Source organism: Citrobacter sp. Igbk 17, assembly GCF_028069775.1.
GTDB lineage: Bacteria > Pseudomonadota > Gammaproteobacteria > Enterobacterales > Enterobacteriaceae > Citrobacter.
This window is the reverse complement of record NZ_JANEWI010000032.1, coordinates 1-57,671: the sequence shown is the minus strand read 5'-3', so window position 1 is coordinate 57,671 and position 57,671 is coordinate 1. Positions and strand designations below refer to the sequence as shown.

At 52.8% G+C, this 57,671-nt stretch carries 52 protein-coding genes; 24 read left to right on the top strand and 28 right to left on the bottom strand.

Going from position 1 to position 57,671, the window contains the following annotated elements:
* Positions 1 to 99: 99 nt before the first annotated feature.
* The 3 genes from NNO08_RS17715 (at position 100) to pheP (ending at position 4,961) form a co-directional block, all read left to right on the top strand.
* Positions 100 to 1,182 (top strand): YncE family protein, encoded by a 1,083-nt coding sequence (locus NNO08_RS17715; protein WP_271457213.1) that lies wholly within the window; start codon positions 100 to 102, stop codon positions 1,180 to 1,182.
* Between the two features lie 59 nt (positions 1,183 to 1,241).
* Entirely contained in the window at positions 1,242 to 3,440 is a 2,199-nt protein-coding gene (locus NNO08_RS17710; RefSeq protein WP_271457212.1) for a TonB-dependent receptor, read from the top strand.
* A 126-nt stretch (positions 3,441 to 3,566) separates the two neighbouring features.
* Complete coding sequence (gene pheP, locus NNO08_RS17705) at positions 3,567 to 4,961, top strand: phenylalanine transporter (RefSeq protein WP_271457211.1); 1,395 nt, start codon at positions 3,567 to 3,569, stop codon at positions 4,959 to 4,961.
* A gap of 54 nt (positions 4,962 to 5,015) precedes the next feature.
* Here pheP and NNO08_RS17700 read toward each other — a convergent pair whose 3' ends face one another.
* From NNO08_RS17700 to NNO08_RS17685, 4 genes are all read right to left on the bottom strand, one after another.
* On the bottom strand, positions 5,016 to 6,260 hold the full coding sequence (locus tag NNO08_RS17700; RefSeq protein ID WP_202039199.1) for a mechanosensitive ion channel family protein: 1,245 nt from the start codon (positions 6,258 to 6,260) through the stop codon (positions 5,016 to 5,018).
* Between the two features lie 64 nt (positions 6,261 to 6,324).
* On the bottom strand, positions 6,325 to 6,978 hold the full coding sequence (gene nfsB, locus NNO08_RS17695; RefSeq protein WP_271457210.1) for an oxygen-insensitive NAD(P)H nitroreductase: 654 nt from the start codon (positions 6,976 to 6,978) through the stop codon (positions 6,325 to 6,327).
* A 119-nt stretch (positions 6,979 to 7,097) separates the two neighbouring features.
* Positions 7,098 to 7,466, bottom strand: coding sequence for an MmcQ/YjbR family DNA-binding protein (locus NNO08_RS17690; protein ID WP_048212349.1), 369 nt, complete (start codon positions 7,464 to 7,466; stop codon positions 7,098 to 7,100).
* Positions 7,466 to 8,047, bottom strand: coding sequence for a TetR/AcrR family transcriptional regulator (locus NNO08_RS17685; RefSeq protein ID WP_271457209.1), 582 nt, complete (start codon positions 8,045 to 8,047; stop codon positions 7,466 to 7,468). The genes NNO08_RS17690 and NNO08_RS17685 overlap by 1 nt, the downstream gene beginning before the upstream one ends.
* Positions 8,048 to 8,238: 191 nt before the next feature.
* Between NNO08_RS17685 and NNO08_RS17680 the strand changes: the two genes are divergently transcribed.
* Together NNO08_RS17680 and NNO08_RS17675 are read left to right on the top strand one after the other, a co-directional pair.
* Complete coding sequence (locus NNO08_RS17680) at positions 8,239 to 9,351, top strand: MBL fold metallo-hydrolase (protein ID WP_271457208.1); 1,113 nt, start codon at positions 8,239 to 8,241, stop codon at positions 9,349 to 9,351.
* A gap of 17 nt (positions 9,352 to 9,368) precedes the next feature.
* Positions 9,369 to 9,710, top strand: coding sequence for a RamA family antibiotic efflux transcriptional regulator (locus NNO08_RS17675; protein WP_005122005.1), 342 nt, complete (start codon positions 9,369 to 9,371; stop codon positions 9,708 to 9,710).
* A 22-nt stretch (positions 9,711 to 9,732) separates the two neighbouring features.
* On the opposite strand, the gene NNO08_RS17670 is transcribed toward NNO08_RS17675, so the two are convergent.
* The gene (locus NNO08_RS17670; RefSeq protein ID WP_005122002.1) at positions 9,733 to 9,981 is read right to left on the bottom strand and encodes a DUF1158 family protein; all 249 of its coding nucleotides are present in this window, start codon (positions 9,979 to 9,981) and stop codon (positions 9,733 to 9,735) included.
* Positions 9,982 to 10,047: 66 nt separating this feature from the next.
* On the bottom strand, positions 10,048 to 11,166 hold the full coding sequence (locus NNO08_RS17665; RefSeq protein ID WP_271457207.1) for a YbdK family carboxylate-amine ligase: 1,119 nt from the start codon (positions 11,164 to 11,166) through the stop codon (positions 10,048 to 10,050).
* A 144-nt stretch (positions 11,167 to 11,310) separates the two neighbouring features.
* On the opposite strand from NNO08_RS17665, the gene NNO08_RS17660 reads away from it, so the two are divergent.
* On the top strand, positions 11,311 to 12,015 hold the full coding sequence (locus NNO08_RS17660; RefSeq protein ID WP_271457206.1) for a GNAT family N-acetyltransferase: 705 nt from the start codon (positions 11,311 to 11,313) through the stop codon (positions 12,013 to 12,015).
* An 18-nt stretch (positions 12,016 to 12,033) separates the two neighbouring features.
* Here NNO08_RS17660 and entD read toward each other — a convergent pair whose 3' ends face one another.
* Positions 12,034 to 12,711: an enterobactin synthase subunit EntD gene (gene entD, locus NNO08_RS17655; RefSeq protein WP_271457205.1), complete on the bottom strand. Its 678-nt coding sequence runs from the start codon at positions 12,709 to 12,711 to the stop codon at positions 12,034 to 12,036.
* Between the two features lie 50 nt (positions 12,712 to 12,761).
* Positions 12,762 to 15,053, bottom strand: coding sequence for a TonB-dependent siderophore receptor (locus NNO08_RS17650; protein WP_271457204.1), 2,292 nt, complete (start codon positions 15,051 to 15,053; stop codon positions 12,762 to 12,764).
* Positions 15,054 to 15,304: 251 nt separating this feature from the next.
* Between NNO08_RS17650 and fes the strand changes: the two genes are divergently transcribed.
* From fes to entF, 3 genes are read left to right on the top strand one after another with little or no spacing between them, the layout of a single operon-like run.
* Positions 15,305 to 16,522 (top strand): enterochelin esterase, encoded by a 1,218-nt coding sequence (gene fes, locus NNO08_RS17645; RefSeq protein WP_271441919.1) that lies wholly within the window; start codon positions 15,305 to 15,307, stop codon positions 16,520 to 16,522.
* 30 nt (positions 16,523 to 16,552) lie between these two features.
* Entirely contained in the window at positions 16,553 to 16,771 is a 219-nt protein-coding gene (locus NNO08_RS17640) for an MbtH family protein (RefSeq protein ID WP_137379192.1), read from the top strand.
* Complete coding sequence (gene entF / locus NNO08_RS17635) at positions 16,768 to 20,658, top strand: enterobactin non-ribosomal peptide synthetase EntF (RefSeq protein ID WP_271457203.1); 3,891 nt, start codon at positions 16,768 to 16,770, stop codon at positions 20,656 to 20,658. Before NNO08_RS17640 ends, entF begins: the two co-directional genes overlap by 4 nt.
* Before the next feature lie 33 nt (positions 20,659 to 20,691).
* On the opposite strand, the gene fepC is transcribed toward entF, so the two are convergent.
* Genes fepC through fepD form a run of 3 tightly spaced genes read right to left on the bottom strand, consistent with a single transcriptional unit; the run spans position 20,692 to position 23,488 of the window.
* Positions 20,692 to 21,495 carry an iron-enterobactin ABC transporter ATP-binding protein gene (gene fepC / locus NNO08_RS17630; RefSeq protein ID WP_271450159.1) on the bottom strand — a complete coding sequence of 268 codons (804 nt, stop codon included), beginning with the start codon at positions 21,493 to 21,495 and terminating at the stop codon, positions 20,692 to 20,694.
* Positions 21,492 to 22,484 (bottom strand): iron-enterobactin ABC transporter permease, encoded by a 993-nt coding sequence (fepG, locus tag NNO08_RS17625; protein WP_202039190.1) that lies wholly within the window; start codon positions 22,482 to 22,484, stop codon positions 21,492 to 21,494. Before fepG ends, fepC begins: the two co-directional genes overlap by 4 nt.
* Positions 22,481 to 23,488: a Fe(3+)-siderophore ABC transporter permease gene (gene fepD, locus NNO08_RS17620; protein WP_271457202.1), complete on the bottom strand. Its 1,008-nt coding sequence runs from the start codon at positions 23,486 to 23,488 to the stop codon at positions 22,481 to 22,483. The genes fepG and fepD overlap by 4 nt, the downstream gene beginning before the upstream one ends.
* 109 nt (positions 23,489 to 23,597) lie before the next feature.
* Here fepD and entS point away from each other — a divergent pair, with 109 nt between their 5' ends.
* Positions 23,598 to 24,833 (top strand): enterobactin transporter EntS, encoded by a 1,236-nt coding sequence (gene entS, locus NNO08_RS17615; protein WP_202039188.1) that lies wholly within the window; start codon positions 23,598 to 23,600, stop codon positions 24,831 to 24,833.
* Positions 24,834 to 24,894: 61 nt separating this feature from the next.
* Here the strand turns inward: entS and fepB are convergent, their stop codons facing one another.
* Positions 24,895 to 25,851: a Fe2+-enterobactin ABC transporter substrate-binding protein gene (fepB, locus tag NNO08_RS17610; RefSeq protein ID WP_271450162.1), complete on the bottom strand. Its 957-nt coding sequence runs from the start codon at positions 25,849 to 25,851 to the stop codon at positions 24,895 to 24,897.
* A 188-nt stretch (positions 25,852 to 26,039) separates the two neighbouring features.
* Between fepB and entC the strand changes: the two genes are divergently transcribed.
* The 7 genes from entC to NNO08_RS17575 all read left to right on the top strand — a co-directional run bounded on the left by entC (position 26,040) and on the right by NNO08_RS17575 (position 33,472).
* Positions 26,040 to 27,215, top strand: a complete 1,176-nt coding sequence (entC, locus tag NNO08_RS17605) for an isochorismate synthase EntC (protein ID WP_271450163.1) — start codon at positions 26,040 to 26,042, stop codon at positions 27,213 to 27,215.
* Between the two features lie 54 nt (positions 27,216 to 27,269).
* Positions 27,270 to 28,880 carry a (2,3-dihydroxybenzoyl)adenylate synthase EntE gene (gene entE, locus NNO08_RS17600; RefSeq protein WP_271457201.1) on the top strand — a complete coding sequence of 537 codons (1,611 nt, stop codon included), beginning with the start codon at positions 27,270 to 27,272 and terminating at the stop codon, positions 28,878 to 28,880.
* A 13-nt stretch (positions 28,881 to 28,893) separates the two neighbouring features.
* Positions 28,894 to 29,754 carry an isochorismatase gene (locus NNO08_RS17595; RefSeq protein WP_271457200.1) on the top strand — a complete coding sequence of 287 codons (861 nt, stop codon included), beginning with the start codon at positions 28,894 to 28,896 and terminating at the stop codon, positions 29,752 to 29,754.
* Positions 29,751 to 30,506 (top strand): 2,3-dihydro-2,3-dihydroxybenzoate dehydrogenase EntA, encoded by a 756-nt coding sequence (gene entA / locus NNO08_RS17590; RefSeq protein WP_271457199.1) that lies wholly within the window; start codon positions 29,751 to 29,753, stop codon positions 30,504 to 30,506. The genes NNO08_RS17595 and entA overlap by 4 nt, the downstream gene beginning before the upstream one ends.
* A 2-nt stretch (positions 30,507 to 30,508) precedes the next feature.
* Positions 30,509 to 30,922 carry a proofreading thioesterase EntH gene (gene entH / locus NNO08_RS17585; RefSeq protein ID WP_137384535.1) on the top strand — a complete coding sequence of 138 codons (414 nt, stop codon included), beginning with the start codon at positions 30,509 to 30,511 and terminating at the stop codon, positions 30,920 to 30,922.
* Between the two features lie 184 nt (positions 30,923 to 31,106).
* The gene (cstA, locus tag NNO08_RS17580) at positions 31,107 to 33,212 is read left to right on the top strand and encodes a pyruvate/proton symporter CstA (protein ID WP_271441929.1); all 2,106 of its coding nucleotides are present in this window, start codon (positions 31,107 to 31,109) and stop codon (positions 33,210 to 33,212) included.
* A gap of 62 nt (positions 33,213 to 33,274) precedes the next feature.
* Positions 33,275 to 33,472 carry a YbdD/YjiX family protein gene (locus NNO08_RS17575; protein ID WP_202039182.1) on the top strand — a complete coding sequence of 66 codons (198 nt, stop codon included), beginning with the start codon at positions 33,275 to 33,277 and terminating at the stop codon, positions 33,470 to 33,472.
* A 97-nt stretch (positions 33,473 to 33,569) separates the two neighbouring features.
* Here NNO08_RS17575 and NNO08_RS17570 read toward each other — a convergent pair whose 3' ends face one another.
* Positions 33,570 to 34,658, bottom strand: coding sequence for an oxidoreductase (locus NNO08_RS17570; RefSeq protein WP_271450167.1), 1,089 nt, complete (start codon positions 34,656 to 34,658; stop codon positions 33,570 to 33,572).
* A 132-nt stretch (positions 34,659 to 34,790) separates the two neighbouring features.
* On the opposite strand from NNO08_RS17570, the gene NNO08_RS17565 reads away from it, so the two are divergent.
* Positions 34,791 to 35,951, top strand: a complete 1,161-nt coding sequence (locus tag NNO08_RS17565; RefSeq protein ID WP_271441931.1) for a pyridoxal phosphate-dependent aminotransferase — start codon at positions 34,791 to 34,793, stop codon at positions 35,949 to 35,951.
* On the opposite strand, the gene NNO08_RS17560 is transcribed toward NNO08_RS17565, so the two are convergent.
* The 4 genes from NNO08_RS17560 to dsbG form a co-directional block, all read right to left on the bottom strand.
* A complete protein-coding gene (locus NNO08_RS17560; RefSeq protein WP_137384530.1) occupies positions 35,952 to 36,569 on the bottom strand; it encodes an IbrB-like domain-containing protein in 618 nt (205 codons plus the stop codon). It lies immediately after the preceding gene.
* Positions 36,554 to 37,777: a phosphoadenosine phosphosulfate reductase gene (locus NNO08_RS17555; protein ID WP_271455039.1), complete on the bottom strand. Its 1,224-nt coding sequence runs from the start codon at positions 37,775 to 37,777 to the stop codon at positions 36,554 to 36,556. The genes NNO08_RS17560 and NNO08_RS17555 overlap by 16 nt, the downstream gene beginning before the upstream one ends.
* Before the next feature lie 144 nt (positions 37,778 to 37,921).
* On the bottom strand, positions 37,922 to 38,845 hold the full coding sequence (gene citR, locus NNO08_RS17550) for a DNA-binding transcriptional repressor CitR (RefSeq protein ID WP_271457198.1): 924 nt from the start codon (positions 38,843 to 38,845) through the stop codon (positions 37,922 to 37,924).
* A 225-nt stretch (positions 38,846 to 39,070) separates the two neighbouring features.
* Complete coding sequence (gene dsbG, locus NNO08_RS17545) at positions 39,071 to 39,817, bottom strand: thiol:disulfide interchange protein DsbG (RefSeq protein WP_271457197.1); 747 nt, start codon at positions 39,815 to 39,817, stop codon at positions 39,071 to 39,073.
* A 374-nt stretch (positions 39,818 to 40,191) separates the two neighbouring features.
* Here dsbG and ahpC point away from each other — a divergent pair, with 374 nt between their 5' ends.
* Both ahpC and ahpF read left to right on the top strand, forming a co-directional pair.
* A complete protein-coding gene (gene ahpC / locus NNO08_RS17540; RefSeq protein WP_002894394.1) occupies positions 40,192 to 40,755 on the top strand; it encodes an alkyl hydroperoxide reductase subunit C in 564 nt (187 codons plus the stop codon).
* A 154-nt stretch (positions 40,756 to 40,909) separates the two neighbouring features.
* Positions 40,910 to 42,475: an alkyl hydroperoxide reductase subunit F gene (gene ahpF / locus NNO08_RS17535; protein WP_271457196.1), complete on the top strand. Its 1,566-nt coding sequence runs from the start codon at positions 40,910 to 40,912 to the stop codon at positions 42,473 to 42,475.
* Between the two features lie 122 nt (positions 42,476 to 42,597).
* On the opposite strand, the gene uspG is transcribed toward ahpF, so the two are convergent.
* Entirely contained in the window at positions 42,598 to 43,026 is a 429-nt protein-coding gene (gene uspG / locus NNO08_RS17530; RefSeq protein ID WP_005120854.1) for a universal stress protein UspG, read from the bottom strand.
* Between the two features lie 196 nt (positions 43,027 to 43,222).
* A complete protein-coding gene (rnk, locus tag NNO08_RS17525; RefSeq protein WP_005120853.1) occupies positions 43,223 to 43,633 on the bottom strand; it encodes a nucleoside diphosphate kinase regulator in 411 nt (136 codons plus the stop codon).
* Positions 43,634 to 43,906: 273 nt separating this feature from the next.
* Here rnk and NNO08_RS17520 point away from each other — a divergent pair, with 273 nt between their 5' ends.
* Together NNO08_RS17520 and NNO08_RS17515 are read left to right on the top strand one after the other, a co-directional pair.
* Positions 43,907 to 44,737, top strand: coding sequence for an alpha/beta fold hydrolase (locus tag NNO08_RS17520; RefSeq protein ID WP_271457195.1), 831 nt, complete (start codon positions 43,907 to 43,909; stop codon positions 44,735 to 44,737).
* Positions 44,738 to 44,833: 96 nt separating this feature from the next.
* Positions 44,834 to 45,457, top strand: a complete 624-nt coding sequence (locus tag NNO08_RS17515; RefSeq protein ID WP_271442585.1) for a flavin reductase family protein — start codon at positions 44,834 to 44,836, stop codon at positions 45,455 to 45,457.
* Between the two features lie 41 nt (positions 45,458 to 45,498).
* Here the strand turns inward: NNO08_RS17515 and rna are convergent, their stop codons facing one another.
* From rna to citC, 8 genes are all read right to left on the bottom strand, one after another.
* Positions 45,499 to 46,305 carry a ribonuclease I gene (gene rna / locus NNO08_RS17510; RefSeq protein ID WP_271457194.1) on the bottom strand — a complete coding sequence of 269 codons (807 nt, stop codon included), beginning with the start codon at positions 46,303 to 46,305 and terminating at the stop codon, positions 45,499 to 45,501.
* A gap of 123 nt (positions 46,306 to 46,428) precedes the next feature.
* Entirely contained in the window at positions 46,429 to 47,892 is a 1,464-nt protein-coding gene (gene citT, locus NNO08_RS17505; RefSeq protein WP_003831271.1) for a citrate/succinate antiporter CitT, read from the bottom strand.
* Between the two features lie 25 nt (positions 47,893 to 47,917).
* Positions 47,918 to 48,823 (bottom strand): triphosphoribosyl-dephospho-CoA synthase CitG, encoded by a 906-nt coding sequence (citG, locus tag NNO08_RS17500; protein WP_271442587.1) that lies wholly within the window; start codon positions 48,821 to 48,823, stop codon positions 47,918 to 47,920.
* Positions 48,792 to 49,346: a citrate lyase holo-[acyl-carrier protein] synthase gene (gene citX / locus NNO08_RS17495; protein ID WP_271455582.1), complete on the bottom strand. Its 555-nt coding sequence runs from the start codon at positions 49,344 to 49,346 to the stop codon at positions 48,792 to 48,794. The genes citG and citX overlap by 32 nt, the downstream gene beginning before the upstream one ends.
* Before the next feature lie 3 nt (positions 49,347 to 49,349).
* On the bottom strand, positions 49,350 to 50,882 hold the full coding sequence (citF, locus tag NNO08_RS17490; RefSeq protein WP_040232565.1) for a citrate lyase subunit alpha: 1,533 nt from the start codon (positions 50,880 to 50,882) through the stop codon (positions 49,350 to 49,352).
* A 9-nt stretch (positions 50,883 to 50,891) separates the two neighbouring features.
* Positions 50,892 to 51,800: an aldolase/citrate lyase family protein gene (locus NNO08_RS17485; RefSeq protein WP_137384520.1), complete on the bottom strand. Its 909-nt coding sequence runs from the start codon at positions 51,798 to 51,800 to the stop codon at positions 50,892 to 50,894.
* The gene (citD, locus tag NNO08_RS17480) at positions 51,797 to 52,093 is read right to left on the bottom strand and encodes a citrate lyase acyl carrier protein (RefSeq protein ID WP_005120843.1); all 297 of its coding nucleotides are present in this window, start codon (positions 52,091 to 52,093) and stop codon (positions 51,797 to 51,799) included. Before citD ends, NNO08_RS17485 begins: the two co-directional genes overlap by 4 nt.
* Positions 52,090 to 53,166 (bottom strand): [citrate (pro-3S)-lyase] ligase, encoded by a 1,077-nt coding sequence (gene citC, locus NNO08_RS17475; protein ID WP_137384519.1) that lies wholly within the window; start codon positions 53,164 to 53,166, stop codon positions 52,090 to 52,092. Before citC ends, citD begins: the two co-directional genes overlap by 4 nt.
* A gap of 389 nt (positions 53,167 to 53,555) precedes the next feature.
* On the opposite strand from citC, the gene dpiB reads away from it, so the two are divergent.
* Both dpiB and dpiA read left to right on the top strand, forming a co-directional pair.
* Positions 53,556 to 55,217, top strand: a complete 1,662-nt coding sequence (gene dpiB / locus NNO08_RS17470; protein ID WP_271449874.1) for a sensor histidine kinase DpiB — start codon at positions 53,556 to 53,558, stop codon at positions 55,215 to 55,217.
* Positions 55,186 to 55,866, top strand: a complete 681-nt coding sequence (dpiA, locus tag NNO08_RS17465; RefSeq protein ID WP_271442590.1) for a two-component response regulator DpiA — start codon at positions 55,186 to 55,188, stop codon at positions 55,864 to 55,866. The genes dpiB and dpiA overlap by 32 nt, the downstream gene beginning before the upstream one ends.
* Before the next feature lie 116 nt (positions 55,867 to 55,982).
* On the opposite strand, the gene dcuC is transcribed toward dpiA, so the two are convergent.
* Positions 55,983 to 57,368, bottom strand: a complete 1,386-nt coding sequence (gene dcuC / locus NNO08_RS17460; RefSeq protein WP_271449873.1) for an anaerobic C4-dicarboxylate transporter DcuC — start codon at positions 57,366 to 57,368, stop codon at positions 55,983 to 55,985.
* Positions 57,369 to 57,671 lie beyond the last annotated feature (303 nt).

Genomic DNA, 57,671 nt, shown 5'->3' with positions numbered 1-57,671 from the left:
ACCGGCTAATTATTCTTGATCTGATAAAGATAATGCGTATAGTTCTCATTCTCCTTTTGTTATTAGCAATCTGCGTGAACTCTGGTAAGGACTCCGACAATGAAAAAAACAACATCCGCTCTGGCATTGTTGGCTGCCGTTGCATTAAGTGGCTGCACAGCTAACGCCACGCCAGCCAGTAACCCGGTGGCACAGGAAAAAACAATCGCCCCGGCAGCAACGGATATTCAGCAGCGCGCACTGGCTGACGGCTTGTATGAAATGGCGCTGAGTCCAGCGGGTGATGCGCTGTACGTCGCCAGTGCGGAAGGGTTCAAAGATGTTCAGGGTGGGGTGGTTTACAAGCTGGATCCGCAAACGCTGAAGACCCTCGGTCTAAGCCACACCGATCTGAAAAACTTTGGTATGGCTATCTCGCCAGACGGTAAAACAGTGTATGTCACAAACTCCCTGGATGGAGGGTTAAGCGCGCTGAATACCGCTGACGGCAAAGTCAAAAACCGTATCCTGTTCCCGGAACGTAATCCGCAAGGATTCCCATATGGCGCGCGCCAGGTACTGCTGCATAACGGTCTGCTCTATATTGGCGCCGTTGCCGATCCGGCGGTGATTTGGGTGGTCGATGCCGAAACACTGAAACTGAAAACCCGGATTAAAAATACCGGTAAATGGATGACCGGACTGCATTACTCAGAAATGACGCAGCGTATTTATGCGGCAAACGGCGGCGGCGAAATCCTCGTTATCAACCCGCGTACCCAGCGCGTTGAAAAACGCTGGCAGCCGCTGGGCGATAAACCCGCATTGCTGCTGAATATGGCGGAGGACCCGCAAACCGGTCGCCTGTTTGTCACCGACAATTCCAAAGCGAAAACGACATTGGTGTTGGATATTCATACGGGCAAGCTGCTTAAACAGCTGGATATCGGGGATTCGCTGGCGGTGAAATTCAATGCAAAACGCAACGAAATCTATATTACCCAGCGTGATTCTGGAAAATTGCTTAGCCTGAATGCAACGGATTACAGCGTGAAGAAAAGCTGGGATCTCCTCCCCAATCCAAACAGCCTGTTGCTCTCTGCTGATGGCCAAACCTTGTTTGTCACAGTGAAACAGAAATTCAATAAAGACCACTCCACCTCCGCGCCAGATAACGTGGTGCGTATCGAACTGAATAAATAATAACAACATGTTGCCGGGGCGTTCTCCGGCAACGTCGTCAGACTTTTAATGGCATGGCTATGGACAACACTAAAACATACGCACACTTAATGAGAAAAACGGTGCTGGCCGCTACTATTGGCGCGCTTTCCGGTACGGTGAATGCTGCTGAGACCCCGACAGAAGCGGAAGAGACCATTGTGGTACAGGCTGCAGAGGGACGTGATTTTAAACCCGGTGGTGATACGTTACTGCCTGCTTTTCTCGACGGTCAGGTTGCCAATGGCGGCAGGCTGGGGATGCTTGGTCAGCAAAATGCCATGGATGTGCCATTTAACGTTATAAGCTACACCTCAAAACTGGTCGAAGACCAGCAAGCTAAGACCGTAGCCGATGTTGTCGCCAATGACGCGAGCGTGCAGGCGGTACAAGGCTACGGTAACTACGCGGAGACATACCGTATTCGTGGTCTGAAACTTGACGGCGATGATATGACTTTTGGTGGATTATCCGGTGTGCTGCCGCGCCAGGTGGTGGATACGCAGATGATCGATCGCGTTGAAATCTTTAAAGGCGCGAATGGATTGCTCAATGGCGCGGCCGGTAGCGGTGTTGGCGGGATGATTAATCTTGAACCCAAGCATGCAGACGATACGCCGATCACACGCCTCGGTATGGATTACACCAGTGACTCACAGGTGGGAACGTCGCTCGATGCCGGACGCCGTTTTGGTGATAATAACCAGGTCGGCGCCCGTGTGAATCTGTTGCATCGTGAAGGGGAGGGGGCGGTAGACGACGATAAACGTCGTACTACGCTGGCATCGCTGGGACTGGATTACCGTGGCGACCGTTTCCGCAGTTCATTAGACGTTGGGTATCAGAAAAAGACGTTTCACGGCGGCAACATGGGAATCAATGTCTACTATGTGCCATTTGTCCCCGATTTGCCGAAAAATACGCACAACTATAGCCAGAGATGGGGCTATAGCGATATTGAAAATGAGTTCGGAATGGCGCGCACGGAATATGATCTGACTGATAACTGGACCGCTTATGCCGGTCTGGGTGCGCAGCACGCGCATGAGATTGGCTTGTACAGTGCCCCGGAAATATACAACCAGGCCGGTGATGCGAAAGCCGGACGCCTTGATACCAATCGTATTATTGATGCGTTCAGTGGGATGGCAGGGCTGCGCGGGAATTTTGATACGGGCTTTGTTTCGCATAAGGTGAACGTAGGTTATTCCGCCGTCACTAAAGAAGACAAAATCGCCTGGCGCATGGGGTCACGTGCCGCACGTCCGGACGTCAATATCTACGATACGCAAGCTGTCGCAAAACCCGCGGTGACGGCGACGGGAGGTAACTACAGCGATCCGCTAACCAGTGGACGTACGCGTAGTCAGGGGTGGTTACTCAGCGATACGTTGGGCGTACTTGATGATCAGCTTCTGTTTACTGTCGGCGCACGTCATCAAAAGGTCGTGGTGCGTGATTACAACAAAGAAACTGGCGCTGAAAACGTTAAGAACAGTTTTGATGACAGTCGCTGGATGCCGACGTACGGTGTTGTATATAAGCCGTGGCAGGAACTCTCTTTTTACGCGAACCATACCGAATCACTACAGCCAGGTAGCACCGCGCCAAGTAGTGCGGTGAACTACGGTCAAAGCACCGGAATCATCCATGCAAAACAGAATGAGGTTGGAGTCAAAACAGACTTTGGGCGTGTCGGCGGTTCACTGGCGCTGTTTGAAATCAAAATGCCGGTTGCGCAGTTGGATAGCCAGACCCGGTATTACGCAATCAACGGTGAGCAGCGTAACCGTGGCGTGGAGCTGAATGTTTTTGGTGAGCCGGTGTTAGGACTGCGGTTGAACGCCAGTGCAACGTGGCTGGATGCGACGCTCAGTAAAAATCAAAACGGCGTCAACAACGGTAACACGGCAATCGGCGTACCGGACTTCTATGCGGTGCTGGGGGCTGAATATGATATTAAGCCGGTTGAAGGACTCACCGCGACGGCACGGCTGAACCATTCTGGCGCTCAGTATGCCAACGCGGCAAATACCAAGAAACTCGACAGTTTTACCACACTGGATTTAGGTGTGCGTTACCGTATGTCACTCAATCAAAACCAGAACCAGATGATTTTGCGTGCAGGGGTCGATAACGTCACCAACGAAAATTACTGGTCAGGTATTGATGATACCGGGACTTATCTGTTCCAGGGGGAGCCACGCACGCTGAAGGTTTCCGTCAGTTACGACTTCTGATTTTTTTTCCTGGGCCTCGGTGCGTTGGGCAAGGATGCCCGGCGTATCCAAACGATTGCGCCTTGCGACAACCAGGTTGAAATGTTAAAAGAAGCCCCTTCAATAAAAACCACACAGGGGTAGGGCGTGAAAAACGCGTCAACTGCATCTGACACCAGCGTGTCCGATGCCGCGTCGACGAATGAACCGACGCTTCAGCGGGGGTTGCAAAACCGCCATATTCAGTTAATTGCGCTGGGCGGCGCAATTGGTACAGGCTTGTTTCTGGGAATCGGCCCGGCTATTCAGATGGCGGGACCTGCTGTATTACTCGGTTACGGTGTTGCCGGGATCATCGCGTTTCTGATTATGCGCCAGTTGGGCGAAATGGTGGTTGAAGAACCCGTTTCAGGATCGTTTGCCCACTTTGCCTATAAATACTGGGGGCCGTTCGCCGGTTTCTTGTCTGGTTGGAACTACTGGGTGATGTTTGTGCTGGTTGGCATGGCAGAACTCACCGCTGCCGGAATTTATATGCAGTACTGGCTGCCTGATGTCCCAACCTGGATTTGGGCCGCGGCTTTCTTCGTGATTATCAATGCGGTCAACCTGGTCAACGTGCGTCTGTATGGCGAAACGGAATTTTGGTTTGCGCTGATCAAAGTCCTGGCAATTATCGGCATGATTGGCTTTGGTATCTGGATGCTGTTTTCCGGCAACGGTGGCGAACATGCAAGCATCGATAACCTGTGGCGTTATAACGGCTTTTTCGCGACTGGCTGGAACGGACTGATCTTGTCGTTGGCGGTGATTATGTTCTCGTTTGGTGGTCTGGAACTGATCGGGATTACCGCTGCCGAAGCGCAGGACCCACAAAAAAGCATTCCGAAAGCGGTAAACCAGGTGGTGTATCGTATTTTGCTGTTTTACATCGGTTCACTGGTGGTGCTGTTAGCGCTGTATCCGTGGGTGGAAGTAAAATCGAATAGCAGCCCGTTCGTGATGATTTTCCATAATCTTGACAGTAACATGGTGGCATCTGCGCTGAATTTTGTCATTCTGGTGGCTTCGCTGTCGGTCTACAACAGCGGTGTTTATTCGAACAGCCGTATGCTGTTTGGCTTGTCGGTACAGGGAAATGCACCGAAATTCTTAACCCGGGTCAGCCGTCGTGGCGTACCGGTGAACTCATTGATTCTGTCCGGCGCGATTACGTCGCTGGTGGTGCTGATCAACTATGTGTTGCCGCAAAAAGCCTTCAGCCTGTTGATGGCGCTGGTGGTTGCGACGCTGCTATTGAACTGGATTATGATCTGTCTGGCGCACCTGCGTTTCCGGGCAGCAATGCGTCGTAAAGGGCGTGATACTCAGTTTAAAGCGTTGCTGTATCCGGCGGGTAACTACGTGTGCATCGCCTTCCTCGGCATGATTCTGGTGCTGATGTGCACTATGGATGATATGCGCCTGTCCGCTATCCTGCTGCCGGTGTGGATCCTGTTTCTGTTCGTGGCATTCAAACTGCTGCGTCGCAAGTCCCGCTAATATCTAACCGATCTCATCACCAGGATGAGATCGGTTCTTTCTTCATGCTACCGATTAACGCTGAAAGACACCTGCCAGTGCACGAATATCATTTCCGGTAGGGGATTGATGAATGCGTAAGCCAAACTCTTCGACGACGGCAAAAATATGGTCGAAGATATCAGCCTGAATACTTTCATATTCCAGCCATACCACCGTATTGGTAAACGCATAAATTTCAATCGGTAAACCGTGGTCATCGGGTGCAAGCTGGCGCACCATTAATGTCATATCTTTGCGAATGCGCGGGTGGTGGCGTAAATATTCGTTCAGATAAGCGCGGAAGGTGCCGATATTGGTCATCTGGCGATGATTCAATACGGACTCAGGCGCATCTAATTGCTGGTTCCACTCGCTGATTTCCTGGTGACGCGTGGTTAAATAGGGTTTCAGCAGATGCGCTTTATGCAATCGCTGGCGTTCATCTTCATCGAGAAAATGAATGCTGGTGGCATCGATGCTGATGCTACGTTTAATGCGTCGACCACCGGAGGCCGACATCCCGCTCCAGTTTTTAAACGAGTCTGATACCAGCGACCAGGTGGGGATAGTGGTGATGGTGTTATCCCAGTTGCGTACTTTTACCGTGGTTAATCCAATATCAATAACTGCGCCATCGGCACCGTATTTCGGCATTTCCAGCCAGTCGCCCAGCTTGAGCATATCGTTGGCTGAAAGCTGAATACCGGCGACCAGTCCGAGGATCGGATCTTTAAATACCAACATTAAGACGGCGGCCATCGCACCCAGACCGCTGATCAGTATTGCCGGGGACTGGCCAATCAGCAGAGATATCATCAGGATCCCGACGATAATTGCGCCAATTAACTTGATGCCCTGAAATATTCCTTTCAACGGCAGTTGTGATGCGGCAGGGAGTTTTTGCGACAGATTGAGAATCACGTCCAGCAGGGAGAATAAAGACAGCAGGGCGTACATCATGATCCACAACTGCGCGCAGGTGACTAATATTTCTGCGGCTTCACTGCCTTTCTGTAGCCAGAGGGCTGCCTGTATATTGACAATGATACCTTGCAGCGTGAATGCCAGTCGGTGAAATAACTTGTTCTGCGTGATGATTTGTAGCCACAGGCGGGAGCTGGCGTTGGCGCGCTTTTCAAATGCGCGTAATACCACCCAGTGCAAAATAACGTGAACAATAATGGCGGTGATAAAAATAATGCCAAAAATCATCACCAGCGAGGTGGTGTGATTTATTTCAATGCCGAGTTCTTCAACCTGAGATATCAATTCCTGCATAATGTCTCCTTAATAAACAGCGGTCTATGATGACCGCTGTGTGGAGCTTATGCAAATGTGGGGATCAGACTTCTGTCAGCGTCGTTTCTTGCGGCAGACGTGATTTTGGCAGGGCAGCGTTGAAGTCTTCTACGCTGTGATGACCCACCGGGACCACAACAACGCTGGTGTAACCTTTTTCTTTCAGACCAAATTCTGCATCCATGTTGGCCGCATCAAAGCCTTCAATCGGTACGGCATCCAGACCCATCGCCGCCACACCCAGCAGGAAGTTACCGACGTTCAGGTACACCTGTTTCGCCATCCAGTGGTTGTCGTCTTTCAGTTCCTTGCGGTGCAGGTCGGCAAAGAATGTACGACCTTTGTGGTTTGCAGCTTTGGCTTCCGGGGTAGCAAAGCGTCCATCGCGCTCTTCTTGATCCACCACGCGTTCCAGCCACGCATCGTCCATCGCCGTTTTGGCGCAGAACACCACGACGTGGGAAGCATCCAGCATTTTACGTTCGTTGAACACAAAGCCGCCGGCTGCGGATTTAGCCACCCGCGCTTTTCCTTCGTCAGTGCTGGCAACGATAAAGTGCCACGGCTGAGAGTTGGTACTGGACGGACTAAACTGCAGCAGTGTTTTTAATTTTTCTGCTTGCTCAGCGGTCAGTTTTTTATTCGGATCAAATGCCTTAGTGGAGTAACGTTTTAAGGCGACAGAAACAATATCCATAACTACTCCTGGTGGTTTTTCGTACCCTGCGGGTGCGTTTTGTTTCAGCAGGGTACAGGGTTAGCGGGAAAATGATAAGACCGAAAAATGCAAAAACACTTATCGACGCTAACGATAAATCAGCCAGGCCGTAAGCGTTTTTGATCCCGTTTAGGCAGGCCGTCTACCACCCGATGCCATGAGTCGTTCACCAGGTCAGTCAGTAATGACTCGCTAATATCATCGCCGGGGTAGACGGATATCCAGTGCTTTTTATTCATGTGATAGCCCGGTTCGATACTGCGGTAAATCTGCTGATTCAGCAGTGATTTTTGTGGGTCTGACTTCAAATTCACCAACGGACGACCGCGCTGCTCTGAGACAATCATAAAAATCTTACCGCCGACTTTGAAGACATCGTATTCCGGGCCGAACGGCCAGCATTGCTCAGTAAAAGGGAGTTCGAGTGCAATACGTTTAGCACATGCATGCAGCGTTTGGCCGTCCATTATTTTTCCTCGCGGGTCAGTGCGCGCCACATGGCCTCAAACCCCATCGAAATATATTCATTCGCGCGGGCAGGATCGCGGGCGGCAAATTCCATGGTTGTCTCTGCAAGTGAAAGAAAAAGCCCATCACCGAAGGCACGATATTCGTCAGACATAAATTCAGGGCGAACGGAACGATGACATAAATCGCGCAGTTCCGGGAACATATCGTCAGCCTGCTGTTCGGTTTCTTTGCTGATTTTCTCGCTGACGGCCAGTTGGCGGATAGTGCGATGTCCACAAGTATGGTCCAGACCCCAACTGATGTAGCTGTTCCAGATGTAGTGAGTCATGGTTTTGGCATCGGTCACTGAGCGATCCAGATTTGCCATCATTGACTGGCAGAGGTCTTGCTTTAAATGGAGGTAAAGCTCGTTGATCAGATCATCTTTTGTTGCGAAATAGCGAAACAACGTTCCCTCTGCGACACCTGCATTTCGGGCAATAACGGCGGTAGAGGCCGCAATACCTGATTGTGCAAATGCTATGGTTGCAGCTTCCAGTAATGCCTGTTTTTTGTCTTCACTCTTCGGACGAGCCACTACACTTTACCCCTAAGTCTGTAAAAAAATAGGATTGAATCACGGCCTTTGCAGCACCGCAACGGCGAATGTCAAAGATTGAAAATCATCTTGACGACGAACTTTCGATTTCTATAATGAGTGCTTACTCACTCATAATCAAGAGTCAGTCGCGCAATCCAGCGGAAAGGGGGCGCGTTTAAGGTCAGGATATGAAGCGTCTCACAGTTTGTGTGGTTGTTATTATGCTCATTGCCGCAGCAGCAAGTTTACCGTTTGTATTCAATGCCGGATTTGGTCAGGCGCCGCAAGGAGCACAACTGAGTCAGGTTGAACAGTCGCCACACTATCGTGATGGACAGTTTCATAATCAGGTCCCGACCCCGGGCTATACCGGCAACAAGGGTATGTTGGCGGCCTGGTGGGAGTTTCTGGTCGCGAAGCGAGAAAACGCGCGACCCGCGCAGCCGTTACCACTGGTTGCGACCGATCTCGCCAGTTTATCGCCACAGCAGGATACCCTTGTCTGGCTGGGGCATTCCTCATGGTATTTGCAGTTGGCGGGCCAGCGTATTCTTATTGATCCGGTGTTGAGCAATTATGCCGCACCGTTTTCATTCCTGAATAAAGCTTTTGCCGGTGAGTATCCGTGGACCGCGCAGACGATGCCGGAGATCGATCTTCTTATTATCTCGCATGATCACTACGACCATCTGGATCTCGCCACTATCAAGGCTCTGATGCCGAAGATTAAGCGCGTGATTACGCCACTTGGCGTGGGATCGCACCTGCGTTACTGGGGAATGAACAGCGAGATCATTGAGGAACGCGACTGGAATCAATCCGTCAAAGTGACGGATTCACTGATCGTCCATGTCCTGCCTGCCCGCCATTTTTCTGGCCGGGGGATTAAACGTAACCAAACGCTGTGGGCCAGTTTCATGTTTGAAACGCCGGAACAGAACGTTTACTACAGCGGCGACTCTGGCTACGGGCCGCATTTTAAAGCGATTGGCGAGCAGTTTGGCAAGGTCGATTTGGCAATCATGGAAAATGGCCAGTATGACCAGGACTGGAAGTTCATTCATATGATGCCGGAAGAGACCGCCCAGGCCGCAGCCGATCTCCACGCGAAAGCGGTATTACCCGGACATGCGGGTCGCTTCGTTCTGGCAAAACACACCTGGGATGATCCCTACAAAAGACTGGTTCTTGCCAGTCGCCGCCAACATTACCGATTGCTGACGCCAATGCTGGGTGAGCCGGTAACACTGTCCGAACCGGACCAACAGTTTACGGCCTGGTGGCAGCAGGCAACGCAATGAACAGAGGGGAGAGCATGATGACGATTTCTGCTCAGGTAATTGATACGATTGTTGAATGGATTGATGATAATTTGAATCAACCTTTGCGCATTGATGATATTGCGCGCCATGCGGGGTATTCAAAATGGCATCTGCAACGCCTTTTTCTGCAGTACAAAGGCGAGAGCCTCGGGCGTTATATCCGTGAACGTAAGCTATTATTAGCGGCACGCGATCTGCGCGATACCGACCAAAAAGTTTACGATATCTGCCTGAAGTATGGTTTCGATTCGCAGCAGACTTTCACGCGTATTTTTACCCGTACGTTTAGCCAGCCGCCTGGGGCATATCGTAAAGAAAATCACAGCCGCACACATTAACGGTATACGGGTTCTCGCGGGTCTATTCTGCCAGCGAGAACCAACGCCGCCAGATGAAGCGTAGTACAAAATACTCAATCACCCCGAGAAGCAAGAACCACAAACAAAACAACAAAGTATAAAACTGGTTAAGATCCATTAAATGGAAGGTTGTGACTAACTTTTGCGCCAACACCAGGCCAAGCGAAGGGGCGGGCAGCAGCAGACAGGAAAGCAGAGCCAGCAGCAGTATCCCGGCGGCGGTCATCAGTGATTCAAGCGGGTGTTTCATGACATTGTTAAACTTGAGTTAAAAAGCCATTGTCGGGGATATCGTTGGTTAACGCAAACGTCGCGCTTAATGTCCCGCCCAGATCTCACAGTGTTTTTTCACCAGTCCACTCAGCGAGCCACCGTTTGCCACAAAATCACGCATGTGCCTGACCTCATTGTGACCTTTTTTCACCTGCTGATGTAAGGTGTGAACGGCACTCGCTGCCCCCACTTTTTCCGCCGACGCGGCGACAGTGTCCAGTAAGCGTAGCGTGTCGTCCGCCAGGCGATGGCGATCCCCGGTATTCACGTCGGTGAGTATTCCTTCCATACCAAAACGACAGGCCTGAAAACGGTTGAACGTGTACAACAGATAATCATTTTCCTGATGCCTGAATGGCCGTTCGGTGAGTAACCAGTGGGCGGTAGCCTGAATAAGCCCAGCTATGTTAAGTGCGTGCTCAAGGGTCAGCGGGGTGTCCATCACCCGCACCTCTACCGTGCCAAAATGCGGACTGGGGCGAATATCCCAGTGCAAATCTTTAATGCTGTCAATCATGCTGGTATACGCCAGTCGGCGAAAGAGCCCGGTAAATTCCTGCCAGTTGCTCACCCACGGCATCGGGCCATTATCGGGAAATCCGGAGAAAATGTTCAGCCGTGCACAGGCAAAACGTGTATCGGCAGCCTGCATATAGGGCGAGGCCGCAGAGAGCGCAATAAAGTGGGGGACAAATCGCGACAGGCCGTGCAGCAGGTAAATCGCATCGTCACCGTTGGCGCAGCCGATATGGACATGCTGACCGAAAACCGTTGCCTGCTGAATAAGGTAGCCGAAGTTCTCCAGGTTCCGCCGATAGCGTTCGTCATCGCACACTTCCTGACGCTGCCATGTTTGAAACGGGTGCGTACCACCGCCGCAGATTTCGAGGTGAAGCGTTTGGGCTGCGCGCAAAACAAGGTGCTGCATGGTGGAAAACTGCGCGGCTGCCTGGTCAACATCGCGACACACCCCGGTCGCCATTTCCAGCATACTTTCGGTGATATCGTGCTTCACCTCGCCGACAGTGAGTTCTGACTTCACGGCGTCAATCAACCTGGACGCGTCCTGGCTCAGATCGTATCCCGGAGGATTGATTACCTGCATTTCCAGTTCAATGCCTAACGTAAAGGGGTCAGAGACATGAAAATCGGGTAGTGACATCGTGTTCTCCTGAGCGTTGATTTCTAATCAGTATAGAAGGGGCGGCGATTTTCTGTTCTGCGTGAAAAATCCCTGACCAGTGCTTTGAAGGCGAAATGGCGGGTGCTATAACGTGGTTTTTGTTCGCATAACAGGGGTTGAACAGTGCCAGAGATAAATCTGTATGGGCAGACGGTGGGTGATGCCCTGCCGGACTGGAATGGCGCAAATGCGCTGCCACGGAGTGTGCTTATTGGTCAATATTGCCGTCTGGAGCCCCTGGACGCTGACCGCCATGCCGCCGATTTGTTTGACGCCTACGCGCAGGCACCTGACGAACGTGACTGGACCTGGCTTGCCAGCACGCGTCCTGCGAGCGTAGAGGAGGCCGTGCGTTGGGTCACGGGCAAATCAACGGATGCCTCTTTGGTTCCCTATGCGGTGATTGATTTACAATCCGGGCGCGCCGTGGGGTTAGTCTCATTTATGGCGATCGACCTTGTAAATGGCTCGGTCGAGATAGGCCATGTGACCTGGTCGCCACGAATGAAGAATACGGTACTGGGTACAGAAACCGTCTGGCTGTTGCTGCGCCAGGCGTTTGCGCTGGGCTATCGTCGCGTGGAGTGGAAATGCGATTCTCTGAACGTCGCATCCCGCCGTGCGGCGGAGCGTTTAGGGTTTATCCATGAAGGGCGCTTTCGCCAGAAAATGGTGCGTAAGGGGCGTAATCGCGACAGCGACTGGTTATCAATGATTGACGATGAGTGGCCACAGCGTGACGCTGTTTTGCAGCGTTGGCTGGCTGTCGACAACTTTGATGAAAACGGGCGACAACGCCGAACGCTGGCGGCGTTTCAACCGGCATAGTGCGTTTGCCCTGACCACTCAGACAGAAAAGGCTGGCGAGTATGATGGTGGGGCCGGGCATAGGGTAATGATGTTTTCTTCACGCCGAAACCAGCTAACGTTAACGCTCAGCCCGGCGAGGCTTTGCGAAAATGACGGCGTGATTTGCAAGGTGATCTGCGTTGTGGTGAGAGCGATAACGTTGGCGCTGGAGAAGCCCGGAAGGTGCGTCAAGTGCGCTGAAAATGCCTTATACAGGCTCTCTTTGGCGCTGAAGGCCAGGGTTAAGGCGAGCGGAAAGGGGAGTGACGCGTGAAGCAAAACCTGTCGCTCAGTATTGTCGATAATACTGTTAGTCAGGTCGGCTGCGACCTGCGGCGAAAAAATAGCCTCAATGTCCAGTCCGACGGGGTGACGTGAGACGACAGCCAGTGCCGTTGTTGCGCTATGGCTGATACTGCCAAAGAGGCCATGTGGCCACAGCGGTTGTCGCTGCTCGCCGATGCCGGGCACCGTTTTGATACCGTATTCACGTAAAGCATGTATTGCAGCGATACGTCCTGCTAAGTGTTCTGCTTTACGTTTACGTGCGCCAGCGGTTAGCTGGGCATGGTGAGGGAGCCAGAGCAGATCGTGTTCGTGAAAACTGTTGGGATCAAATTCGATGATCTGTAGCGAATAGTCTGCGAAAGGGAATGATGTGTGTATTGTACGCATGATTTTGTATTGTTTCCCTCTCCCCACCGGGAGGAGAGGGAACAACGCTATCAGAAGTGGGTATTCACGCTCATGAACCACGTACGACCCGGTTCGTTATAGGTGTACGCGCCAGCGCCCGCCATATAATTACCGGTAACGATATCGCCAGTGGTCTGGGCATTGCCTTCACGCCACAGACGCTTGTCAAAGACGTTATCCACGCCGCCGGTCAGGCTGACGTTTTTGGTCACGTCCCAGGTCGCGCTCAGGCCGACGATGCTGTACGGACTCACTTCTTGTGCCGAGCTGCCGGTCACCGGTTTACCCTGGTAATCGTATTTCTTCGGCTGCTGTTTGCCGTACCATGTAAAGGTGGATTGCAGTGACAGATCTTCACGAGCCTGCCAGCTCAATGTTGAGTTCAGCGTGTACTCAGGAATAATCGACAGGCGCTCGCCGGTCTCTTTATTCTTACTTTGCAGCATGTAAGTGATGTTGTTGGTCCAGTTAACGGTCTCGCTAACCGGTACGTTCAACGTCCCTTCCAGACCTTCAACCACCGCTTTAGGAATGTTTTCCCACTGATAGATATCGGTGTAGGTTGTGGTGGTCTTGCCCGTAGTTGCGTTTTTCTTGCTGATAGAGGTTCTGTCAAACGGTACCGTACCCGCTTCAATCTTGTTACGGTAATCGTTGCGGAACCAGGTAATGCCGGCCAGCCAGCCGTCACGTTTGAACTCCAGACCAATCTCTTTGTTGATGCTGGTTTCAGCTTTCAGGTCATCGTTACCCATCATGTAGCAGCCAATACCGGTTGCGGAACCGGTGGCGTAGCAGCCCTGGCCTTTACTGTACAGAATGTAATTTGGGTTGAGCTGATACAGGCTCGGTGCTTTATAGGCGCGCGCGATACCCATCTTCAGGGTGAAGTCATCGCCCAGACCTTGGGACAGGTTCAGCGACGGGCTCCAGTTGTCGCCCACAATGCTGTGATGGTCGAAACGCAGACCCGGTGTCAGCATGGTGCTGTCGGTCAGCTCCATGTTGTTTTCGGCAAACAGAGAGAAGATCTCGGCTTTCGAATATGGGCTGCGATCGGTGCTGCTGTAGCCTGGAATATTACCGCCCATAAAGGTCTGCGAGTTAGACAGCATGTCTTTCATGCGCTGCTGGTTCCATTCAGTACCCAGCGTCAGGTTTTGATTGACCAGCAGATCCAACGGAATGCTGATCTCACTGTGCAGCATGACGTCATTCAGGTCGGCATCGACATATTTTTGTGAAGCATTCGGGTCGAAGATCCCCTCTGTTCCCCCGGCCAGACCTTCCGGCGTGCGAGAGTTACGCGTGTGTTCGTACTGCACCCAGTTGCTGGTGGTGACACCATTATCCCAGCCGCCGTTCCAGGTCAGCGAGTAGTTCTGACGGTACAGACGGTTAGTTTCTTTACCGTAGTTATCTTTCACCAGCTGGTTAGTGTTGGTATTTTGCGTGTCACCCGCGTACAGGTTGCCCTGGCGGCTATAACCCGCTTCCAGTTCCAGTGACTGAAGTGGGGCGAAATCCCAACGCACAATACCGTTGATATCTTTGTTGATCACCCCTTCGCGACCGGCCGGTAAGGTATTGGAATACGTACCTGTACGTTCTGACTGATGGCCCTGGTTGATGTCCCACGCGTCTGCCTGGGTTTTGTCGAGGTTACCGTACAGACGGAAGCTGAAATCTCCGCCCATTGGGCCATTCAGGCTAAAGTTGGTGCGTTTGGTCGAACCTTCGTCTTTGTGCTCCGGCGCGTTGAAATAGGTATCCCATGAACCGTGCCATTCACTGCTGCCTTTTTTGGTGATGATATTCACCACACCACCTGCCGCGCCGTTGCCGTAGCGTGCCGCTGCTGGGCCGCGCAGGACTTCAATGCGTTCAATCATTTCTGGTGGTACCCAGGCGGTATCACCGCGGGTATCACGCTCACCACGCCACCCCTGACGCACTGAGTTGCGGCTGGTCACCGGTTTACCGTCGATCAAAATCAGGGTGTTTTCTGGCCCCATGCCGCGAATATCGATCTGGCGGTTGTTGCCGCGCTGACCGCTGGTTGAGTTACCAGTCAGGTTCACACCAGGCATGGTACGGATGATTTCCGAGACGTCGCGAGCCGGAGGGTTCTTACGAATTTCATCAGCGGTGATGGTTGAAACGCCTGGAGCCTGCAGGTTCTGCTGAGCGGCGGTGACGACGATGGTGTCTTCATGAGAGACGGCGGCGCTATCGGTTTTATCTTCTGCCATCGCGGGCAGTGCTACCCCGTAAATCCCTAAATTGACCAATAAGGCCAGTGAATGAATCTTGTTGTTCATTGTATGTCCTGCTTTCTTTTAGCCACGAGTACCCGTGTGCCGTTTTGGGCACCAGGCCTGATGTCGCCCGCATCTGCGTAAACCCTCCGTTCCAGAAAAAGTACGCAGCGCCAGGTCGGTTTATAAGTGGTGAAAAACTGTGCGCGCTTCCCACAGCGCGTCAATACGCTATTGCAAATGCAAATAGTTATCAATAATATTATCAATATATTTCACGCTCAGATATAAAATTTCACAATAAACATGGGGTTATGACGGTGACGGCGTTAATGATGGGAAGCGAGGCGTGGTGGCAGTCAAAAAATGGCCCTGAATGGGAGCGTGAAGACAACGGAGATTACCGCGTAACGTTCTGGTGGCGTGACCCACAGGGAACCGAAAAAGAGTCAGCCATTCGCCGGGTGTGGGTCTACATCACGGGCGTTACCGATCATCATCAAAATGCCGTCCCCCAGTCGATGAGACGTATTGATGGGACGAATGTTTGGTGCTGGAGCATTTCCCTGAGCGCTAACTGGCGCGGCAGCTACTGTTTTATCCCCTCCGATCGAAACGATATTTTTGCCTCACTGGCACCGGGTGAAACGCCCGATCGCACTGTGCTACGCGAAGGCTGGCGACAACTGTTGCCACAGGCTATTGCGGACCCTCTCAATACTCAAAGCTGGAAAGGGGGCCGGGGGCATGCGGTGTCCGCCCTGGAGATGCCAGATGCTCCCGTACAGCCGGGATGGGATCGCCCTGAAAACCCCGGCTCGCCCGCCGTATGCCTGCAATGGCACAGTGACCGGTTGGGTAATACGCGCCGGGTGTGGGTTTTCACCACCGGTGAAGCCAACCCGGAAGAACGTCCCCTGGCTATTCTGCTGGACGGACAATTTTGGGCACAGAGTATGCCGGTCTGGCCGGCTCTGACCTCACTCACTCATCGTGGCCAGCTTCCTCCCGCGGTATATCTCCTGATTGATGCCATTGACACGCCGCATCGCAGCCATGAGTTGCCGTGTAACGCTGATTTTTGGCTGGCAGTTCAGCAGGAATTATTGCCGCGGGTGAAGACCACGACGCCATTCAGCGACGACCCGCAGCGTACGGTGGTTGCCGGGCAAAGTTTTGGCGGTTTGGCTTCGCTGTATGCCGGACTGAACTGGCCGGATCGGTTTGGCTGCGTACTCAGTCAGTCCGGATCTTATTGGTGGCCGCATCGCGGTGGCCATCAGGATGGCGTGATTATTGAACAACTGAAGGCCGGAACGCTAAGCGTTCAGGGTTTACGTATTGTGCTGGAAGCCGGGACCCGCGAGCCGATTATTTTTCGTGCTAATCAGGCGCTATTTGCCCAATTTCCCTCTGCACCACAGTCTATTTTCTGGCGTCAGGTTGAGGGTGGACATGATGCGCTTTGCTGGCGCGGCGGTTTAATGCAAGGGCTGATGACGCTCTGGCAACCGCTCACTGACACGCTTTAACCGGACGATGTTCCACGACAGGAGTTGAGTATGGAATTCAGTAACCCCTTCGATAACCCGCAGGGACAGTTTTACATTCTGCAAAACCCACAACGTCAATTCAGCCTCTGGCCTCAGCAGTGCTCACTTCCTGCTGGCTGGACGGTTGCGTGTGAACCGCAGTCGCAGGAAGTCTGCCAGCAATGGCTGGATGCGAACTGGACTACGCTGACGCCAGCGAACTATGTCGATGTACAGGAGGCGCAATGACTCAGCGCTTACCCTTAGTTGCGGCCCAGCCAGGGATTTGGATGGCAGAAAAGCTCTCCACATTGCCCTCGGCGTGGAGCGTTGCACACTATGTCGAATTAACCGGTGAACTGAATGCACCACTGCTGGCAAAGGCGGTCGTGGCCGGTCTGGAGCATGCGGATACCCTGCGGATGCAGTTCACTGAGGATAACGGTGAAATCTGGCAATGGGTTGATCCTACGCTCACCTTTGCTGAACCTGACATACTCGATTTACGCGATGAGTCCAGTCCGCACGAGGCGGCACGCGCGTTGATGCGGGCGGATCTGCAACAGGATCTTCGCGTTGACGGCGGCAAGCCGCTGGTCTTCCATCTGCTCATTCAGGTGGGAGATAAACGCTGGTACTGGTATCAACGCTATCATCACTTACTGGTTGATGGCTTTAGTTTCCCAGCTATTACCCGCCAGATTGCTGCCATTTACACAGCGTGGCTGCGCGGTGAATCCACGCCAGCCTCGCCATTTACGCCGTTTGCCGAGGTCGTGGAAGAGTATCAACAGTATCGTCAAAGCGATGCCTGGCAACGTGATCGCGCATTCTGGGCTGAGCAACGCCAACACCTGCCGCCGCCGGCTTCATTGTCGAACAAACCGCTGCCGGGTCGCTCAGCCAGCGCGGATATTATTCGGATGAAGTTAACGGCACCTGAAGGTTCATTCCGCCTGCTTGCGTCGCGTATGCCAGATGTTCAGCGTGCGGATCTGGCGCTGGCGCTGGTTGCATTGTGGCTCGGTCGTTTATGCAGCCGAATGGACTATGCCGCCGGGTTTATCTTTATGCGCCGCATGGGATCAGCGGCGCTTACCGCTACCGGACCGGTGTTAAATGTCCTGCCCTTTGGTGTGAGACTTGATGCAGCAGAAAGTCTCCCTGTGCTTGCGCAACGACTGGCCAGCCAGATGAAGAAAATGCGCCGACACCAGCGCTATGATGCCGAACAAATTGTCCGTGACAGCGGGCGTGCTGCCGGGGCTGAACCACTGTTTGGCCCGGTGCTGAACGTGAAGATCTTTGACTATCAGTTGAATATTCCTGGCGTGCAGGCACAAACCCATACGCTGGCGACGGGGCCGGTTAACGATCTGGAACTGGCGCTGTTCCCGGATGAAAACGGCGGGTTGAGCATTGAGATTCTGGCGAATAAGCAGCGATATGACGCCGCTACGTTGGCACAACATGCTTCGCGTTTAACGGCGCTTATCGCGCAATTTGCCGCAAATCCGGCGCTACGCTGCGGGGATGCAGAGATGCTGCTGGCGTCTGAGCACGAACAGCTGGCGACAATTAACAATACGGCAGTGACGATCCCTTCCACCACATTGAGTGCGCTGGTGGCTGGGCAAGCCAGCAAAACACCGGATGCGCCGGCGCTGGCCGATGCCCGCTATCAGTTTAGCTATCGCGAAATGCGTCAGCAGGTGGTGGCACTGGCAAAATTGCTGCGCGAACGCGGTGTGCGCCCTGGGGACAGTGTGGCGGTTGCCTTACCGCGCTCCGTTTTCCTGACGCTGGCGCTGCACGGTATCGTCGAAGCGGGGGCCGCCTGGTTACCGCTGGATACCGGATATCCGGATGATCGCCTGCGGATGATGCTGGAAGACGCTAAACCTACGTTGCTTATCACCACTGATGAACAACGGGTTCGTTTTAGCGATATCCCTGGGCTGGAAAGCTTGTGCTACACCGCGCCATTGCCAGAACAAGATGACACACCATTAGCATTATCACGACCAAATCATACGGCCTATATCATCTTCACCTCAGGCTCGACGGGCAGACCAAAAGGGGTGATGGTGGGGCAAACCGCCATCGTTAACCGCCTGCTATGGATGCAGAATCACTATCCGCTGACAGTCGACGATGTGGTGGCGCAAAAAACGCCATGCAGTTTTGATGTTTCGGTCTGGGAATTTTTCTGGCCCTTCATTGCCGGCGCAAAATTGGTGATGGCTGAACCAGAGGCACATCGTGACCCGCTGGCGATGCAACAGTTCTTCGCGAGGTTTGGGGTAACGACAACGCACTTTGTACCGTCGATGCTGGCGGCGTTTGTGACCTCACTGACGCCAGAAACGGCGCGGGAAAGCTGCTCCACGTTGAAACAGGTGTTTTGTAGCGGTGAAGCGCTGCCGGCAGAGCTGTGCCGCGAATGGGAGCAACTGACCCATGCGCCGCTGCACAATTTGTATGGGCCAACCGAGGCGGCGGTAGATGTCAGCTGGTATCCAGCCTGGGGTGAGGAACTCGCTGCCGTGACCGGCAACAGCGTACCCATCGGCTATCCGGTCTGGAATACCGGTTTGCGGATCCTCGATGCCATGATGCGTCCAGTGCCCATTGGTGTCGCCGGTGATCTGTACCTGACGGGGATCCAACTGGCGCAGGGATATCTCGGCCGACCAGATCTGACGGCGAGCCGTTTTATTGCCGATCCCTTTAACCCTGGCGAACGTATGTACCGTACCGGAGACGTGGCGCGCTGGCTGGAAAATGGGGCTGTGGAATATCTTGGGCGCAGTGATGACCAGCTAAAAATCCGTGGACAGCGTATTGAACTGGGCGAGATTGATCGGGTGATGCAGCAGTTGCCTGATGTTGAGCATGCTGTTGCCCATGCCTGCGTATTCAATCAGGCGGTAGCGACAGGCGGCGATGCGCGCCAGTTAGTGGGCTATCTGGTGTCACAATCGGGTTTGCCGCTGGATATTCCGGCATTGCGCGAGAGTCTGCGCGCAACCCTGCCTGCACATATGGTACCGACAGTGCTGCTGCAACTGGCGGAGCTACCACTCAGCGCCAACGGTAAGCTGGATCGTAAAGCGTTACCGATGCCACAACTGACGTCACGCCAGAAAGGGCGGGCACCGCGAGCCGGGACTGAAACCACGATTGCTCAGGCGTTCACGGCCTTGCTGGGTTGTGAGGTCAATGATGTTGAAGCGGATTTCTTTGCGCTTGGCGGGCATTCTCTGCTGGCGATGAAGCTGGCGGCACAATTGAGTCGCATTTTTGCGCGCCAGGTAACGCCTGGGCAGATTATGGTGGCCTCGACCGTCGAACAGCTCAGCGCATTGCTGGATAGCAATGATGACGAGCAGTCGCAACGGCTGGGATTTGAAACGTTGCTGCCGCTGCGTGAGAGCGATGGGCCTGTGCTGTTCTGCTTCCATCCGGCATCGGGTTTCGCCTGGCAGTTTAGCGTGTTGTCGCGCTACCTTCCCCCACAGTGGTCGATTATGGGTATCCAGTCGCCGCGACCGGATGGCCCGATGCAGACAGCAGAAAACCTGGATGCGGTGTGCGAACAGCACCTGGCAACGTTACTTCGCCAGCAACCTCATGGACCTTATTATCTGATTGGGTACTCGTTGGGCGGTACGCTGGCGCAGGGCATTGCTGCCCGATTACACGCGCGCGGAGAAACGGTCGCGTTTCTTGGCCTGCTGGATACCTGGCCGCCGGAAACGCAAAATTGGTCGGAAAAAGAGGCCAATGGACTCGACCCGGAAGTGTTGGCGGAAATTGATCGTGAGCGGGAGGCGTTTCTGATGGCTCAACAGGGTAATGCGTCCGACGCATTGTTTAGCGCTATCGAAGGTAACTACGCCGATGCGGTTCGACTGCTGAGTACGGCACATAGCGTACCTTTTGCGGGACACGCGACGCTGTTTGTTGCTGAACGCACGTTACCGCCGGGAGTCAGCCCGGAACGCAGTTGGTCGCCGTGGATTTCCAGTCTGGATGTTTATCGCCAGGATTGCGCGCACGTCGATATCATTACGCCGATGGCTTTCGAGAAGATTGGGCCAGTCATGCGTGACGTGCTCAAAGGTATCCAATAAATGGACTCGCCACCTCTGCGGAGGTGGCGCGATTTACCTGTTTGCTGTACGTCCTAGCGGGACCACTAACGGCGTTCCGGCAACCGGATCGTCGATAATCATACACCGCAGCCCATAGATTTTTTCAATGAGCTCTGCTGTGACAATCTCTTTCGGCGCACCCTCGGCAACGATCTTTCCATCACGAAGTGCAATCAGATGAGTGGCATAGCGACATGCCTGATTCAGATCGTGCAGAACAGCGGCCAGCGTGTAACCTTTCTCCCGGTTTAGCTCACTCAGCAGCTCCAGCAGATCAATCTGATGGCTGATATCCAGCCAGGTGGTCGGTTCGTCGAGCAGCATAATCGACGTTTCTTGTGCCAGCACCATCGCTATCCACGCGCGTTGGCGTTGACCGCCGGAGAGGGTATCCACACTTTGCGCCGCCAGATGCGTGATCCCCGTGGCCTGCATCGCGTGGGTTACCGCGATTTCATCTTCTTTACGCCAGCGGGTAAATAAAGGTTGATGTGGGTAACGCCCACGAGCAACCAGCTCCTGCACGGTAATATCGCCTGGCGTGGTGGCATTTTGCGCCAGCAGACCAATTCTGCGTGCGACCTCTTTGCTGGGGTAATGTTGAATATGTTCACCATCGAGCCAGACGTTGCCGTGCGCGGGCGTCATCAGACGACTCAATGTACGCAGCAGCGTGGACTTTCCACAACCGTTGGGTCCAATAATGGCAGTGAAGTGACCATCGGGGATCGCGACATTAAGGTTTTCCGCCACGGTAAATTTGCCATAACCCAGCGTTAACTGGTCGCCACGCAAACGGGCTACTGATTCGGTCATTTTTTGCGGGACTCCTGAATTAACAAGACGATAAGGTAAATACCGCCGAGGCTTACGGTGACAACGCCAACCGGAAGCTGATAAGGCATAAAGAGCTGCTGAGCGCATAAATCGGCCATCAGCAGTAACAGGGCACCGCACAGCGCCGACTGCGTTAATCCCCAACGAGCCGTGCCGCTAAGCCGACGCGCGATATGTGGGGCAACCAGGGCAATAAATGAGATAGGGCCTGCCAGCGCGGTAGCCGCAGCGGTCAACACCACTGCGACCAGCATCATCATCAGACGTGAGCGTTCAACGCTGACACCAAGCGCACAGGCGCTGTCATCACCCATTTCCAGTAAACGCAGGCGACGTACCAACAGCGCGGCGCACCCCAACATCACGATAATCAGCGGCGCTGAAGGCCAGGTCTTCGCCCAGGTCAGACCGTTGAGCGATCCGGCGTTCCACAGCCCGGCGGTCAGCGCGGTTTCTAAGGATGCCTTCAGCAGCAGCCAGGTGTTGAAGGCCACCAGCATAGCGCGAATGCCGATCCCGATGATGATCAGTCGGAAGGTGTCGATGCCGTTGCGCCAGGCCAGCGCCCAGACCACCAGCGAAGTCAGGACCCCGCCGAGCATGGCCGCCAGCGCGATAGCGGTAAGATGCTGACCAAACAGCACCATTGCGACCAGTACGCCGCTCCAGGCACCGGTATTGAAACCCATCACGTCCGGGCTACCCAGCGGGTTGCGCATCAATGACTGGAATATCGCGCCGCTAACGCCCAGCGCCGCGCCAATCAGCAGCGCCATCAACACGCGTGGTAATCGCCACTCGGTCACCACCAGCGTAATGCTACGCGGTGCATCGCCGAGCAGGGCGGCAATAATTTGCTGGGTCTCGAGCATAACGGCACCGCTGCGCAGGCTCCACAATCCAACGGCCAGGCAGCCGACGACCAGCAGCAGACAACTGATAATCAGGCGACGGGAGAGATGCATCATGCGCCACCTCCGCGCTGTTTGCGGCGTACCAGGAAGATGAGAACCGGCGCACCGATAAACGCGCTGACGACCGAGACGCGCAGTTCGCCGGGCACAATCAGACGACCGATGATATCGGCAATCAGCAGCAGAGAAGGGGTGGCCAGCAGAGTGACGGGCAGCGACCAGCGATGATCTGCGCCCACCAGCCAGCGTGCCATATGCGGCATCATCAGGCCGATAAAGGCGATAGGGCCGACGATGGCGGTCGCACTTCCGCACAGTACGGTAATCACCAACAGGCCGATAAACTGGGTACGCGCAACTTTGCTGCCCAGCGCCGTTGCGGTGTCGCTTCCCAGACTGAGGCTATTCAGAGCACGGCTAAGAAACAGCGCGACAGCGCCGGCAATCAGGACCGGGATCAGCACGACTTTCAGCGTCTGCAGGCTGCGGATATCCAGTGAACCGGCTTGCCAGAAACGCAACTGGTCGTAGACATCCGGGTTGAGCAGGGCGATGCCAGTGGATAATCCTTCCAGAACAGCACCCAGCGCAACACCGGCCAATGTCAGGCGTACCGGGCTGAGCTGTCCGCCGCCCTGACTACCGGTAAAAGCCACAATCAGTGAGGCTGCGAGAGCCCCGGAAAAAGCCATTACCAGTTGTTCTTGCGGGGAGGAAAAGCCAAACAGCGACGCGCCTAAAACAATCGCGAAGCTGGCCCCGGAATTGACGCCAAGAATACCCGGATCGGCCAGCGGGTTGCGGGTGAGCGTTTGCATCAGCGCACCCGCCAGGCCCAGCGCCCCCCCTGCGAGGAGCCCTGCCAGCGTACGCGGGAGTCGCGCGTCCAGCACGATGGTGCAATCGGCGCTTTGACAACTGCCGGTGAGTGCATCAAATACCACGGAGGCGGGCAGCGACTTTGCGCCAATAACCAGACTTAATGCCGTGGTGAGAACAAGGAGTAACAATAGTCCGGGCACGGCGAAGGCGCGTGTCGCGGAAACAGAGCATGACATATCAACTTCCCTGATAATGATAGTAATTATCGTTATCGATCTTATTTGGATATGTTAGCATGTGCAGCCATTGAATGGATATTGAAAAAGTACCTGGTAAGGCTCTGTAATGAATCGACAATCCTGGCTGCTTAATCTCAGCCTGTTAAAGACCCATCCTGCATTTCGCGCTGTTTTCCTCGCCCGTTTTATTTCCATTGTCTCTCTGGGGCTATTGGGGGTTGCGGTCCCGGTACAGATCCAGATGATGACCCAGTCGACCTGGCAGGTGGGTTTGTCGGTTACGCTGACCGGGAGCGCCATGTTTATTGGTCTGATGGTGGGTGGCGTACTGGCCGATCGCTATGAGCGCAAAAAGGTGATCCTGCTGGCCCGCGGAACCTGTGGTATCGGTTTTATTGGCCTGTGCCTGAACGCGCTGCTGCCCGAACCGTCGTTGCTGGCTATCTATGTTCTGGGTTTATGGGATGGCTTTTTTGCCTCGCTGGGTGTCACCGCACTGCTGGCGGCGACACCTGCGCTGGTCGGGCGTGAAAATCTGATGCAAGCCGGGGCGATTACCATGCTGACGGTGCGTCTGGGATCGGTGATTTCGCCAATGCTTGGTGGGGTGCTGCTGGCGACCGGGGGCGTGGTCTGGAACTACGGCCTGGCGGCGGCGGGTACATTCATTACCTTGCTGCCATTGCTGAGCCTTCCCGCGTTACCACCTCCGCCACAACCGCGTGAACATCCGTTGACATCGCTGGTGGCGGCGTTCCGTTTTCTGTTCGCCAGCCCGCTGATTGGCGGCATTGCGCTGCTCGGTGGTCTGTTGACCATGGCGAGCGCTGTGCGCGTGCTGTACCCGGCACTGGCGATTAACTGGCAGATGTCGAGCGCTCAGATTGGGTTACTGTATGCGGCTATTCCCCTGGGCGCGGCCATCGGTGCTTTAACCAGCGGGCAACTGGCACACAGCGTGCGTCCTGGTCTGATTATGCTGGCATCAACTGTGGCCTCTTTCCTGGCTATCGGCCTGTTCGGCCTGATGCCGGTCTGGGAGCTGGGCGTTGTTTGTCTGGCGCTGTTTGGCTGGCTGAGTGCGGTCAGTTCTTTGTTGCAGTACACCTTGTTACAGACGCAGACGCCGGAAGCGATGCTCGGGCGAATTAACGGTTTGTGGACTGCGCAGAACGTAACCGGTGATGCGATTGGCGCGGCGCTGTTAGGGGGGCTGGGGGCGATGATGACGCCTGCGGCCTCGGCAAGCGTCAGTGGGTTTGGGTTGGTGATTGTCGGTCTGTTGCTGCTGCTGTTGTTAAGCGAGCTTCGTCGTTTCCGACAGATACCTGTGAATGCCTGATAGCGTTGTGCGCTACGGTTTGTAAGCCGGATTAGGCGTTAGCTGCATCCGGCGATAGCCATTAAAAGAGCGCTGACAGGCGTTGCAGCAGTAGCGTCGCGCTGTAGTAATCCAGACGGAAGGTTTCCGTCCCCAGCGCATAAACGCGTTTGTTTTGCACGGCAGGCAGATGTGCCAGCAGTGGGTTAGCGTAAATCGCCTCGGCATCTTTGCTGTCGCCTGCAAACAGGAACAGCGCTTCACCGTTCAGGCCGGCCGCCAGATTCTCACCACCAAGCTGGATAATGTCGTGACGTTTACCCTGGCTCTGGCTGGTATGTAGTCCGGCAGGTAGCGGTGCCAGCGTGAAACCGAGCTGTTCCATCAGCTTGCCTTGCGCGGACTCCGGCGTCCACAGGTTGGCGCTGTGCGCGGCTGCGGTATACACCAGCGCGCTGACCGGCTGTGGCGGCAGGGTGATACGTTGCTTTACCGCGAGCAGTTGCTTATCAAACTCAGCAATACGCGCCGCTGCCTGTTGCTCCTGCCCGGTGATTTCACCTAATTGTGTCAGCAGTGACTGCCAGCTTTTGTCGTCGTAATTAATGATAAGCGTAGGGGCTATGGTGGACAGTTGATCGTACAGCGCAAGCGCGGAGTCTCCCCCGGTGGCGCTGACCAGAATCAGGTCCGGCATTTGTGCTGCAACGGCTTCGGCGCTCGGCTCGCCAATATACAGGCGGCTCAGTTTGCGTGCTTTGGCGACGTCGCTCCACTGGCGTAAAAAGCCCTGAGCGTCACCGATACGGTTATTCGGTGTCGTGGCACCGCTGGCAATGATAGGCGCATCAATGGCGAGCAGAGAACCGGTGAGCGTGACGCTGGTGGAAACAATGCGCAGTGGCTTATGTTCCAGCGTGTGCGTGCCACGACTGTCGGTAACCTGGCGTGGCCAGTCAGCGGCATGGCTTAAAGAAATTCCTGAAATAGCGAGTCCAACCAGTAACAGCGCAGTGCGGTAAAACGCGGGAAATCTCACAAATAAGCTTCCTGTTATCAATGTAGTTAATGCTTCTCATTTTCATTGTTACGCGTCAGGGATGCAAGCCTAAGTCGCACATTGTGTTACCACAAGAGTTGACATACCGACGCTTTGCTTTTAGGTTAGCGACCGAAAATATAAATGATAATCATTATTAGAGCCTTTATCATTTTATGGAGGATGATATGGACACGTCACTGGCCGAGGAAAAAACGCAGACTATGGCAACTCTCGCTCCCGACAGTTTTTTCTTTATGTCGCCGTATCGTAGTTTTACGACGTCAGGATGCTTCGCCCGCTATGCGGAACCGGCAATTGATGGTGATTCACCAGACAGCCCTTTCCAACAGAAAATGCACAAACTGTTTGCGCAGGCCAAATCGCAGGGCATCGCAAACCCCATTATGGTCGGGGCCATTCCCTTTGACACCCGCCAGCCCTCGTCGCTGTTTATTCCCCAATCATGGCAAAGCTTCTCACGCACGGCAAAGCAGCAATCAGCGCGTTACTTTACTGCCCATCAGTCGCTGAATGTCGTTGAGCGTAAATCGATTCCTGAGCAGGATTTTTTCGAAGATATGGTCGCCAGAGCAGCGGCGCTGACGGCAACGCCGGAAGTCGACAAAGTGGTGCTGTCACGCCTGATTGATGTGACCGCCGACGCCAATATCGACAGTGGTGCACTGCTGGAGCGGCTGATCGCGCAAAACCCGGCAAGCTACAACTTTCATGTACCTATCGACGATGGCGGTGTACTGATCGGCGCCAGCCCGGAATTGCTGTTACGCAAAGAAGGCGACCATTTCAGTTCGCTGCCGCTGGCGGGATCTGCACGTCGCCAACCGGACGATGTTCTGGACCGGGAGGCGGGGATCCGTCTGTTAGCTTCCGAGAAGGATCGCCATGAACACGAGCTGGTCACCCAGGCGATGAAAGCGGTTCTGCGCGATCGCAGCAGTGAGCTGCAACTTCCTTCGTCTCCGCAACTGGTCACCACGCCCACGCTCTGGCATCTCGGTACCCCGTTTGAAGGTAAAGCCAATGCCCAGGAAAACGCACTGACGCTGGCTTGTCTGCTGCATCCAACACCGGCGCTAAGTGGCTTCCCGCATCAGGTTGCTCAGAAACTGATTGCTGAACTGGAGCCGTTCGATCGCGAACTTTTCGGCGGCATTGTTGGCTGGTGTGATTCGCAAGGCAACGGCGAATGGGTGGTGACGATCCGCTGTGCGAAACTGCTGCGTAATCAGGTACGTTTCTTCGCCGGAGCCGGCATTGTGCCCGCCTCGTCACCGATTGCGGAGTGGCGTGAAACGGGTGCCAAGCTATCCACCATGTTGAATGTTTTTGGACTGCATTAAGCGCCTGGTCTACCAGGCTATTCAGGCCTTATCGACAGGCTCTAAGGAGCAATAATGAGTATTCCTTTCACCCGTTGGCCGGAAGAGTTTGCCCGCCGCTACCGTGAAAAAGGCTACTGGCAGGATTTGCCGCTGACCGACATTCTGGCCCGTCATGCCGATAGCGACCATACGGCGGTGATTGACGGGGAACGCCATCTTAGCTACAGCCAGTTAAACCAGGCGACGGATAATCTTGCCTGCAGCCTGCGTCGCCAGGGGATCAAACCCGGCGAGACCGCACTGGTGCAATTAGGTAACGTGGCTGAGCTGTATATCACTTTCTTTGCGCTGCTCAAACTGGGCGTAGCCCCCGTATTGGCACTGTTTAGCCATCAGCGCAACGAACTCAACGCCTACGCAACGCAAATCAAACCGGTGTTACTGATTGCCGATCGCCAGCATGCGTTATTCAGTGGCGATGATTTTCTGAATACCTTTGTTGCCGAACACAATTCAGTGCGCGTGGTTCAGTTGCTCAATGATGACGGCGAACACAATCTGCAAACGGCAATAAGCCAACCCGCAACGGCGTTTACCGCGACACCATCACCGGCTGATGAAGTGGCTTACTTTCAGCTTTCCGGCGGCACGACCGGGACGCCAAAGCTGATTCCACGCACCCACAATGATTACTACTACAGCGTGCGCCGTAGTAACGAGATTTGCCATTTCACCGCTGAGACCCGCTATTTATGCGCGATCCCGGCCGCGCATAACTACGCCATGAGTTCGCCCGGTGCGCTGGGCGTTTTCCTCGCGGGGGGAACTGTGGTGCTGGCGGCAGACCCGAGTGCGACGTTGTGCTTTCCGTTGATTGAACAGCATCAGGTAAACGTGACGGCGTTGGTACCGCCAGCGGTGAGTCTGTGGCTGCAGGCAATTCAGGAGTGGGGTAGTAACACACAACTGGCTTCGCTGAAACTGTTGCAAGTGGGGGGCGCACGGCTTTCGGCTTCGCTTGCCGCTCGCATACCGGAAGAGATTGGCTGCCAGTTGCAGCAGGTCTTCGGTATGGCGGAAGGGCTGGTGAACTATACCCGTTTGGATGACAGCCCGGAGCGCATTATCAATACCCAGGGCCGGCCGATGTGCCCTGACGATGAGGTCTGGGTGGCAGATGCTGACGGGAATCCGTTACCACAGGGCGCGACGGGACGCCTGATGACGCGCGGTCCGTACACTTTCCGCGGTTACTTCAATAGCCCTGAGCATAACGCCAGCGCGTTTGATGCTAACGGATTCTATTGCTCTGGTGATCTGATCGCCATCGATCGGGATGGTTACATCACGGTGCAGGGACGAGAGAAAGATCAGATCAACCGTGGCGGAGAGAAGATCGCCGCAGAAGAGATTGAAAACCTGCTGTTGCGGCACCCAATGGTGATCCATGCCGCATTGGTCAGTATGGACGATGAGCTGATGGGCGAGAAAAGTTGCGCCTGCCTGGTGGTGAAAGAGCCGCTGCGTGCAGTACAGGTCCGTCGCTTTCTGCGCGAACAGGGCGTGGCGGAATTCAAATTGCCGGACCGTGTCGAGTGCGTTGAGTCATTGCCGCTGACCCCGGTAGGCAAAGTGGATAAAAAACAATTACGTCAGTGGCTGGCATCACGTTCACCGGCCTGAAGGAGAAGAAGAAATGGCAATTCCTAAACTGCAGGCTTATGCGCTGCCAACGGCGCTTGATGTTCCGGCAAATAAAGTTGACTGGGCATTTGAACCAGAACGCGCCGCGCTGCTAATCCACGACATGCAGGACTATTTTATCGGCTTTTGGGGCGAGAACTGCCCGATGATGGAACAGGTCGTGGCCAACATCGCCGCGCTGCGTCAGTACTGTAAAGCGCATAACATTCCGGTCTATTACACTGCGCAGCCGAAAGAACAAAGCGATGAAGACCGTGCGTTGTTGAACGATATGTGGGGACCGGGCCTGACACGCTCGCCGGAACAGCAAAAAATCGTCGATGCGCTGGCGCCGGATGAAGCGGATACCATTCTGGTTAAATGGCGTTACAGTGCGTTTCATCGTTCACCGCTGGAGCAGATGCTAAGAGACACCGGGCGTAACCAGCTGATCATCACCGGCGTGTATGCGCATATTGGCTGCATGACCACCGCGACTGATGCCTTCATGCGTGATATTAAGCCGTTTATGGTCGCTGATGCGTTGGCAGATTTTAGCCGTGATGAACACCTGATGTCGCTGAAATACGTGGCGGGGCGTTCCGGTCGCGTGGTGATGACTCAGGAGTTACTGCCGACACCTGTTCCGGACAGCAAAGATGCGCTGCGCGATGTGATTCTGCCACTGCTCGATGAGTCTGAAGAGCCAATGGATGACGAAAACTTGATCGACTACGGTCTGGACTCAGTACGTATGATGGCGCTGGCGGCCCGTTGGCGGAAAGTGCATGGCGATATCGACTTTGTGATGCTGGCGAAAAACCCAACGATTGACGCCTGGTGGAAACTGCTCTCCCGCGAGGTGACGTCATGACCGGTTTTGATTTCACCGGTAAAACGGTCTGGGTTACTGGGGCGGGAAAAGGGATTGGTTACACTACGGCACTGGCGTTTGTTGACGCGGGTGCGCAGGTGACCGGCTTCGATCTGGCGTTTGACGGTGAAGAATATCCGTTTGCCACTGAGGTGATGAACGTGGCGGATGCACCGCAGGTGGCGCAGGTGTGCGAGCGCTTGCTGGCGAACACCGAGCGGCTGGACGTGCTGGTCAATGCCGCCGGGATTTTGCGCATGGGGGCTACCGATACGTTAAGCGTTGAGGAGTGGCAGCAGACGTTTGCCGTCAACGTTGGCGGGGCGTTTAATTTGTTTCAGCAGACGATGGCGCAGTTTCGTCGTCAGCAGGGGGGGGCGATTGTCACTGTCGCATCCGATGCTGCACACACGCCGCGAATCGGTATGAGTGCATATGGGGCATCAAAAGCCGCACTGAAAAGTCTTGCACTGACGGTCGGGCTGGAGCTGGCGGGTAGCGGAGTACGCTGTAATGTGGTTTCGCCAGGCTCGACCGACACTGACATGCAGCGCACGCTGTGGGTGAGTGATGACGCGGAACAGCAGCGTATTCGCGGGTTTGGCGAGCAGTATAAGCTCGGTATACCGCTGGGGAAAATCGCCCGTCCCCAGGAAATCGCCAACACTGTCTTATTCCTCGCCTCCGATCTGGCCAGCCATATTACGTTGCAGGACATTGTGGTCGATGGCGGTTCGACACTGGGAGCATGACGGTGATCTGGAAACGACATTTAACGCTTGATGAACTGAATGCCACCAGCCAGAACACGCTGGTGGCGCATTTAGACATTGTCTATACCCGACTGGGAGACGATGTGCTGGAAGCCGAAATGCCGGTAGATAGCCGCACGCATCAGCCGTTTGGTCTGTTGCACGGTGGGGCGTCAGCGGCGCTGGCCGAAACGTTGGGGTCAATGGCGGGTTATCTGATGACTCGCGATGGGCAGTGTGTAGTGGGAACCGAGTTGAACGCCACGCATCACCGCGCAGTATCGCAGGGGAAAGTGCGCGGTGTGTGCCAGCCGTTGCATCTCGGGCGACAGAATCAAAGCTGGGAAATCGTCATCTTTGATGAGCAGGGGCGGCGCTGCTGCACCTGTCGTTTAGGTACGGCAGTGATGGGGTGAAGCCACCCGACAAAGTAAAATGAAATTGCAGGGTTAACAGGTAAATGAAGTGATCTAGTTAACAATGCAATGTAAATACTCAGTGATACTTCGGGTTTGCATGGTTGTCAGGTTGTTAAATCCAGAAAAGATGTTATAGAAACAAAATGTAACATCTCTCTGGATCAGACAACGGATAACAACTATGAACAAATCAGGGAAGTACCTCGTCTGGACATTGCTCTCCGTGATGGGAGCATTTGCCCTCGGCTATATTGCGTTAAACCGTGGTGAGCAGATCAACGCGTTGTGGATAGTTGTCGCGTCGGTCTGTGTCTACCTTATCGCTTACCGTTTCTATGGCCTGTACATCGCGAAAAATGTGCTGGCGCTGGACCCGACGCGTATGACGCCAGCCGTGCGCCATAACGACGGGCTCGATTACGTTCCTACCGATAAAAAAGTACTGTTTGGCCACCATTTTGCGGCAATTGCCGGAGCGGGTCCGTTAGTCGGACCGGTACTGGCGGCACAAATGGGTTATCTGCCGGGTATGATCTGGCTGCTTGCCGGGGTGGTACTCGCGGGGGCAGTACAGGACTTCATGGTGCTGTTTGTTTCTACCCGTCGCGATGGTCGTTCCCTTGGCGAACTGGTGAAAGAAGAGATGGGCCCTACAGCCGGTGTGATTGCGCTGGTGGCCTGTTTTATGATCATGGTGATTATCCTCGCGGTACTGGCGATGATCGTTGTGAAAGCACTGACCCACAGCCCGTGGGGAACCTATACCGTCGCATTTACCATTCCGCTGGCGATCTTTATGGGGATTTACCTGCGCTATTTGCGTCCGGGGCGTATTGGCGAAGTGTCAGTCATCGGTCTGGTATTCCTTGTTTTTGCCATTATTTCCGGCGGCTGGGTTGCGGAAAGCCCGACCTGGGCACCGTATTTTGACTTTACTGGTGTACAGCTGACGTGGATGCTGGTGGGCTACGGTTTCGTGGCCGCCGTGTTGCCGGTATGGCTGCTGCTGGCACCGCGAGATTACCTCTCGACCTTCCTGAAGATTGGTACCATTGTTGGTCTGGCGGTGGGTATTCTGATCATGCGTCCAACGCTGACGATGCCTGCGTTAACCAAATTCGTTGACGGTACCGGTCCGGTATGGACGGGTAACCTGTTCCCATTCCTGTTTATTACCATTGCCTGTGGTGCAGTCTCTGGTTTCCACGCGCTGATCTCATCCGGTACCACACCGAAGATGTTGGCGAATGAAGGCCAGGCCTGCTTTATCGGCTACGGCGGGATGCTGATGGAGTCCTTTGTCGCCATTATGGCGCTGGTCTCCGCATGTATCATCGATCCGGGCGTGTATTTTGCGATGAACAGCCCGATGGCGGTGCTGGCCCCTGCGGGTACGGTGGATGTGGTCGCTTCTGCGGCGCAGGTCGTTAGCAGTTGGGGCTTTGCGATTACCCCGGACACCTTGCACCAAATTGCCAATGAAGTGGGTGAGCAATCCATTATTTCCCGCGCAGGCGGAGCGCCGACGCTGGCCGTTGGGATGGCTTACATTCTGCACGGTGCGCTGGGCGGCATGATGGATGTGGCGTTCTGGTATCACTTCGCCATTCTGTTTGAAGCCCTGTTCATCCTGACGGCGGTTGATGCGGGTACCCGTGCCGCGCGCTTTATGCTGCAGGATCTGCTGGGCGTCGTCTCACCGGGGCTGAAACGGACCGACTCGCTACCGGCGAACTTGCTGGCAACCGCGTTGTGCGTACTGGCCTGGGGTTACTTCCTGCACCAGGGCGTGGTCGATCCGTTAGGCGGTATCAACACCTTGTGGCCGCTGTTCGGTATCGCGAACCAGATGCTGGCAGGTATGGCGTTGATGCTGTGTGCGGTCGTACTGTTCAAGATGAAACGTCAGCGCTACGCGTGGGTGGCGCTGGTGCCAACCGCCTGGCTGCTGATTTGTACGCTGACTGCGGGCTGGCAGAAAGCGTTTAGCCCGGATGCGAAAATCGGCTTCCTGGCTATCGCTAACAAGTTCCAGGCGATGATCGACAGCGGTAACATTCCGGCACAGTACACTCAGTCGCAACTGACGCAACTGGTATTTAACAACCGTCTTGATGCTGGCTTGACTATCTTCTTCATGGTGGTCGTGGTGGTACTGGGTCTGTTCTCCATTAAAACTGCGCTGGCAGCGTTGAAAGAGGACAAACCAACGTCGAAAGAAACACCGTACGAACCGATGCCCGAGAATGTTGAAGAGATTGTGGCGCAGGCGAAAGGCGCGCACTAATATTCTCTTAACGAAAAGCCCTCTCCTTAATGGGGAGGGCGTTTGTACGACAGGGACTCACTATGTTTGAAACACTCGCTAAAGCTGGGAAGTATTTAGGGCAAACTGCCCGATTGATGATTGGTGTGCCGGATTATGACAACTATGTTGAGCATATGCGTGTTACGCACCCGGACCAGGTACCGATGACTTATGAAGAATTTTTCCGCGAGCGCCAGGATGCGCGCTATGGGGGGAAAGGCGGCGCGAAGTGCTGTTGAATTTTTGCCGGATGGCGCTAACGCTTATCCGGCTTACAACATTGCATTGGCCGTAGGCCTGATATGGCGAAGCCGCCATCAGGCAACCTGCACCATATCACACCGTAAACGTCTCTACCTTCTCAAATGCCGCACGCAGTGTTTCCGGTGTTAGCTTCACCGGCAGCGCATGAATGGACTCCACCGGGCGCAGAGTGTGCGCGATCACCTTATCGATTTCGGCGCGGTTATTGATGTCCACTTCCAGTTGAGCCAACCGGGTTGGCAAATTGAAGCGCTGATAAGCGGTAATTAATTGCGTTAGCACATCATCTTGTCCCAACAGCGCGCTCTGCACCAGTATGCCGTACGCCACTTTGGTGCCGTGTAAAAACTTCTCCGTTTGCGGCAGGACGGTCAGGCCATTATGCACTGAGTGTGCCGCTGCTACGCGGGTATAGCGCTCGCCCAGACCGCCGACCATACCACCGCCAGCAATGATCGCATCCACCACGTCGCAAAATGCACGGGTCAATTCACCACGCTGTTTATCTGCCAGCGCCTGCTCGCTGCTCTGAAGGAGAACATCGCGGATTGCCAGTGCGCCGTTGATGCCCAGACGTACGGTCAGCGGCAAGGTTTCAGGCTGTGGGGCGAGCACAACCGCTTCGTACCATTTCGCCAACGTGTCCCCGATACCGGCCAGCAAATACGCGTCTGGTGCATTAAGCACGATCTCCGGCTCTACCAACACCAAAAAATTGGCATCATCGAAAATTTCGAAATGCAGTGCCTGACCTGCATCGTTGTACCACACGGAGAGCGGCGTCCAGGCAGCACAGGTGGCGGCAATGGTTGGGATTGCCACAAAGGGCAAACCAAGGCGGCGCGCCAGTGCTTTGGCGGTGTCGAGTAATGTCCCGCCGCCCACGCCAATCACCACGCTACGGTCGTCTCCTGACTCTGTTGCCAGTTGAGCAACATCGGTTTCGCTGCAATGACCCGTAAACAGCAGACGTTTAGCCTCGGCAAGTTGAAAGGCCTCAGGCAGATAAGGCCGGGCTGCAGCGATAGCGCGCTCACCATATACCCAGACGGCGCGTGAGAGTTGATCCTTGGTGAAAAAATCGTTGAGTCTCGACAGGCTGCCGGGATGGGAAAAATAGTTGGCCGGGCCGGTGACGACGCGAATCTCGGTATTACTCATGTTGTGTTGTCCTTTTGACTGTCCTGTCCAGGCAGGTTATTTTTATATAGACGTCTGAACGTCTTGATTGCCAAATACTAGCATCGTGCTATAGTGGCTTCAACCACAACATTACACGCTGGGATAACAATAATGAGTAATAACCCGCTGATTCCGCAAAGCAAACTGCCTAATCTGGGCACCACTATTTTCACGCAAATGAGCGCGCTGGCGCAGCAGCACCAGGCGATTAACCTCTCGCAGGGATTTCCTGATTTTGATGGTCCACTCTTTTTACAAGAACGTCTGGCGTATCACGTCGCGCATGGCGCAAACCAGTATGCGCCGATGACGGGTGTGCAACCGCTGCGCGACGCCATTGCCGATAAAACCGCCGAACTGTATGGCTACAAGCCGGATGCAAACAGTGACGTGACGGTTACGGCAGGGGCAACAGAAGCGCTGTATGCCGCCATTACGGCGCTGGTACGTCCCGGTGATGAGGTGATATGTTTTGACCCGAGCTACGACAGCTATGCGCCTGCGATCGCATTATCCGGCGGCGTGGTTAAACGCATCGCGCTGCAACCGCCGTCTTTTCGCGTCGACTGGCAGGAATTTGCTGCGCTAATCAGTGACCGCACGCGGTTGGTGATCCTAAATACGCCGCATAACCCTTCGGCTACGGTATGGCAGAAGGCGGATTTTGAGGCGTTATGGCAGGCCATTAACGGGCATGAGGTTTATGTCGTCAGTGACGAAGTCTACGAGCATATCTGTTTTGCCACGCATGGGCATGCCAGCGTGCTGGCGCATCCGCAACTAAGGGAGCGCGCAGTTGCCGTTTCATCATTTGGCAAAACCTATCATATGACGGGCTGGAAAGTGGGGTACTGTGTTGCGCCACCGGCTATCAGCGCAGAGTTACGTAAGGTCCATCAGTATTTAACCTTCTCGGTCAACACGCCGGCACAACTGGCGCTGGCGGATATGCTGCGCGAAGATCCAACGCACTACCGTGAGCTGCCCGCGTTTTATCAGAGAAAACGTGATGTGCTGGTGAATGCGCTGCGTGATAGTCGGCTGGAAATACTGCCCTGCGAAGGGACGTACTTTTTGCTGATTGATTACAGTGCTGTTTCTGATCTCAATGATGTGGAATTTTGCCAATGGCTGACTAAAGAGGTCGGTGTGGCGGCGATCCCACTGTCCGTTTTCTGCGCCGATCCTTTCCCCCATAAGCTGATTCGCCTGTGTTTTGCGAAGCAAGAATCGACGCTGCTGGCAGCGGCAGAACGCCTGGTTGCGCTGTAGCTATTTCACCGTCCAGGCTTTGGAGAATCGACGGTCGGCAAATAACTCTTGCAGACCGTTGATTTGCTTCAGACGTAAGACTTCGTCGCTATCCATCCCCAGCTCGTTACCGATTTTCTCTTCACTCCAGCCTAATTGTGATAATTCACGAACGATTTCTGACATGGCATGGATTTGATGCCGCCCACGGGCACGATTGTGGCGGATTGTCGCCGCCATGCGCTCATGACGCCCGCGTTGTAGGCAGGTAACGGGCAGATAACCTTTCAGGCGTGATTTTAGCGATGATTTGTTTTTGCCGATTTCATGCCGATGGAATCCGTCGACGATTTCATATTCTTCCTGGGCTGATTGAACCACGACGATCGGCTGTGTGAAGCCATCGGCTTCAATGGATTTCAACAGTAGCTTTTTCTCCGGCGGCGCAACGTTATTTGGGTTGTAATCATTTGGCGAAATAGCGTTATTTTTGATCCACAGAACGCAGTCTACCGGTTCTTCACGGAAAGGACTGACGCTATGGATTGCCATCCTGAATTCATTGATTGCTTCGATTCGTTCTTCTTCTGAAAGACCAGAAAGAAAACCGGTGAGTTCCTGAGTTAGTCGTCGTTGCATAAGATCCCCCATTCCTGGCGTTTGGTTTTCATACGTTCGTTATAACGCTGATAGTTTTTCATTTTTGTGGGACTGAATGAGAGTGCCCGACACCAGTAGTCATTATTCAGCAGTACTTTGCAGATCCGTCTCCATGAGGGGATGTCTTTAGAACCAATATCGCTTTCTTGGGATTGAGGAATCTCATCGATCCCCTTTTTCTTGTACCACTGTATATAGACGGCGATTTTGTTGCGGTAGTGTTCTGCGGTCTGTTCCGGCATGCTGTCTAATAGCAGCATGGCATACGTTTGCCAGCTTAAATGCTCTGGTTTTAATATTTTACGGTGGCCGTAAAAATGATTGTCATGACCAGCGTAAATCCCGCCGCTTTTAACACCGCTAACCCGGGCACACATGGCTGCCCATCGCTGTGGCTCAATAACATGATACAGCCACAGCCCTTGGCGTTGTTCCGGGCCAAAGGGTTCGCAAATACGCATATATCGTGTTGGAACTCCGGCCTGGTACATCAGGTTATACAAGGGGTTGCATGACATTTTTGTTTTTGCAAACCATGTCCAGATATCGGCTGTTTTCCAGTCATACATTGGATAGATATACCATGTATGCCCTCCTGGCGCGGCGGTAGTCCACGGTTTGTCATCGGCAAAACGCTGCTTACGTGAATGGGCAATGGCGACAAAACGGTTATATGACTCGTCGGCACGGATACCCACCATCATTGCCGCAGGGCGTTTTTCAGAAAACCAGTCAGCGAACTCACGAACGAATTGTTCAAAGGTCATGCCGGGTTGATAGAAATGAAAGAAATTGGGATCGGTAATCGCATCTGCTGGTGGTTGTCGCACCCATTGTGTATTGGGTTCCCAGCACTGCCATTCCGGTTGAAATTGTGAGAGAGAATTTTGTGTGGTAAGCGGTATTGCTACCCAATAAAAGCGTTCAATAACGTCAGAATAGCGTTCTCGTAGCGCTTCAACATAGTCGATAGTGCAAGAGAATTGCGCTTCCCAGTCAATAAACAATACGCTGATTTTTTTATGTAACTGGCGCGCAAGAGTGGCAGTGAGATGCATCATGAGTCCGGAGTCTTTTCCTCCGGACAATGAAACGCACACGCGAGGCAGTGTTTCCAAAGTCCAGGTGATGCGTTCCTGAGCGGCTTCCAGAACGCTCTGACTCAGTGGGATTTTGTAAACAGACATAGCAAGTCCATACTGAATGAATAAAAAGTGACATTTCTAATATATGCTTGCAATAAGATAGGCTAATTTACGCATCGTGCAACATTTAAATATATTTACGTAATGTATTTAAATGTTGTTCTTATTTGCTGTAATAATATTTTCTCAGTGGGGTATTATGCTCTGTTTGTTTCTTTCACTTATTTTAGTGATAAATTCTTCGAAGTTTTTATTGTTGAGCGATGCCCGGTTATACATTAAAAATAGATCCATTGATGGTAATTTAAGGTTTGTGTTGACCTCTTTTAAATTTAACAGAGGGGCGTACAGTTCAAAAGTGACTTTGGGAAGAAAACCGATAATATCCGTGTGGGATATAATGTTGATAATTGATATTAGCGAATCACTACAAAATCCTGTCTTACGATTAGACATAAAAGAATTTGCTTCAGAATGGTACTCTTTCACACCGGCATCGTCAGTGATAAGTTGTGTGAATTGCTCCTCAAGTATTTCATTTAAAGTCACTTTATCATGTATCCTGGGGTGGTTTTTGCTACAGGCTAATACGGTTTCGACCGTTCTGAATGGCGTGTATATAATCGAGCGATTAACAACCGGTGATGTGGTGATGACAACATCTGCTTTACGGTAGGCTAGCAGATCCTCCGCTGTTTCCGATGTTATCAATATGTCATGGTGTTCAATTTCAACATATTGGTCTTCCCTGATAAATTGAATTAACTCAGTTACGTACGTGTTATTGATAATTTGCGGGCTGTAAATGACAAATTTTTTCTTCAGACTGGATCTGTGCATAATGTTAATTGTTTCTTCCAGACTGTTGAGATTGTTCTCGAGATGATGATGCAGGTTGACCGCCGTTACGGTAGGCGTAATACCTTTTCCTGCACGAATAAATAGAGGATCATTGAATTGTGCACGCAGCCTTTGTAACGACTGGCTAACGGCTGAGGGAGTAATAAACAGCGTTTCGGCGGCCTTGCTTATGCTCAGATTTTGATAGATACACTCGAAAATAACCAGCAAGTTGAGATCGAATTTTTTGAGGTCGTAAAGGTTAGCCATACGCTAATTCCTGTTTGAGTTTTGTTGTGAACTATTCTGTTTTGTTATGTGTAAGTTGTAATGCATTATCATTACATATAAAACTTAATGAATGGTTTAATAATACTAAAATAGCACAGGTAGGGTTATTTTTGCGGTAAAAAGTGCTAATGCGTTGATTGATATGGAAAGAAGATTGATTGATATGAAGATGATATCAATCAATCAATCATTCGTTGCGTATATCTATTTGGCTCCCATAATAATATCCAGCTTCTCTTTATCGGGCAAACCAACTGCCTGTTGCAGTGTATTATCTTTGCTCATGTAATAAATGGCGGGTGTGACGTTGGCACCTAAATCGTCCATTAATTTTTGGTTGATATTCAGCGTCTTCATCTGCTCGGCAGGCGGGGTTGCTGGCATTGTCAGCGTCATTTTTCCGCCGGATGCTTCATAGTCGTGCCAGGTTTTAGCGGGATCCTTGCTTGCCAGAATGGCCGCAGCGGTTGCCGGGCTTTCGGGCTTAATCACGCCGACCAACAGCGTGCGTAATTGAACTTTGCCGGACTCAACCCACGGACGTGCCTGTTGCCAGAATTGTTTGCAGTATGGGCAGAATGGATCGGCAAACACATACACAATAACCGGAGCGTCTTTTTTGCCGTCCAGAATCCACGACGCTTTTTCCATTCGTTGCCACATCTCGCGCCCGGCAGGTGCATAGATTTCTTTTTCTATCAGCTCATTGCTCAGGTTTTCACCTTTCTCGTTATACATGTAGCCGGAGATCGCATGTTTTCCATCAGGCGTGACATAGATAGTGACCCCCATATCCTGGTATTTGCCCAGGTACCCTTTCATGCCACCAGGGGCGTCGAACGGCTTCAAAATCGTAATGCCCTGTTTCTCAATCGCTTTAACAGGGGCAGGAAGCTCTTCAGCGTGGACGACAGCAGGGAGGAGAGCTAAGAGTAATGTACGTTTAAACATTGATTTTCCTTATAAAATTAGAAGGAAAGGGAGTTAAGTTGCAAAACCTATCGCAGCCATAGGTAAGATCGACAGTCTGTCGATTGCCCTTTCGGTAGTTGGGTGATGTAATCCCAATCGCTGTTACGACCTTGGTTAAGGTAATGTAGAGCGCAACACATAGCCAGTTCTGCTGGCACTGAAGTTACTTGCGGGTAACTCGGGTAATGAGGCTCCCTGCAAAGGGAGCCTTTTTTACTTTTAGAATAGGGTTTACAAAATGCGGTTGAGTCGGTTGTTAGTTAACGCTTATTGATTTGATAAAGGAAACGCATTAGCCCTTATCAATGATTTTCGTTAACTTATCCCTCAACGAAAACACGGAGGAAGTACAGATGTCTTTGATTAATACCAAAATTAAACCTTTCAAAAACCAGGCGTTCAAAAACGGTGAGTTCATCGAAGTAACCGAGAAAGATACCGAAGGTCGTTGGAGTGTCTTCTTCTTCTACCCGGCTGATTTTACTTTCGTATGTCCGACCGAACTGGGTGACGTTGCTGACCACTACGAAGAACTGCAGAAACTGGGTGTGGACGTTTACTCTGTTTCTACCGATACTCACTTTACTCACAAAGCATGGCACAGCAGCTCTGAAACCATCGCGAAAATCAAATATGCGATGATCGGCGACCCGACTGGCGCCCTGACCCGTAACTTCGACAACATGCGTGAAGATGAAGGTCTGGCTGACCGTGCAACATTCGTCGTTGACCCGCAAGGTATCATCCAGGCAATCGAAGTTACCGCTGAAGGTATCGGTCGTGATGCGTCTGACCTGCTGCGCAAAATTAAAGCTGCACAGTATGTCGCTTCCCACCCTGGCGAAGTTTGCCCGGCGAAGTGGAAAGAAGGCGAAGCCACTCTGGCTCCGTCCTTGGACCTGGTTGGTAAGATTTAAGTCGCATAATTTGTAGGCCGGATAAACGTAGTGCATCCGGCATTCCACAGGCGCAAATTTGCGCCTGTTTCATTCCAGCACCATGACGCAAGTTGCATTGATGCAGCCCCGCGAATTCGGCTTGCATGATGATGTTTTCAGAGAGGGAAGAATAATGCTCGACACAAATATGAAAACCCAACTCAAGGCTTATCTTGAGAAACTGACCAAACCTGTTGAGCTGATTGCTACGCTGGATGACAGCGCTAAATCGGCAGAAATCAAGGAGCTGCTGACTGAAATTGCTGAACTGTCAGAAAAAGTCACCTTTAAAGAAGACAATACTCTGGCCGTACGTAAGCCATCGTTCCTGATCACCAATCCGGGTTCTCACCAGGGGCCACGTTTTGCCGGCTCTCCACTGGGCCATGAGTTTACCTCTCTGGTTCTGGCGCTGTTGTGGACAGGTGGCCATCCGTCGAAAGAGGCACAGTCACTGCTGGAGCAGATCCGCGACCTCGACGGGGACTTTGAGTTCGAAACCTATTATTCACTGTCCTGTCATAACTGCCCGGATGTGGTGCAAGCGCTGAACCTGATGTCCGTGCTGAATCCGCGTATCAAGCATACGGCGATTGATGGCGGTACATTCCAGAACGAAATTACCGACCGTAACGTCATGGGCGTTCCGGCGGTCTATATGAACGGTAAAGAGTTTGGTCAGGGCCGCATGACGCTGACTGAAATTGTAGCGAAAGTTGATACGGGCGCAGAAAAACGCGCGGCGGAAGAGTTGAATCAGCGTGATGCTTACGATGTGCTGATCGTTGGTTCGGGTCCTGCCGGGGCAGCGGCTGCGGTGTACTCTGCACGTAAAGGTATTCGCACCGGTCTGATGGGCGAACGCTTTGGCGGTCAGGTTCTTGATACCGTTGATATCGAAAACTACATCTCTGTACCGAAAACCGAAGGCCAGAAGCTGGCTGGCGCGCTGAAAGCGCACGTTGATGATTACGACGTTGATGTTATTGATAGCCAGAGTGCGAGTAAGCTGGTTCCGGCAGCACAGGAAGGTGGTTTGCATCAGATTGAAACGGCATCCGGCGCGGTGTTGAAAGCGCGCAGCATCATCATTGCTACCGGCGCAAAATGGCGCAACATGAATGTTCCGGGGGAAGATCAGTACCGCACCAAGGGCGTAACCTACTGTCCGCACTGTGATGGCCCGCTGTTTAAAGGCAAGCGCGTCGCGGTGATTGGTGGCGGTAACTCCGGCGTTGAAGCGGCAATCGACCTGGCGGGTATCGTCGAACATGTGACGTTGCTGGAATTTGCCCCGGAAATGAAGGCCGATCAGGTTCTGCAGAATAAAGTCCGCAGTCTGAAAAACGTCGATATCATTTTGAATGCACAAACCACAGAAGTGAAAGGCGACGGCAGTAGAGTTACCGGTCTGGAGTATCGTGACCGCGTCAGCGGTGATATCCACAATGTGGAACTGGCGGGTATCTTTGTGCAGATTGGCCTGTTGCCGAATACGAACTGGCTGGAAGGCGCCGTTGAGCGTAACCGCATGGGGGAAATCATCATTGATGCCAAGTGCGAGACCAGCGTGAAGGGTGTTTTTGCTGCGGGGGATTGTACAACCGTACCGTACAAGCAGATCATCATCGCGACTGGTGAGGGCGCGAAAGCTTCACTGAGCGCATTTGATTATTTGATTCGCACCACAACCGTATAAGAAAGTAAGACTCACCTGCAAAAGAAGCGAAATGCCCGATAGCACAAGCATATCGGGCCTACAAATGGGATTTCATCGGTTTGTAGGAAGAAGAGGCTACCGGAAGGTAGCCTCTTTTTTTATTAGCGAACGACCAGCACCGGTAAGGTGGCGTGGCGGACAACGCTTGAGGCGTTAGAGCCGAGCAGATGGGTGCTAATTGATGGGTTACGCGACCCAATGACCACCACATCTGCATTCAACTCTTCACCCAATTCGTTTACCACATCACGCACGCTACCAAAGCGAACGTGCTGCTTAATGCGGGAAGGATCGATACTGAAGTGACCGACCATCGTTTGCAGACGGGTTTCCGCTTCGTGTTGCAGATGCTCTTCAAAACGACGAACGTCAGCGGCAAAACGGTGCAGACTCAGACTGGCAGAACCCGGGAGCACATGCAGCAGATGGATAACCCCTTTATCTTGTGCCAGAAATTCTGCATGGCGAACAGCCTTGTCGCTCAGTTCCATTTCGAATACATCAACAGGCATTATGATTGTGTTGTACATAAACATTCTCCTTGTCATTACATGAACACATAACAGCATAGTATTAAAAATGATTCTGTCAGTCACGACACAGATTTATGTTTTGCGAACAGGAGAAAAGGAAGTGCAGCAAATGAAAGAAAGCAGAGGTTGAAGCGGAAAGAGGATGCGGATGCATCCCCTGTAAGATAAAGCGAGTCGCTTTGATAAGACAGAGTTAGCGCAGGTAGTCGCCTGCAGCTTCAGGCTGGTACTCAAGCTCGATGACTTCGAGGTGGGTCGATGTACCGCCCGGTAATTCCCAATGGATCGTATCGCCAACGCGCAGACCCAGAAGCGCTGCACCGACGGGTGCCATTACCGAAAGCTGTGTACTGCTGTCAGTCATATTGGCCGGATATACCAGGGTACGTACACGCACTTCGCCATCGCTCAGATTGCGGAATTTCACGCGGCTGTTCATGGTCACCACGTCGTGCGGCATGGTTTCCGGGGAACACATTTGGGCGCGATCCAGTTCAGCGTTTAATGCGTCCGCTATCGGTAAACCAGCAAACGCAGGTTGCTCCAACAGGCGGTCAATGCGTTCCGCATCGAGGTCGTTAATGATAATAGTTGGTCTGGACATTTATTACTCCATGTCGTCGATACTGCGGATGCGCAGGTAAATAATCCCAAAAGAAAACCCTCACCGTCAGGCGGCAAGGGTTTAGCTTTTATGATGATACTGAGACTTACCCCTGGTTTGAAGTGATTTAGTTCACATTCAGGCAAATCATCAATATTGCTGCAGATGAAGGGGGTGGCAAAAAACGTGATCGTTCTCAAATTTGCATTATGCTTTTTAAGCGCTCGCTGCGGGCGCACCACGACAACTCAGTGTTCCTCGACAGGAGATCTCATGAGCCAGTACGACAAACTTACCTTAAAAGATGGCAGCTATTTGCATTTCAAAGACTGGGGAAGCGGCCAGCCCATTGTGTTCAGCCATGGTTGGCCGCTGACCGCAGATGCGTTTGAAGATCAGATGCTGTTTCTCGGGTCGAAAGGATTTCGTGTGATAGCCCATGACAGACGAGGGCATGGGCGTTCGGCCCAACCCTGGGATGGCAATAATATGGATCAGTATGCTGACGATTTGGCCGAACTTACCGCGCATCTCAATCTCAAAGATGCTGTGCATGTCGGGCACTCTACCGGCGGTGGCGAAGTTGCTCGTTACATTGGCCGCCATGGGACGCAGAGGGTAGCAAAAGCGGTACTCATTGGTGCGGTAACCCCCATCATGATCAAAACCGACTTTAACCCGAATGGTGTACCTAAGGAGGTGTTTGATGGCATTCGTGAAGGCGTTGTGAACGATCGTGCCGCCTTTTTCTATGAGTTGACGGCCGCATTCTATGGCTACAATCGACCGGGCGCAAAGGAGTCGAAGGCGGTCCGTGAAAGTTTTGTCGAACAGGGCTTACAAGGATCAATCAAAGCACTGTACGACTGTATACATGCTTTCTCGGAAACAGACTTGCGTGAAGATCTCAAAAAAATGACCATTCCGACGCTGGTAATTCATGGTGATGACGATCAGATTGTCCCGTTTGAAACCTGCGGTAAGGTCGCGGCAGAAATCCTACCAGATGCACAGTTGAAGGTGTATGCCGGAGGATCTCACGGTATTTGCACCACCCATAAACACCAGATCAACGCCGATCTACTCGGCTTTATTCAGTCGTAATCGTTCGTGGATTGTTCTACGCTGATCCTCTTCCGCCAGGGGGATGAGCGAAGCATAATTTATGCTTAGCAGAGGCTAACTTCACCAGAGAAAACTATGTATTTCTATCAACCGTCACAGGGACACGGGCTGCCACATGATCCGCTCAATGCCATTATTGGGCCGCGCCCTATTGGGTGGATTGCGTCGAGTGACAGTAACGGTCGGCATAATCTGGCACCGTACAGTTTTTTTAACTGTTTTAACTATCATCCGCCGATTATCGGTTTTGCCAGCAGCGGCTGGAAAGACAGCGTGCGGAATATTATCGAAACAGGTGAGTTTGTCTGGAACCTGACTACCCTTGAGTTGGCCAGCGCGATGAACGAAACGTCGGCCAGTCTGCCGCACGGCGAGGATGAGTTCTTTGCCGCAGGGCTTTGCAAAGCCGAAAGTCGGTTAGTTAATGTGCCACGCGTGGCACAAAGTCCCGTCAATTTTGAGTGTCGTTTATCTCAGAGTCTGCAATTGACGACCGCAGATGGCACCCCTGTTGAAACCTGGCTGATATTGGGTGAGGTGGTCGGTATCCACATTGATGAATCGCTGCTGGAAGAGGGCATCTACCAGACGGCGAAAGCGCACCCGGTACTGCGTGCAGGTGGGCCAAGTGCGTATTATTCAATTGATGAATCACATCGCTTTGATCTGGTGCGTCCGGATGCGCGTCCAAAACGTTAAGCCGTCAGACCGACGCCGGGTGTGCGCGTCGGTCTCCCTGTTTAGTATCCCGTTTTGTCGATAATAAACTGTTTACCGCAGTTACCCGGATGCGGTTGCGGCAGGAATGAACGGGATGATAAAGGTTGGTTGATGGCATCGGCTTTTAATGAAAACTGGATCTCCGTCAGATAAGCGGGGTTGCCGTGACAACTTAGCTTCACTGCTTTGATATTCTCTTTGCCCCAGTTTTTAGCGAATGCGGCGTCAAATGCGCTACGGCTAACCGTTTTGCCGTAGTTATCTGCCAGAAACTTGCCCGTCTCGCTACTCTTAATCTCATTGTTCAACCGCACCATGGTGCCGAAGTACGCGTCGGGATCAAAACCAAAACAGGCGCCATGTTTGGCATATTCATAACGTTCCAGACAGGATGTTCCGCCAGCACCGGGCATGACGGCGCTTAACTTCGCCGCACTCTCCAGTGACAGACCGGTTTGTGGTGCGGCGCATTTCCGGCTGGCGCGAGCTTCAGGCAGGTTGGGAATAGGGCGCGTTGCACAGCCAAAACGCATCCAACGACGATTATCGACACCGCGGGCGGCAATTGAGTTTGGCAGGCTGGGCCACAGGCCGTGAACCGTCAGAAAATCTGCTTTATTGTCAGTCTCTTTTTGCAGACGACATTCGTCAGGCTCCTGACGATTACGCTCATGCTGACTCTGACAAAAACCGGTTTGCCAGGAGAGAGCCAGCACGTAGCTGTCAAAATCGCCGTACTGTTTGGCCTCAAGTTGGGAGGCCCCGGCTACTGAAACCGGCAGCAGAAGCGCTGCCAGTAAAGGAAAAGAACGCCATGTTGATGTCATGATGAATTCGGACACTTATATAAATTCTGAATATCATCTATTTAATCATAAAAAATGCCAGTCAGGTTTAGCTGACTGGCATCATTTTAGCTATGCGTTTTGACTATGCGTAAAGCGCGCGGATTAGCTCCACATTGCCAGAATCGGCCAGCCGACCAGCAGAAGCATAGCGATGTAGATAACGCCGAAGATAGCACCCAGACGCCAGTAGTCTTTGGATTTCACATAACCACAGCCATAGATGATAACACCAGGGCCAGTGGCATACGGAGTCAGACAGCCCATGATACCGATGGACAGTACCAGCAGGATACACAGATGTTCCATCGGAACGCCCGGGATACCTTTACCAACCGCCAGAATAACCGGCAGCATGGTGGCGGTGTGCGCAGAAAGGCTGGCAAACAGGTAGTGAGCAAAGTAGAACACCAGTACCAGAACGATTACTGTCGCGTTAGGCGAGAAACCTTCCAGGTGTGTGCTCATGGTGTTGGCAAACCAGTCGATGAAACCAGAACGGGTTAAACCGTTGGCCATTACCACCAGCGTGGCAAGGTTGACCAGGGTGTTCCATGCGCTGTTATAGCGAGTAATGTCTTTCCACGGTACAACATGCAGAGCCAGCATCAGGGAGACCGCCAGCAGACCCACTGCGGTAGCGTCAATCAGCTTGCCGCCAAATACCCACAGGCCAAGGCTGAGCAGTACCAGACCGATCAGCGTTATCTCTTTACGGGTCAGTTTACCCATGCCTTTCAGTTCATCACCGGCCCATGCTGCAACTTCAGCACTGTGGGTGACTTCCGGTTTGTACAGCACGTAAGACAGCCACGGAGCAACGATCAGCAAAATAATACCGACCGGCAGGAAGCTGAGGAACCACTGCAACCAGCTGATTTGAATGCCAGCGATTTTGTTAACGAATTCCAGACCCAGTACGTTTGGCGCAGCGCCGGTAACGAACATAGAGGAGCTCAGGCTGGTACTGATAACCATCATCCACATCAGATATCCGCCGATACGGCGTGCGGAAGGATCGTTAGGGAAGGATTTGAACAGCGGCGGCAGGTTTTTGATAACCGGGAACACTGTACCACCGGTACGCGCGGTGTTGGACGGTGTAAACGGTGCCAGCAGGATGTCGATAATAACAATCGCATAGCCCAGTGTCAGGGTACGTTTACCCATGAATTTCACCAGGAACAGCGCGATACGACGACCCAGACCAGTGACTTCATAACCCAGTGCGAAAATAAACGCACCGAACACCAACCACACGGTGGTGCTGGAGAAGCCTGCCAGACCCCACTTCAGCGCTTGCTTACCCGCTTTAAACGCCGGGTCGGCCAGTTCGGAAGCATCAAACAGCAGGTAGTTGCTGCCAATAACGCAGATCGTGACGGCGATAAAGCTGATCGCTGTTGCCGGGATTGGCTCGAGGATCATACCGACGATCATTGCCACAAATACGGCAAAGTAGTGCCAGGCCTGTGGAGGCATTCCATCAGGAACGGGGATAAGAAACATGACGCCCATTACGACCAATGGGGCCAGTAACTTCCATATTTTATCTTTTGCTAAAGACATGTGTGTGATTCTCCGGAAAGGATCTTTAATTGTGATAATGATGAACTTGCGAAATCTGAGCTAAGAACCAGGTGACGATCAGCAGATCGGCGCAGCCTCCTGGACTGAGGTTGCGTTCGATGCACTGTTGGTCGAACTGGCGTAGGTAATGGAGATCGGCAGGGGTACGAATTCCCCCTTGCTGCAATAATGTGGTGGCCTGCTGTTGTATCCACCGCAGACCCTCAGCGCCGCCACGTGAAGCCACGTTGGTGTCGCCATTGATAGACATCAGCAGCAATAATGTGTCGAGTAACGCCAGTTCAGGGTCGCGGCCCTGAGTCAGCAGTGCGCGGTAGTGCGGCAGGGCATGTTGGATGACGAGCGGATATCCCGCTTCGGCTTCGCCCCGTGCGCCGGTTAATCCCAGTTGCTGATAAAGACGTTGGCCAGCCGTGAGTTGTTGATTGTTCTGGCGCAGTTCGCGCTCGGTCAGGCCTCGGCAAAATGTTGCTGCCGTAGAGCAAATGGTTTCAGCGGTAACAGTCAGTTGGAGCTGGTGCAGGCGGCCAATGGCGGCACACAGCAGTCCCAGAGAAAAGATGCTGCCTTTATGGGTGTTCACCCCGGCGGTGGCGCGAAACATATCGGCTTCGCAGGCCATACCCAGCGGACGCAGTCCTTTCAGTACATCTTCAGGTGACAACTGCGCGCTGAATGCGCCGTATTCGATAAAACGTGGCAGCCAGGCCTGGATAGCCTCTGCGCTGCGATGAAAATCTTCCAGCGCCATATCTTTATGTGCGCCGTTATTAATGCGATCCACCAGCCCAGGCTTGGGCGATAAGTTGACTTCAGTCAGCATGGCGCGCCAGGCAAGTGTTGCGTAGGCGTCGGGCAGATCCAGTGGAAGGACAGCGTTATTCGTCGATGTTGCGGGAATCGGCATCATGCAGCAGTGCCTCCATTTGAATGAGTAAGTCGGAAAGCGCGTGGGTTTTACCCCGCGCGCATTCGGCAGCGCTTTGCTCGCACAACAGACAGCGGCGGGCAGGAAGCGCGAAATGACGGCGGGACAGGATTTCTCCTTCAGGGGTCAGGACATCGATGTCCCATAACCGTCCCAGCGGATGTGAATGCTCAAGCTCGATAGTGGCGAGCTTGAGGTCATGGGCTGACGCCTCGATGGACAACAGACCTTCCGGACCGCTGGCGGAGACCAGCGAAGTTTGCTCCCTGACAATCCAGGATGATTGTTTCGCCAGCGTAAGCAAGGCGATGACGCCGTGATTAAAGATGCGACGGGTTAATTCGCTGTCTTTGATCGGGCCTGGCGCTACCACGGTAAAAGAGACCAATGGCGCGTGATGACGCGCGAGCCAGGCATGTTGCCTTGCTTGTCTCTCATCACGGCTGGCGAGCAGCTCGGGAATGGAAACCGCGTGGCAAGTGGCGTGTTCAGGGAGCAGGTGCATGGCTTATTCCTTCACCTGATGCACAACGTCGATCACTGAACCATCGCGGTAACGCACTACGGCAATGACGCGGTCGGTGAATTCGATTGCGCGTGGCTGGCCGGTAAGTTGCTGTGCACGTTCGCGCAACCATTCAATGGAAACAACTTTCATGCCAGCTTCTTGCAGACGTTCCGCCAGCTCAGGGCGTGCAGGGTTAACGGCGATACCGTGGTCAGTGACCAGGATATCAACGCTGGAACCCGGGGTTACGCAGGTCAGGACGTTATCAACCAGCGTCGGGATGCGCCCACGAACCAGCGGTGCGACGATGATGGAAAGCGCTGCGGCAACCGCTGTATCACAGTGGCCACCGGATGCGCCGCGCAGTACGCCGTCAGAACCGGTCAGTACGTTAACGTTGAAGTTGGTATCCACTTCAAGCGCGCTCAGCACCACGACATCCAGACGATCGACAGAGGCGCCTTTTGAGCCCCAGTTGGCATACTGGTTAGCACTGATTTCAATGTGATTTGGATTGCGTGCCAGAGATTCTGCCGCATTACGGTCGAAGCTCTGTACATCCAGCAGTTTGCGGATTAAGCCTTTCTCATGCAGGTCAACGATGGTGGCAGTGATGCCGCCCAGCGCAAAGTCAGCACGGATGTCGCGGCTGCGCATTTTGTCTTCCAGGAAACGGGTAACGGCCAGAGACGCGCCGCCGGTTCCTGTCTGCAATGAAAAACCTTCTTTGAAGTAGCCGGAGTTAGCAATAACGTCTGCTGCGCTGCGGGCGATCAGCAATTCGCGCGGGTTGGTGGTCATGCGAGTGGCATCAGCACCAATTTTGTCAGCATCACCGACCTGGTCGATTTGTACAATCAGATCTACCTGATCCTGGGTAATGCTGGCGGGATTATGCGGGTAGGTCAGCAGCTGTTCGGTCAGCAGGACAACCTGTTTTGCGTTTTCAGCATCGACACGAGCGTAGCCCAGCGAGCCACAACAGGCTTTACCTGTGTAACCGTTGGCGTTACCAAACGGGTCACAGGACGGCACGCCGAGGAAGGCGACATCAATGTTGAGCTCGCCGCTTTGTACCAGGTGTACACGACCACCGTGAGAGTGGACCTGAACAGGTTCAGCCAGCAGACCGCGAGAGATCTCTTCTGCCAGCGGGCCACGCAGACCAGAAGTATAAATACGGCTGACGACACCCTGACGAATGTGTTCAACCAGCGGCGCATGGCAGTCGCTCAGGGAGCTGGAAGCCAGCGTCAGGTTTTTAAAGCCCATTGCAGCGATGGTATCCATCACCAGGTTGATCGTCAGATCACCGCCACGGAAAGCGTGGTGGAAGGAGATGGTCATGCCATCCTGTAAACCTGAACGGCGAATGGCCTCTTCCAGGTTAGCGCACAGCTTTTTGTTGCGCGGTTTTTGCGCCTGCAATTCAACTTTTGCGGTGCTCTGATAAGCGGAAAGCTCGCTTTCTGCATGACGGCTCCAGGTCGCCACGCGATCCTGTCGTTGAGACTGTTCGATTTTCTGCGTCATTTTTTTGCCTTATTCTTCGCGAATGCCGGAAAGTTCTGCACGGGAGATAACCAGAAGGGCGCGCTCGATAACCGGGCTGTCGACCATCTTGCCGTTCAGTGAAACTACGCCACGGCCTTCACGGGCGGCGGCTTCAGCGGCTTCTACCACCAGACGTGCGTGAGCCAGCTCTTTGCGCGTCGGGGCATACAGGTTGTGCAGGAGTTCAATCTGACGCGGGTTGATGAGCGACTTACCATCAAATCCCAGTTGCTTGATGTGTGCGGCTTCGTGCAGGAAACCCGCTTCGTTATTGGCATCGGAATAGACGGTATCGAATGCCTGAATGCCGGCGGAACGCGCAGCCTGCAGAATTGAGCAACGTGCAAACAGCAGTTCGGTACCTTCCGGGGAGCGTTCGGTACGCAGGTTACGTACGTAGTCTTCTGCGCCGAGAGCAATACCGATCAGACGCTCGGAAGCGTGGGCAATTTCTACCGCGCGGGTAATACCAAGTGGTGATTCGATAGCGGCTAACAGACCGGTGCTGCCGGGTTCACGACCACAGGCGTTTTCAATACGCAGGATTTCGCTTTCGATATCAGTGACATCCTGGGCGGTATCTGTTTTGGGTAAACGCACGATGTCAGCGCCACCGCGTACGACGGCTTCGAGGTCATTGATGCCCCATTCGGAGTCGAGGGCGTTCACGCGTACAATAGTTTCAACGTCGTGATACAGCGGATGCTGCAGCGCGTGATACACCATGCGGCGCGCGGTGTCTTTCTCACGCAGTGCGACGGAGTCTTCCAGGTCGAACATCAGCGCATCTGCCGGGTAGATGAATGAGTTGCTGACCATCGCGGCGTTAGCGCCTGGTACGAACAACATGCTGCGGCGTGTGCGGGATTTACGTTGTTGTAAAGAATCGGAAATCATTGGCAATCCTCCCATGGCAGAGCCGGAATGCCGCTGGCGCGGGCCAGTAATGCTTCCAGTCGCGCACGTAAAATGCAGTCCAGTGCGCCTTTATCATCAACATTTAATTGCACGCCGCGGACGTTATAGCGGGACAGAACGTCCAGAATGGTGGCCCTGATGGCATCACCGAACTGCTTTTCGACGCTACTGTTAACCTGCAGGTCAATATCCTGCGTATCGAGCGGGGCGATGCGGATCATCACATCACCGGACTCGAGAGTGCCTGCGACGGCTGCCTGGTTTATTTTCATTTTTCACCTGTTGCTAATGCGGGGGTATTTTGGCGGACTGTCGCAGCCGATGAGGTTCGCTCAACCATGCTTTGCAAGTAGTGCAGCGTGGCTTCGGGGACCAGGGATGCGATAGCCGTGAGATCTTTTTTAACCAGCAGCTTGCGTACCCAGGAGGCGGAAATCGGCATCTCCTGGAAACACAGCCGCTCAATTTCCACCAGTTCAATCGGCGGGGCGGGAAGTGTTGGGGTCTCCAGCCAGTAGCGCATATCGTTGTTGTACTGGGAGGTGACGGTGCAATACGGCTCAGTACCGACGAAACGGTGCGTAACGCCGAGTGCCGGGGCCAGGTACTGACGGAAAATTTTCAGGTCTATTTCGGTGTAGCAGTGGTTAATAACGCTCTGCTCTTTAATGAAGTAGCACGGGAACGTGGCGCGAGAGATGATGTATTCCGAACCGCGGTGTACGGTTAAACGTGGAATATCTTTAGTCCCTTTGAGTACCAGGTCCAGCCGGTCTTCATACGGGAAACGCGAGGTATCTTCTTTCACCAAAAACAGATGCAGCCAGTCGCACTGTGCGGCGGCTTGCTGGATCAGAAAACGGTGCCCGTTGGTGAAGGGGTTGGCGTTCATCACGATACAGCCAATTTTTTTCCCTTCGCGGCGCTGTTTCGCCAGTGATTCAGCGTAACGTTTGAGGCGAGTGGTGCTGTTTTCCATCAACACCATAATGCCGGGCACGCTGGTCAGCGTCGAAAAACCGCACTGCTTAAACAGTGACTCATACTCGGTTTTGGTATAGATGAAGAGATGGGTGCAATGCCGCTCGTAGGCAAGGTTGATTAACTCAGTCGCCAGCGTCAGCGCTAAGCCTTCACCACGTACGGATTCACAGATAGCGACGCATTTGATGATATTGCCGGCGATACCGCCACAAGCGATCAAGCGGTCGTTACGGGTGACGGTGATAAATACTTCGACGGTGGTATCAACGCTCAAATCGTTCTCTTTCAGAAATTGAGCGATAACCGCCATCTTTTTATTTTCTGAGCGTTTAACTTGCGTGAATATATTATTACCGAACATAGTAAATAGAGCCCCGATGGTATATTTGTTACTGGGTTTCTGTTTTTGTTGCTCTGTTTAGCAACCTGATAACGTTTTGTTTGCAATTGAAGGGAATGTTTTTTTATTACGGAGTATTTCTTTTTTTCCCTGCTGCATACATCGTAAGGAGTATTTTGGAGGTAAATTTTGATTTATTTCACAATAAGTTAGATGGTTTTAATGTGTTTTATGGTTTTAAGTTTTTTAATTAATTTAACCCGGAAATAGCGTGTGGTTTTTATTTGTTTAATTGATTTAAGGTGGGGAATCTGTAACGATCCTATTTTAGGCCGTGACTTGTAAATAAAACATTTTTATTACAAATACAACGAAAAATAAGTTTCGGTTAACGTCGGTGAGGAAAAAACATGTCGGAAAAGAAAAATAAAACACGGTTTCCTTTTTTTCGCAGCCTGGCGTTTCCGTTGCGTATCTTTCTACTCATTCTGGTCGTTTCTGTTTTTATCATCGCGGCATTAGCACAATACTTTACCGCCAGCTTTGAAGATTATCTGGCAACGCATGTTCGTGATATGGCAATGAATCAGGCGAAAATTATCGCCTCGAACGACAGCATTATTACTGCTGTGAAGCACCGTGATTACAAGCGCCTGGCAACGATAGCGGATAAGTTGCAGAGCGGGACTGACTTTGACTATGTGGTTATCGGTGATACCCACTCGATCCGTCTTTATCACCCTAATCCGGATAAAATTGGCTACCCCATGCAGTTCACCAAACCCGGCGCACTGGAGAAAGGGGAAAGCTACTTTATTACCGGTAAAGGGTCTATCGGGATGGCGATGCGCGCCAAAACCCCTATCTTTGATGATGATGGTAAAATCATCGGTGTTGTCTCAATTGGCTACCTGATCAGTAAAATCGACAGCTGGCGCTCGGATTTCTTACTTCCGATGGCAGGGGTGTTCATTCTATTGTTACTGGTGCTTATGTTACTTTCCTGGTTTTTTGCCGCCCATATTCGACGCCAGATGTTGGGTATGGAACCCAAACAAATCGCGCGGGTAGTACGTCAGCAGGAGGCGCTGTTTAGCTCAGTATACGAAGGCTTAATTGCTGTTGACCCTGAAGGGTGCATTACGGCGATAAATCGCAGTGCGAGAAAAATGCTGGGGCTCTCGTCGCCTGGACGTAAGTGGTTGGGTAAGCCGATTGCGGAAGTCGTTCAGCCAGCAGATTTTTTTACCCAGCAGATTGCGGAAAAGCGTCAGGATGCGATGGTTAACTTTAATGGGTTGAGTGTTATTGCTAACCGCGAGGCTATCCGCTCAGGTGATGAACTGCTCGGAGCTATCATCAGCTTTCGTAGCAAAGATGAAATTGCGACCCTGAATGCCCAGTTAACACAAATCAAACAGTATGTAGAAAGTCTGAGAACGCTACGTCATGAACACCTGAACTGGATGTCCACCATCAATGGTCTGCTGCAAATGAAAGAGTATGACCGGGTGCTGGCCATGGTTCAGGGAGAGTCGCAGGCGCAGCAGCAACTCATTGATAGTCTGCGCGGTGCTTTCGCCGATCGTCAGGTTGCAGGCCTGCTGTTTGGCAAGGTACAGCGTGCACGGGAACTGGGCCTCACAATGAGCATTGTCCCTGGCAGTCAACTGCATAAACTTCCTGAGGGGTTGGATAGCACAGAGTTTGCAGCAATTGTTGGCAATCTGCTTGATAATGCTTTTGAAGCCAGTTTGCGTACCCAGCAGGGTAATAAGGTCGTTGAACTCTATCTGAGTGATGAGGGCGATGAGGTGATCATTGAAGTCGCCGATCAAGGTTGTGGCGTACCGGAAGCATTGCGCGAAAAAATATTTGAACAGGGTGTGAGCACTCGTACCGATGAACCAGGCGAACATGGCATCGGTTTGTATCTGATTGCAAGTTATGTGAGGCGCTGTAATGGGGTGATTACGCTCGAAGATAACTCCCCCTGCGGTACCTTATTTTCTTTATTTCTTCCGAAAGTGAAAAAAAACAATGACGGAACCATTAACGCTACTGATCGTTGAGGATGAAACGCTACTGGCGGAAATGCATGCTGAATATATCCGCCATATACCCGGTTTTAGCCAGATATGGCTGGCGGGTAATCTTGAGCAAGCAAGGATGATGATTGAGCGCTTCAAGCCTGGTCTGATTCTTCTGGATAACTACTTGCCGGATGGCAAGGGCATAACTCTGTTACACGAGCTGACTCAGGCACGCTACCCTGGCGGCGTGGTGTTTACCACGGCGGCCAGTGATATGGACACGGTCTCAGAAGCCGTACGCAGCGGGGCGTTTGATTATCTGGTTAAACCCATAGCCTACGAGCGACTGGGGCAGACGCTTACCCGGTATCAGCAACGCAGAAGAATGCTGGCCGGTAATGACAGTGCCAGCCAAAAACAGATTGATGAAATGTTTAATGCATATGCGCGCGGGGAGCCGAAAGGGGATTTGCCGACGGGGATCGACGCGCTAACGCTGAATGCGGTACTGAAGTTGTTTGCTGACCCGACGGTACATCATACTGCGGAAACGATCGCCCAGGCGCTTACCATCAGCCGTACAACATCCAGACGTTACCTGGAGTACTGTGCCAGCCGCCATTTGATCATTGCGGAGATTATTCACGGGAAGGTAGGTAGACCGCAGCGTATTTACCACGGCGGCTAAATGCTGATTTCTGACGTAGGCCGGATAAGATGCTTTAGCATCGACATCCGGCAACGGTGCGGTTTAAATGCCGGATGCGGCGTAGATGCCTTATCCGGCCTGCATTTCACTGAGTATCAGCCGCCAACGACGGCTGAAGAAGAACCTGGTACCATCACTTCAGTGGCGATAATCACAATCAGCAGTCCGACCATCACCGGAACAGAAGTTCGTTTTACGACTTCAAACGGTGAAATCTTCGCCATCCCCGCAACAGCTACAACCACACCGGATACCGGGGAGATTGTGCGCCCGAGGTTGGACGCCTGCAGCATTGGGATCGAAAGATAGGCAGGGTTAATACCGGAAGAGTGCGCCAGTTTTGGGATCATCTCAACGAAGGCGTAGAAAGGCGCGTTACCGGAGCCCGTAGTCATTGCGGCCAGCATGGTCAGAATCACCAGGACCAGCATCAGAATAATACTTGCAGAACCAAATGAGGTGGCGATAGAGATCAGACTCTGAATAAAGCCAATGGTGCTCAGACCCTGAGCAAATACACCGGCTGCAACTAACAGCATGACGACGTTAGCAAAGGCATCTGCCATTCCACGGTAGGCGACTTCCAGACCTGAGAAAACCTTCTGGGTGTTGAATCCGCGGATGAACTCCAGCACTGCGGCAATAAGCATGCACAGCACCAGAATCGTGATGATGTGCAGTTGCGGGCCCCATTTGCCATCAAAAATCAGTACACCGACGATCGGGGTAAACGGCAGAATGGCGTAAAACGAGGGGGCTGTGGTGGTGATTTCTGCCACATCTAACATTTCGTGAGAGATGTTCTCTTTTTTATCCAGATAGCGCTGCCAGAAGTAATGGGCAATCGCCATACCAATAATGGCAGCAATGGAAATCGGCAGCGTGGTTTTAAACGCGAAGTCGATCAGTGGCATTTCCGCTGCTTTTGCAGCCAGCACGACATCCCCGGAAGTTGGAGAAAGAATGATTGCGGCAGGGGAGGCGCAAATGGCCGCCGCAGCACCACGACTGATCCCAACGTTAACCATGACCGGAAAGAGTGTCGCCATCAACAGCACGCCCAGCCCGGTTGCCGAAGAGACGGCCAGTGACATCAGGCAGGCAACAAAATAGGCGGCAATCATTAGCATGTAAGGCGAGTTGATATATTGCAGGGGTTTGGAGGCCAGCTTAACGACCATATCGTTCGCGCCAATATGCGTCATGTAGGCGGCAAAACCACACAGCATCATAATCATCATGCCGAGGTCGCCGCCGCGGCTCATCAGCAAAATTTTAATATATTCAACAATATCTGTCGCGGTGTAACCGGTGCTTTCGGCACTGCCGGGCAGAACTTTGTGTCCCATCAGAGCGCTGATAATCAATAAAACCAGGCCCCCGACAAACAATACGCCGGTTGCGGAATAACCTTTAATGATGTAGCGAGCTACACCCACAATAACAACGACTCCAATAAGGAGTTCTATAAATGTCAACATTGTTTCCCCTGTCATATTGACGCCCAGAAAGTAAAAAAACTAAAAAAAGCATAAAGCGGTGTGAGAATGTGCCTAATAAACACCTGCTCCTTGCTGATTAAAATCAATAAAAATACGGATTCAACCGATGGCGCAGGCGTTTTTTCAACATAGCGGATGAAAAGGGAGTACCGCAATCAAAAACTGTGAAACACTCTGGTTTTATGTGTTGTTTTGCTTTGAAATGATGCATTGATGTTAATTAATTGTAATTTATTTTAGTGTTTGTGCGTAAAGGAAGCAGATTAATAGAAATAAGAATAC

Coding starts and splice junctions, on each gene's coding strand:
- NNO08_RS17640 (WP_137379192.1), top strand. CDS start 16,553: ATGGAATTCAGTAACCCCTTCGATAACCCGCAGGGACAGTTTTACATT.
- citG (WP_271442587.1), bottom strand. CDS start 48,823: ATGATGCCGATTCCCGCAACATCGACGAATAACGCTGTCCTTCCACTG.
- NNO08_RS17650 (WP_271457204.1), bottom strand. CDS start 15,053: ATGAACAACAAGATTCATTCACTGGCCTTATTGGTCAATTTAGGGATT.
- fepC (WP_271450159.1), bottom strand. CDS start 21,495: ATGACCGAATCAGTAGCCCGTTTGCGTGGCGACCAGTTAACGCTGGGT.
- fes (WP_271441919.1), top strand. CDS start 15,305: ATGACGGTGACGGCGTTAATGATGGGAAGCGAGGCGTGGTGGCAGTCA.
- ahpC (WP_002894394.1), top strand. CDS start 40,192: ATGTCTTTGATTAATACCAAAATTAAACCTTTCAAAAACCAGGCGTTC.
- entA (WP_271457199.1), top strand. CDS start 29,751: ATGACCGGTTTTGATTTCACCGGTAAAACGGTCTGGGTTACTGGGGCG.
- NNO08_RS17560 (WP_137384530.1), bottom strand. CDS start 36,569: ATGCAACGACGACTAACTCAGGAACTCACCGGTTTTCTTTCTGGTCTT.
- NNO08_RS17710 (WP_271457212.1), top strand. CDS start 1,242: ATGGACAACACTAAAACATACGCACACTTAATGAGAAAAACGGTGCTG.
- cstA (WP_271441929.1), top strand. CDS start 31,107: ATGAACAAATCAGGGAAGTACCTCGTCTGGACATTGCTCTCCGTGATG.
- NNO08_RS17700 (WP_202039199.1), bottom strand. CDS start 6,260: ATGCAGGAATTGATATCTCAGGTTGAAGAACTCGGCATTGAAATAAAT.
- entD (WP_271457205.1), bottom strand. CDS start 12,711: ATGCGTACAATACACACATCATTCCCTTTCGCAGACTATTCGCTACAG.
- entF (WP_271457203.1), top strand. CDS start 16,768: ATGACTCAGCGCTTACCCTTAGTTGCGGCCCAGCCAGGGATTTGGATG.
- nfsB (WP_271457210.1), bottom strand. CDS start 6,978: ATGGATATTGTTTCTGTCGCCTTAAAACGTTACTCCACTAAGGCATTT.
- NNO08_RS17665 (WP_271457207.1), bottom strand. CDS start 11,166: ATGTCACTACCCGATTTTCATGTCTCTGACCCCTTTACGTTAGGCATT.
- NNO08_RS17515 (WP_271442585.1), top strand. CDS start 44,834: ATGTATTTCTATCAACCGTCACAGGGACACGGGCTGCCACATGATCCG.
- NNO08_RS17555 (WP_271455039.1), bottom strand. CDS start 37,777: ATGTCTGTTTACAAAATCCCACTGAGTCAGAGCGTTCTGGAAGCCGCT.
- NNO08_RS17575 (WP_202039182.1), top strand. CDS start 33,275: ATGTTTGAAACACTCGCTAAAGCTGGGAAGTATTTAGGGCAAACTGCC.
- citT (WP_003831271.1), bottom strand. CDS start 47,892: ATGTCTTTAGCAAAAGATAAAATATGGAAGTTACTGGCCCCATTGGTC.
- NNO08_RS17715 (WP_271457213.1), top strand. CDS start 100: ATGAAAAAAACAACATCCGCTCTGGCATTGTTGGCTGCCGTTGCATTA.
- dsbG (WP_271457197.1), bottom strand. CDS start 39,817: ATGTTTAAACGTACATTACTCTTAGCTCTCCTCCCTGCTGTCGTCCAC.
- NNO08_RS17520 (WP_271457195.1), top strand. CDS start 43,907: ATGAGCCAGTACGACAAACTTACCTTAAAAGATGGCAGCTATTTGCAT.
- NNO08_RS17570 (WP_271450167.1), bottom strand. CDS start 34,658: ATGAGTAATACCGAGATTCGCGTCGTCACCGGCCCGGCCAACTATTTT.
- NNO08_RS17565 (WP_271441931.1), top strand. CDS start 34,791: ATGAGTAATAACCCGCTGATTCCGCAAAGCAAACTGCCTAATCTGGGC.
- citR (WP_271457198.1), bottom strand. CDS start 38,845: ATGGCTAACCTTTACGACCTCAAAAAATTCGATCTCAACTTGCTGGTT.
- dpiB (WP_271449874.1), top strand. CDS start 53,556: ATGTCGGAAAAGAAAAATAAAACACGGTTTCCTTTTTTTCGCAGCCTG.
- citD (WP_005120843.1), bottom strand. CDS start 52,093: ATGAAAATAAACCAGGCAGCCGTCGCAGGCACTCTCGAGTCCGGTGAT.
- NNO08_RS17485 (WP_137384520.1), bottom strand. CDS start 51,800: ATGATTTCCGATTCTTTACAACAACGTAAATCCCGCACACGCCGCAGC.
- NNO08_RS17680 (WP_271457208.1), top strand. CDS start 8,239: ATGAAGCGTCTCACAGTTTGTGTGGTTGTTATTATGCTCATTGCCGCA.
- entE (WP_271457201.1), top strand. CDS start 27,270: ATGAGTATTCCTTTCACCCGTTGGCCGGAAGAGTTTGCCCGCCGCTAC.
- citF (WP_040232565.1), bottom strand. CDS start 50,882: ATGACGCAGAAAATCGAACAGTCTCAACGACAGGATCGCGTGGCGACC.
- NNO08_RS17690 (WP_048212349.1), bottom strand. CDS start 7,466: ATGGACGGCCAAACGCTGCATGCATGTGCTAAACGTATTGCACTCGAA.
- NNO08_RS17670 (WP_005122002.1), bottom strand. CDS start 9,981: ATGAAACACCCGCTTGAATCACTGATGACCGCCGCCGGGATACTGCTG.
- citC (WP_137384519.1), bottom strand. CDS start 53,166: ATGTTCGGTAATAATATATTCACGCAAGTTAAACGCTCAGAAAATAAA.
- entS (WP_202039188.1), top strand. CDS start 23,598: ATGAATCGACAATCCTGGCTGCTTAATCTCAGCCTGTTAAAGACCCAT.
- fepD (WP_271457202.1), bottom strand. CDS start 23,488: ATGTCATGCTCTGTTTCCGCGACACGCGCCTTCGCCGTGCCCGGACTA.
- fepG (WP_202039190.1), bottom strand. CDS start 22,484: ATGATGCATCTCTCCCGTCGCCTGATTATCAGTTGTCTGCTGCTGGTC.
- rnk (WP_005120853.1), bottom strand. CDS start 43,633: ATGTCCAGACCAACTATTATCATTAACGACCTCGATGCGGAACGCATT.
- uspG (WP_005120854.1), bottom strand. CDS start 43,026: ATGTACAACACAATCATAATGCCTGTTGATGTATTCGAAATGGAACTG.
- NNO08_RS17595 (WP_271457200.1), top strand. CDS start 28,894: ATGGCAATTCCTAAACTGCAGGCTTATGCGCTGCCAACGGCGCTTGAT.
- rna (WP_271457194.1), bottom strand. CDS start 46,305: ATGACATCAACATGGCGTTCTTTTCCTTTACTGGCAGCGCTTCTGCTG.
- citX (WP_271455582.1), bottom strand. CDS start 49,346: ATGCACCTGCTCCCTGAACACGCCACTTGCCACGCGGTTTCCATTCCC.
- entC (WP_271450163.1), top strand. CDS start 26,040: ATGGACACGTCACTGGCCGAGGAAAAAACGCAGACTATGGCAACTCTC.
- dpiA (WP_271442590.1), top strand. CDS start 55,186: ATGACGGAACCATTAACGCTACTGATCGTTGAGGATGAAACGCTACTG.
- NNO08_RS17675 (WP_005122005.1), top strand. CDS start 9,369: ATGACGATTTCTGCTCAGGTAATTGATACGATTGTTGAATGGATTGAT.
- ahpF (WP_271457196.1), top strand. CDS start 40,910: ATGCTCGACACAAATATGAAAACCCAACTCAAGGCTTATCTTGAGAAA.
- dcuC (WP_271449873.1), bottom strand. CDS start 57,368: ATGTTGACATTTATAGAACTCCTTATTGGAGTCGTTGTTATTGTGGGT.